Consider the following 57,671-nt stretch of genomic DNA (forward strand, 5'->3'; position numbering starts at 1 on the left):
TTATTAATCTATCTAGGTTATACAATAATATGAGATTTATATTAAATTACTTCAAGACAAAAGGAGTTGATATAAACTTACAAAGGTTTAATATAGAGAGCGGCAAAAGTTTATTAGATTTACCAACACCCTTAAAAACAGATAGAGCAAAAAAGTATTTTGCCAAAGCAGAAGAAATGGGGTATCTGGAGAAAACAAACACAGGTTATAAATCAAAATTTAGGACTAAAGTGTTATTAGCTTACTTTTTGGAATTAGTGTTTTGTCGTGACGACAACAACAAAAACAACTGTATGAGTTTCCCAGAAACAATGTTAAATGAGTTATTTCAAGAAAAGAGGTTAGGAAAGTACAGAGGACAAATATACAATAACGCTAACGGAAAGCCCAAAGGTTATGAGATAGTAGATAAGATATTTGATTAATAGAAAACAGTGTTTTAGTGTGCACCAAATAGGACACCTTAAAGCACTGTTTTTGTTTTCCCTTTGCCTATATCTTTGCACATAGAAAGCTGTTAGGAGTGCAAGACTAACAGACACGGCAAAGATGGGGCAGCCTTGCACCTGTACCCCAGAAGCCAGACTATAAAAATATAATAATATGGCAGAGGATTTAAAACAGGTTGCCGACATGGTAACAGCAAACACTATTTTTTGCACAAAAGAGGTATTAACAAGTGATGAGGCAGCAAAGTATATGGGTATATCTAAAAGCTACCTGTATAAACTTACTATGAAACAACAGATACCACATTTTAAGCCTATGGGTAAGATGTGTTATTTCAACCGTCTGGAGTTGGAACAATGGCTACAAAGCAACAGGGTAGCGACTGAAACGGAAATAAATCAGAAAGCCCAATCGTTTTGCATGAAAGGAGGTATGAAATGATAACTCCAAACATACGTTATTATGCAAAAATGGAATACGATACAAACAGTAAGAAAACTCCAAAGTATGTTATTAAAGCGGAAGCAGGTTTTTATGAACCTATGGAACACATAAAAGGGAGAAACGGATTTGTATCTATGTATCTGATGGAAAAGCTAAAAGATGGGGCAAATGTACCGTCTATGAGGCTGCAAGCTAAAGACAGTCTTAACTTTACAGGACTGAAAGATTATTTTATAGATGATAAATTAAGCGGTTTTGCATACGGCTACCCTTTGGCTGACAAGGTTTACAGTAGCAAGAAAATAGGAAACCCCTTTTATGAATATCGTAATGACGGTTTCCTGTTTATCATACACCAAGACCAGACAGCAGCCACTACCCCAGAACAAATAAGACCGACATCTATAGAACTGATAGTTTTAGATGGTGCAAAGGTATTGATACCGTCTTACTGCAAACAATTAACGATGGGGGGATTTGATGAAGCTATTAATCTATTAAGAAAACAGGCTAAAGTCTTATAATAATATGTAGTTTGTACCCAAATTTTGGTAACGATGTATGATAAGTTAAAACTATGGGCAGCCAGAACCAGAGACACACCAGACATTACAAAGTTTCTGGATAGAGCAAAAGAGCAGATAGACCACGACACAGGCGAGATAACAACTTTTGGCAGTCTGGATGGCTTAAAGGTTTCAATCTTTACAGGCGGTATTTCAATAATCGGCAGTTTGTCTAAATATCTATATCCAAACAATATTTATCCACTTGACAGGCACAGCACAGCGGAAGCGGTGGAAAAGTTATCTGATAACCTACATTTGAATATTTCTGATGCAAAGATAACAGGTCTGGAGTTTGGAACTCAATTTGTGATGAGGTACAAACCAGAGGACTATTTAAGAAAATTGGGAGATATGCCACGACTGCAAAGGTATCATTTTGAAGTTGGAACACTTTACTATAAACCCAAAGGGAAACAACAGCTTAAAGTGTTTGCGTTTTATGACAAGAAAGCGGATGCAGCAGTTAAGGGAATGACGCTACCAGACGGCTTTAGTGATGCAAACTTACTGAAATATGAAATGAGGTATAACCAGAGGTTACCCCAACAATTAGGAGTACCAGAAGTTACAGCCTCAACATTATCAGAAAAAGAGTTTTATCGGCAAATGGTGAAACGATACCAAGACTGTTATTTTTCAATATCCAAGCAGAACCAAGTAAAAACAAATGTTATGAATGAAATTAAGACTGTTTCAGACGCTTTTAATGTGTTGGTTGCACGATTAATCAACCAGAGCGACAAAACTCAAATAACGGAATTTCTGGAAGAACTGAAAGAAGCCAGAACCTTTGAGGACAGAAAATGTTATACCAGATTGAAAAAGAAAATCCAAGACATAGCGACTAAAGCGGATATATCGGTTACTGATGAACTTATTAAAGAACTTGACAACGAAGTTAAAAACGTGGGTGCATATATTTGAAAGTCTTATAATAAGATGTATTTGTACCCAAAATTTGGTAACAGATTAAAAAGTGATAAATGATATGAAAACGAGAACTGATGCAGTAGTATTCACTACCCTAAAGAACAAAGATATAATCACAACAGACAGTAACGGACATATAATGTTAGATGTAACAAAGCTGTTTGATACAGACGGAAGTGAGTTTCTTAAATGCAGAAATGTAGGTTACTATACTGTGGGCGAGATTGAGAAACTGAAACACAAACTTAAAATACTGATTTATGGCAAGACGGAATAATAACAACAGGGGCGGGGTATTTTTTTAAAAGGGGGTATAATCACAGAACCCACTGAAACCACCTTTCATACCCAGACTAAATTTTAAAGTCATGGGGTATTACAATAAAGCAGCCAGAACGGTTGCTTTTTTTATTTTATAGCACTGTTTAATTAGTTTGAATATATATAGTAGTGTTGTTTTTGGCTACCCTTTGGCTACCTATAAAAATAAAAAATCCTGTAAATCAACGACTTACAGGGTATTATTAGTACTCGAAGCGGGACTTGAACCCGCACAGCTGCAATAGCCAAGGGATTTTAAGTCCCTCGTGTCTACCGATTCCACCATTCGAGCATCCTTTCAAAGAGAGAGCGGAAAACGAGACTCGAACTCGCGACCCTAACCTTGGCAAGGTTATGCTCTACCAACTGAGCTATTTCCGCGTTAACGGGTGCAAATGTATGGAGTTTTTGTATAACTTCCAAACATTTCGCCCGTTTTTATTAAAAAAATATCCGTTTTAATATATTCAAAAGCCTTTTTGCATAGCTTCAGGGTATATTTGCAAAACATTTTAAAAGTCTTTGCAAAGCATTTGCAAGTTTCAATGTTATCTTCCAAGAAGGGCCTTTTCAGCATTTTCAACCACAGCAAAATCAAAACCTGACACAACTTTATCCATCAGTTCTGTGATGCGGTCGTTACACAGGTTACCGATACTTCCCTCATGAGTGTGATGAACCTGTTTATTATGTGTAAACTTTCCTGCTTCAATATCAAGTCCAACCTTCTTGTATGCATCGCGGAATGGCATTCCTTCTGTTGCAAGGCGATTCACTTCCTCAACACTGAAAATGTACAGATACTTGTCATCGTCAAGAATATGTTCGTTCACATAAATCTTGTCCATAATGTATGTAGCCATCTGCAGGCAGTCCTTGAGTTCGGAGAAAGCAGGCAGGAACACTTCCTTTATTATCTGCAAGTCGCGGAAATATCCCGAAGGCAGATTATTCATTATCATCATTATCTGCTGAGGGAGCGCCTGTATCTTATTACATTTTGCACGAGTAAGTTCGAACACATCAGGATTCTTCTTATGCGGCATAATACTTGAACCTGTGGTACATTCATCCGGAAGTTTCACGAAACCGAAATTCTGACTGCTGAACATACAAGCATCGAAAGCCATCTTAGATAATGTTCCGGCTATAGACGCAAGAGCAAAAGCTACGTTACGTTCCATTTTTCCACGTCCCATCTGTGCGTAAACAACGTTATAGTTCATTGAGTCAAATCCTAACAGACGTGTAGTCATCTCTCTGTTCAGAGGGAAAGAAGAGCCATAACCGGCAGCAGAGCCTAACGGATTGCGGTTACACATCTTGTATGCAGCCTGAAGAAACATCATGTCGTCAACAAGACTTTCGGCGTATGCTCCAAACCAAAGACCGAACGACGACGGCATGGCTATCTGCAAATGTGTATATCCGGGCATCAATACATCCTTATACTTATTACTTTGGGAAATAAGGACTTTGAACAAGTCTTCTACAGCCTCAGCAATATCTTTTATTTGTGCGCGTGTAAACAATTTCAAATCGACAAGCACCTGATCATTTCTTGAACGTCCGCTGTGAATTTTCTTACCGACATCTCCAAGTTTTCTTGTCAGCATAAGTTCTACCTGAGAATGTACATCTTCAATACCGTCTTCTATCACGAAATCACCTTTCTCAGCAGAAGCATATATGTTTTTAAGTTCTTCAAGCAACACTTTCAGTTCGTCAGACTTTAAAAGTCCGATACTCTCGAGCATAGTTATATGAGCCATTGAACCCAGTACATCATGCTTTGCAAGGTAGAGGTCCATCTCACGGTCTCGTCCCACAGTAAAACGGTCTATCTCCTCGTTTACCTGAACATTTTTTTCCCAAAGTTTCTGAGCCATTCCTGTATGATTTTTAGTTCTAAAATAAAAAGAGATTAATAAGGTATAGCCGAAAGCATGTCAGCCAGTTTCTCCACTCCTTCCTGAAGTGGTTTGGAAACCATAGCCTTCATAAACATGTTTACTTCGGCACGTATTGTAACCTTCATTTTCGACTGATTGTCAGACACCGGAAGCATCTGTATCCACAAGTTCATAGGTACAGGCGATTTGTCACCTTCAAACTTGATACACTTCATCGGTTCACGTTCGATTATTCTAAGTGTCAGACTTATACCCTGCACCTTCAGAGTGATTGAATCCTGATCGAACGTCATATCCTCCAACTTGCCCTCAAGTTTATCTTTTACTGCATCAAGGCGCTGGCGTACAGACTCAAGATTATTCAAATCCGACAGTTTGTTATATACTCGTTCCTGACTGTAAGGAACATATTTCACAGTACTTTCGTATTGTAATGTTGCCATATCCTTTAAAATATAAAAAACACGGATTTTACCGAATGACACGATTCGCTATCATGAACCGTGAGACCAGTAGAATCCGTGTCTTCAATTATAAATTAATATTCATTATTTTCCTGTCCAGTGTGCAGGATCTTCTCTCCATGCCTGAAGTACAGGAATATCTTCTTCGTCGATGTAGTTAGTCTTTAATGCAGCATCAAGCACAGCATTGTAGTTTGTCAAAGTAAAAAGTTCTACTTTTGCATTGAGGAATGCCTTTACAGACACATCGAAACCATAAGTGAATGAAGCTACCATACCGATAACCTCGCAACCGTCACGACGGATAGCCTCAACAGCTTTCAAGCTGCTACCGCCTGTAGAAATCAAGTCTTCTACAACTACTACTTTCATACCCGGACGCAATTCACCTTCGATAAGGTTTTCCAATCCATGGTCTTTTGGGCTTGAGCGAACATATACGAATGGCAAGTTGAGTTCTTCTGCAACCAATGCACCCTGAGCGATAGCTCCTGTAGCCACACCGGCAATAGCGTCAACCTGACCGAATTTTTCAAGAATAACACGACAAAGTTCCAACTTCACGAAGTTACGAAGTGCAGGGTAAGACAAAGTCTTACGGTTGTCGCAATAAATAGGAGATTTCCAACCTGAAGCCCAAGTGAAAGGGTTAGCCGGCTGAATTTTAATAGCTTTTACTTTCAGCAATTTCTCTGCGAATAATTTTTCCAAAGCTTTCATAATTTTACTAATATCTGATAAACATTTGTGCAAAAGTAGAGAAATACATCGGTATTTGAAAATTTATATGTATTAATTTTGCTAAAAACCGACATAAAGCATCATATATTATGATTTTGTCCACGCCAATGTTACAACACTGATTTTTACGAAATCTATCTTTTTCAGCGCATCAAGACAGGCAGAGATTGTAGCGCCTGTAGTAAGCACATCGTCTATCAGAAGTATATGCCTGCCACTTAATGAATAAGCCTTTTCGGTAACTTCAAACAATCCTTCGGCATTTCCCCACCTTTCAAAAGCTGATTTATGAGTTTGTGTGGCATTATTGTGGGTCCTTATCAAAGCATCCGTAACTACAGGAATCGAAGTTATATCAGAAATACCTCTTGCCAACAATTCCGACTGATTATAACCTCTGGTTCTCAGTCTGTTTTTATGCAACGGAACGGGTAAAATAAAATCTATCCCATCAAAAAATCCGGAATCCAGCAATTCAGTCCCCATAATACATCCCATCTGTCGGCATAATCTCTTCCTTCCATGATATTTCATTCCATGAAGTATATTTGCTACAATTCCTCCTTTTGCGTAATAATACAATGCTGTGGCACGTTCTACAGGAAATATTCCCCAGAAATATCGTTCCATCTCATTCCCTGGAGTATTCAGTAATCCGGTTTTTGGCAGTGATACCATACATGAAATACACAAGCTCTCTTCTTGTGATGAAAGAAGTTTTCCACAACATACACAGGTGCGTGGAAAAAAGAAATCACGTATGTCACCAAGAATGTTCATCAATCAAAATCGGCTTTAACAAATCTCATTATCTCCTGCATGGTAAATCCCCTGCCAGCAGCAAAACGGATAAGTTTGGCATTGCGCTCATAATCCGTCTCCGCCTTGATACCTTTAAGTTTCTGTTTCAAAAGACTTTGAAGAATGGAGTTATACTCATCTTCGTCTATATCTTCCATTCCAGCGTTTATCTCTTCCGATGTCAACCCCTTCATACGCAATGACTGGGCAATCTTTACCCTGCCCCACTGGTTGAAACGATATTTGTCGCGTACGTATGCACTGCAAAACCTTATTGTATCAAGATACTTTTCCTTGAACAGATGAGCCATAACCGCAGCAACTGTTTCCGGACTCGCTCCCCAGCCTTTAAGTTTTGCCTCAACATCCGACGGGCATCTCTCCACCGCCGAGCAATAAGCCTCAGCCTTGTTCAATATTTCTTTTTCCGTATATTCTTTCATGGTCTCAAAGCCTTAATCATCCTGTCATTACTAGACAAGTCTTTCCTCAATTCAATATTCTTATATCCCATTGAAGCCAGCATCCCTACTGTCTCACTACCGTATGCCCTGTTTATCTCAAAATATATCATGCCCCCGTCATTCAATATATCCAACCCTAACTCTGCTATACGTCTGTAGAAACGTAACGGGTCATTATCAGGTACAAACAGTGCCAGATCCGGTTCCCATTCCAGAACATTTCTCTCCATATCCTTCTTTTCACTTTCCGTAATATAAGGAGGATTGCTTACAAGAATGTCAACCTTTATATTGGGAATATCAGTTCCAAGCACATCTACACGACTGAAAGCCACATCCGCCTTATTAATACGTGCATTTTCAGACGCTACGGACAATGCCTCTTCCGAAATATCCCATGCCGACACTACAGGCGAATCCATCATCAAAGCCAACGAAACAGGGATACATCCGCTTCCGGTACCGACGTCAAGGACATGTGCACCTTCACGTTTGTTGTCCTTCACTATCCAGTCTATCAATTCCGCAGTCTCAGGTCGTGGAATAAGAACTGCAGGCGTCACCTTAAAGCGATAGCCGCAAAACCATGTTTCACCAATAATATATTGCAAGGGTTCGTACGACTTCAGGCGCGCCAGAATATCATTTACCTCCGAAAGTTTTTCTGACGAAAAATTCATATCTTTGCCTGCATATAAGTCAAGAGCCGACAGTTGGTATTTCTCTGTCAGTATATATTTTGCCATGGCAGTAGCCTCGGCATCCGGATAGAAGCCGGAAAGTTCTTGTCGTATATAAGTATATATTGGATGCATAATATGCAAAAGTAAGAAAAAAGCTCAATAATATGACTACAGATGAGAAATATATCCGCAGATGTATAGAACTTGCATCAAACGGACTGTGCAATGCAGCTCCCAACCCGATGGTAGGAGCAGTGATAGTACACAACGGAAAAATTATCGGCGAAGGCTATCATGCCAGATGCGGTGAAGGTCATGCCGAAGTCAATGCCATACGCTCCGTGAAAGATGAAGGCCTGCTCAAGGAATCCACCATATACGTAAGCCTTGAACCATGCTCGCACTATGGGAAGACACCTCCATGTGCCGACCTTATCATCAGCAAGGGTATTCCACGTGTTGTAGTTGGCTGTATCGACCCTTTCTCGCAAGTATCAGGCAGAGGAATACAAAAACTGCGCAATGCCGGTATTGACGTAACAGTAGGAGTATTGGAGGATGAATGCAAGAACCTCATCAGACGCTTCGTGACATTCAACACACAAAAACGTCCGTATATCACGCTGAAATGGGCAGAATCGGCAGACGGATTTATCGACATTAACCGTGAAAACGGCTCTCCTGTAGTATTGTCAACCCCAATCACATCAATGTACGTTCACAAGCAAAGGGCAGAACACAAGGCTATACTCGTAGGCAGAAGAACGGCTCTTCTTGACAATCCTTCGCTGACCACACGCAATTGGTACGGTGCCAATCCATTAAGATTAGTCTTAGACCGTACTCTCTCGCTGCCTTCCAATCTCAGACTGTTCGACCACACTACACCGACACTGGTATTCACCGAAAAGGAAAAAGCAGGAGAGGAAAATCTGGAATACATAACATTAGATTTCTCAAAGGACATATTACCACAGATGCTTACCGTCCTTTATGAAATGAAAATACAGTCTCTGCTTGTAGAGGGGGGCACTACCCTGCTCCAATCATTCATCGATTCAGGTCTGTGGGATGAGATGTTTGTTGAACACTCGGAAAAAGTATTGGGGGAAGGTGTGGAATCGCCTGTAATACCTAAAGGAATTAAAATGCAATCTGAATTAAGAGACAAAATTTGTGTCAGTCATTACATACATGATTAAAGACTTATGAAAACGGTTTCATCTTCCGACACGTGTCAGTAGCATTACAGACAGCTGTCAGCCGCATTACAGACACGTGTCGGAAACTATACTGACACGTGTCAGCAATACGGCTGACAAACTTATTTTAATTGAACATTTGCTACTTGTAGAACCTTAAAGTTCCAGATTCTACCAGCGAATTATGCTTCACTCTATATCCGCATGATGAATTTCCCATTTCGATACGTTTTATATACCCGTCGGTATTCTTTTCATCATCCACGACCTCTATTACAAGCTGTTTCTGTTTATAGAACTTTGGATTCAGAGTTATGGTTATCTTGTCGAAAGTAGGAGCAGTCAGAGTATATTCCGGCACTCCAGGACAATCAGGATAGAATCCCATCATACTGAATATCGCCCATGCCGACATTGTTCCTGCGTCATCATTTCCAGGAATACCGTCGGGAGTTGGTTTGAAATATTTTTCAAGCAACATTTTGACAGTCTTCTGCGTTCTCCATTCTTCACCTTTAAAGTAACTGAAAAGATAAGGATAGGCTATGTCCGGCTCGTTGGCAGGGTCGTAATACCCCTTGTCGAATATCATCTGTAGCTTATCTACAAACTTTTTCTTTCCTCCCATAAGTTTTGCCAGTCCTTTTACGTCGTGAGGCACATAGTATGTATAGTTCCATGCGTTTCCTTCGTGGAATCCAGGACTAGGCTCGAAGTTTTCGCCCTGTTTAGGATCGAAAGGGCTGTAGAACTCTCCGTTTGGCAAGATAGGACGTAAGGTGCCGAACTCCTTGCAGTAGTAATTCTTATATCCCATAGAACGCTTATAGAACATCTTTGCGTCATCATTCTTTCCCAGTTCTTTAGCAAGAGTTGACAAAGCATAATCAGCAATGTAATATTCCAGTGCATGAGACACGGAATTATCGAACTGTTCCATCAACGGAACATAACCTTTTGAGATATAATCGTCATTATCAGGACGCATCAGATTATCTTTTCCCGGCATGGTGGCTGACTTATACATTGCCTCGTATGCCAGATTGATGTCGAAATCTCTGAGTCCTTTCATCCATGTATCGACTATGACCGGCAAACTAGGGTCGCCCTCCATAGTGAGCGTTTCCCTTCCATAAAGTTCCCATTTTGGAAGCCAGCCATGTTCTCTGTACATATCCAACATAGTTTTCACCATCTCAATCTGACGTTCAGGATAAACGAGTGTCATCAGCTGATGTAGATTTCTGTATGTATCCCATAAAGAGAATACCGTATATCTGTCGCCCTTAGTAGAAAGTATCTCATCACCTTCCATCGAAGGATACTGTCCGTTTACGTCCTGCAGGATGTTCGGATGAATAAGTGTATGATAAAGGGCTGTATAGAACACTGTCTTCTGTTCTTTTGTTCCTCCTTCCACCATTATTCTGCCCAGGTCGTCATTCCACCTGTTTCTTGCTTCCTGATGTATTTCGGCAAAATGTCTTCCGGCTTGTTCCTTATCAAGATTTTCTCTGGCATTTGCAATACTTACAAACGATACGCCTATGGATACTTCTATTTCTTCACCTTCGGAGGTATTGAATGTGTACCACACTCCTATATCGTCGCCTGCAATGTCTTTTCCATATTTATCGTAAATCTTGTATTTCCCGTTGTCTTTGTCCCACTCTGCCTCAACGCCATACATTTTTCTCTGTTTTTTCCAATATCCGGACTCGGCAGGAGCCTTGCTGACTCTCATCACGAAATATATCGGAAAGACAGCCTGTGGATTATAGCAGAAAGTACCAAGAAGCTTCATTCCCTCAATCTCGGTTTCACTGACTTTTCTTACGAAAGCACCTGTCTCATTGGTCAGACCTTCGCCCAGATTAAGCAGTATATTGCTTTTTCCTTCAGGAAAAGTGAAACGTGTCAGTCCGCTTCTCATGGTAGCAGTCGCCTCTGCCAGTATATTGTACTTTTTCAGATAGATGCTGTAATATCCCGGATTGGCCGTTTCCTTTTCATATTTACTGCCGTAGTTCTTATAATCGACATCCAGTTCGCCGGTTGTAGGCATCAAAAGCAAAGATCCCAACTCCGGACATCCCACTCCACTGAGGTTTACATGAGAAAATCCGGTAAAGTAACTGTTCGTATAATCATACGGAGTTGACCACCAACGCGCATCCTTGTCATACACATTATCGGCGGAACCCATAACATTAAACGGAACTACGGACATCATCCCATTTGGACAAACGGCACCGGGATTACATGTTCCGAAATTGGTAGTACCTATAAACGGATCAACATAATCTGCCGGCTGCTGCGACATTGCAGTTCCGGCAGAGAAAAAGAATAAGGTGTATAATAGTAGTTTTTTCATAATTATATATAACTACTACAGTACAAGTCAGTATTTCCTTATACTATAGAATTGTTTTTTACAAAATCTATTATCTCTGAGATATACCCGAATGCCATACCTACCACTGTATCGGCAGCACCGTAATAAACGGCTACCCTTTCGCCATCCTGGAGTGCGGCACATGGGAACACTACGTTAGGCACATCTCCCTGGAGTTCATAAGGAGCGGCAGGAGCGAGCAGATAAGGGCGAGTACGATACAATACCTTTTCCGGATTATCCTTGTCGAGTATCACAGCCCCCATTGAATATCTGAAACCGTTGCACGTAGTAATAACTCCGTGATAGAACATAAGCCAGCCTTCATCTGTAAGGAACGGAACAGAACCTGCACCTATCTTTGTGCACTGCCATGCACTTTCAGGGAAAGGAGTCACTTTCATCACACATCTGTGTTCTCCCCAGTATTTCATATCAGGACTGTAGCTGATATATATATCACCAAATGGAGTATGTCCATTATCACTAGGACGACTCAGCATGGCATACTTGCCGTTAATCTTCTGTGGGAACAGCACACCGTTTCTGTTGAACGGAAGGAAAGCATTCTCACACTGGAAGAATTCCTTGAAATCGAAAGTATAGGCTATGCCGATAGTTGGTCCGTGATAACCGTTACACCATGTAATCCAGTAGCGGTCTTCAATCCAAGTGACACGAGGGTCGTACTTGTATTCCGACTCTATCATATCAGTATTTCCCGCCTTGAACTTAATAGGCTCATGATTAATCTCCCAGTTTATACCATCCTTACTGAAACCTGCAAAAATATTCATCTGGACAGCTTTGTTATCACAACGGAAAACTCCGGCAAACCCATCTCCAAAAGGAACAACAGCACTATTGAATATACTATTAGAAGTCGGAATATGATATCTTCCGATAACAGGATTCTTTGAATATCTCCACATTACATCGTTGCAACCTGCCGGGCGTTCTTCCCAAGGCATAATAAATTTTTCTGTCATAATTATTAGATTTAAATGTTATATAATAAGTTTACTCTCTCCTTCAATAAGTGTACCATCCTGATTATATTTGAACGGTATAAAGTAAGTTATCAAAAATGCCGGTATAGTGGCAATCAGAACGAATATGAAGAATGGTTCGTAACCTCCAGGTCTGTTGAACCATTCACCCAATGTCTCACAAACCCATCCGCTCATCATTCCCGGTATCATCACTCCAAGATTCATTATTCCTGAGGCAAAGGCATAATGCGCCATCTGGTGTTTGCCCGGAGCAACTTGCTGCATCATAAACAATGTCAGGCCTACGAAACCGAAGCCATATCCGAAATACTCGAATACTATTCCACTGCATATTATCAAACCGCTTTCCGGCTGGAAGAAAGCCAGAAAGGCATATACCACAAACGGTAAGTTAAATATACAGCATAAAGTGAATAAAGTATTTTTCAACCCTTTTGCAGAAATGTAATATCCGGCAAGCAATGACCCTAATACAAAGGCTGCAGCACCATATGTACCATAATAAAGGCCTATCTCTTTTTCAGACAGTCCTAATCCTCCGGCTTCTCTGGCAGCTTTCAGGAACAATGGTACAATCTTCATCACAAAGCCTTCCGCAAATCGGTATAGAATAATGAAACAAATATAATATATTATATGAGTCTTACGGAAAAAATCCGACAATACATTATACAACTCTGATAAGATTTCTTTTCCGCTTCTCTTACCTTCATTCTTTACCACCTTTGTCGATGGCAATGCAAATATATGATACAAGGCCAGCAATATCATAACGGCAGACAGTATAAGCATGATTGTCATCCATGATTTCTTGTTTGCCTCAAGCACCGAACCTGCTTCCGAATAACTCTCTATAAAATATCCGGCAAGATAGACCAGTCCTCCTGTAGCCACAATCTTAGCGATATTATAGAACGCGCCCTGCCATCCTATATATTTAGCCTGTTCTGAGTTGGATAGTTCGCTCATATAAACGCCATCGCACGCAATATCATGTGTAGCCCCACTGAAAGCTATCACAGCAAGCAATGCTATGGATATAGCAAAGAAGCTGCTCAAATTCAGCGACAAGGCTACAAGACCGAATGCGATACCCGTTGTCAGCTGGGTTGCCACTACAAAAAACTTCTTGGTCTTGAAAAGTTCCAGGAAAGGACTCCACAAAGGTTTCAATGTCCACGGGAGAAGTATCAATGATGTCCAGAATGTTATAAGCTTATCATCTACTTCCAATCCCTTGAACATGAGTACCGTCACCATATTCAGGACTACAAAAGGCAGTCCCATAGCAAAATACGCCGACGGAACCCACGTTATAGGACTTCTACGTTTAGTGTTACTATTATCCATAACAATCATTTCTTTTCGTTTGAGAATGAATATGGAGCATCTGTCAATTCTATACCACGTTTCAGATTAGGCTTACTATCCATCTGAATATCAATGGTACAGCCCTTCATAAGTTCCGAATGATTAATATAGTTCTTCGAATAATCAGTGCCGTTCCACTTCATATTCCGGATATACTTATTATCATCGTTATTTCCGTTCGCATTGATAACAACTTCATTGCCGTTTTCAAGATGCAGCACTGCTTTCTTAAACAATGGAGCTCCCAATACGTACTCATCTGTTCCAGGGCATACAGGATAGAATCCAAGTGCAGTAAACACATACCATGCAGAGGTCTGTCCGTTGTCTTCATCCCCACAATAGCCGTCAGGAGTGGCAGAATACATTCTGTTCATCACTTCCCTCAACCAGTATTGTGCCTTCCATGGCTGACCTGCATAGTTATACAGGTATATCATGTGTTGTATCGGCTGGTTTCCATGTGCATAGTTACCCATATTCATTACAGTCATCTCACGAATTTCGTGTATCACCTGACCGTAATAGCTTTCGTCAAACAATGGCGGTACAGAGAAGACAGAGTCAAGCATAACGACAAACTGTTCCTTGCCTCCCATCAGATCAATCAATCCTTGAGGATCGTGGAATACCGACCATGAATAGTGCCAGCTGTTACCTTCAGTGAAGGCATCACCCCATTTCAGCGGAGAGAAAGGTTTCATGAATTCTCCATTCTCATTACGTCCTCTCATCAGGCAAGACTCCTTATCAAAAAGGTTTTTGTAATTCATTGCACGTTTGGCATAAAGATTTACCTCTTTCTTAGGACGTTTCAATTCTTTTGCCAGTTTATAGATACACCAGTCATTATAAGCATATTCCAAAGTACGTGCAGCGTTCTCATTTATTTTTACATCGTAAGGTACATATCCCAGTTTGTTGTAATATTCATATCCCAGACGTCCTGTAGAAGAGATTTCAGGATGTACATTATTTGTACCATGAATCAATCCTTTATAGAGTGTTTCCAGATCTTCCACTTTCACACCTTTCATATATGCATCTACCAATACAGAAGCCGAATTGTTTCCTATCATACATCCTCTATGTCCCGGGCTTGCCCATTCAGGGAAGAATCCACTTTCCTTATAAGTATTGATCAATCCTTCCTGAATTTCTTTGTTGACAGACGGATACATCATGTTAAGCAAAGGGAACAGACATCTGAATGTATCCCAAAAGCCTGTATCTGTGTACATATATCCTGCAAGAACCTTACCGTTATAAGGACTATAATGAACCACCTGTCCGTCTTTATCTATCTCATAGAACTTTCTAGGGAAAAGCAATGATCTGTAAAGGCATGAATAGAAAGTCCTGTACTGGTCAAGGTTTCCACCTTCTACCTCTATCCTTCCAAGGACATCATTCCATGCGTCTTTTCCCTTGGCAACGATAGTATCGAAACTGTCATTACCCAATTCCTTCAGATTTATTTCTGCCTGTTCGTGGCTTATAAACGATGAAGCCACACGGGCATGAACCTTCTCTCCTTTTTTAGTACTGAATCCAATAACGGCATACACATGGTCAGCATGTTGTTCTTTAGCCTTTTCGTCCAGCTTTCCATCTGCCACTGTAGCAGTATAGGTAAAAGGTTTGTCGAACTCTATAACAAAATAGTTCTTGAAATTATCAGGCACTCCACCGCTGTTTCTTGTAGTGTATCCTATAATCCTGTTCTTATCGGCATCAACTTTTATATATGGGCATTCCTTAAATTCGCCTTTATGGAATGCATCAACCACGATGTATGATTTTTCATTCTCTGGGTATGTAAATCTGAACATTGCAGCTCTCTCAGTAGGAGTCAACTCCGTCACTACATCATGTTCCGCCAAATACACTTTATAATAATAAGCTTTAGCCACTTCACCCTTATGAGAGAACCAGCTGGAACGTTTTTCCTCATCAAACTCAGGTTTGCCTACAACCGGCATTATAGAGAATTGTCCATAGTCATTTATCCAAGGACTTGGCTGATGTGTCTGTTTAAAGCCCTTGATTTTATACGCATTATAGGTATATTGCCATCCGTCACCCATTTTTCCTGTCTGAGGTGTCCAGAAATTCATACCCCAAGGTCTGGCTATAGCCGGATAAGTATTACCTGTTGACAATTCGAAAGACGACTGGGTTCCTACCAATGGATTTACATAGTCCGCATAATTACTTGCATATGCTGCAAATGCTATGCATAATAGAAATATAGGCAGCAAAAGTTTTTTCATGGTTATTGATATATTAAGTTTATAATTATTTTTCTGCAATCACGCCCCATTTTGTAGGTTTGTCGGTCATAGTAAACTCTATGACACCACCTTTCATAATATCTTTATGGTTGATGAACGGTTTCTCTAAAGCGACACCATTCAATTTTACAGATTTCACATAGCAGTTTTCACGACTTACATTCTTTGCTAATATCTTAAAAACCTTATTTTCAGCAAACCTTATTTTCATTTCCGAGAACATAGGAGTACCTATCTGATATTCCCCAGATACTGGATTGACAGGATAAATTCCCATTGCACTCATTACATACCAAGCCGACATCTGTCCGCAGTCCTCATTTCCACATAATCCGTCAGGCGAATTCTTATATAATTCATGCATTATTTCAGAAACATATTTCTGCGTTTTCCACGGGCTGTCAGTATAATTATATAGATAAGCCACATGATGACTAGGCTCATTTCCGTGAACATACTGACCTATCATACCTGTACTGAATATAGGAAGCTGTTCATTTTCTTTAGGAGTAAGTGTAAACATACTGTCCAATTTCTCTTCAAAACGTTTTTTACCACCTATCAACTCTATCAGTCCATCTACATCATGCTGCACTGACCACAAATACTGCCATCCGTTGCTTTCCGTAATGTGCGGTGTATATTCCTCTGGTTTGAACCCTGATATAAAATTACCCTTACTGTCCTTTGGTTGCATGAACGAAGAATTTTCATTGAATACATTTCTATAGTTCGAGGCTCTTTTATAGAAATTATCTGCAAGATCTTCCTTGCCCATCTTTTCTGCCATTATGGCTATACAATAATCATCGAATGCATACTCTAAAGTCTTTGACAACGACCAATTTTCGCTATTGTATTTATCTACAACATCATAAGGTATATACCCCATATTTTTATAAAGCCCTATCTGTCTGTAATCATCAAGATTTGCAGTTTTCACACACTCTTTCAATGCCGATTCTGCATCAAAATCACCTATACCTTTAAGGTATGCATCAACTATTACCGGAACAGAATGGTAACCTATCATCATATCAGTCTCACTTCCAAACATGTTCCACACCGGCAACCTTCCATTCTGCTCAGAAAATGCAATAAGGGATTTTACCATATCATTTACCCTTTTTGGCTGTATGATAGTAAATAACGGATGTGCCGCTCTATAAGTGTCCCAAAGAGAGAATGTGCTATAATTGGTCCATCCATCAGCCTTATGTATCTTTTTATCAGGTCCGTAATAGCTACCATCCACATCCCCATAAATTGTAGGTGCCAGCATGCTATGATAAAGAGCTGTATAGAATGTTACAGTTTCATCCATATCGCTGTTTTCAACTTCTATTTTACCCAAAGCATCATTCCACAGCTTTTTGGCTTTATACAAATATGAGTCAAAATCACTTTCCTGTGCTTCGGCCATAAAGTTTCTTTCAGCACCTTCCATACTTACACCGGAAATAGCTGTTCTTATCACAATCTGCTCATTTTCGGAAGTATTATAATTTATTCTGGCAACATATCCATGACCGTTCTCCTTGCCATCTTTAATTATCGGAGACTTATCGAGTTGCAAACTGTCAAACGGTCTTGAGAACTTGGTATAGAAATATATTTTCTGGTTTCTTGCCCAACCATTGGAATATCTGTAACCTTTAAGTGTTACCGAATCGACCTGTTCTATATATGAATCCTGTGTTTCATCCCAATTCATAGCTTTTTTCAGGTTAAGGAATATAGCAGATTCTGCCTTAGGAAATGTATATCTCTGTATGCCACACCTCTCTGTTGCAGTCAATTCCACATTAATTTTGTAATCTTGTAAGAACACTTGATAATATCCTGCATATGCACTTTCTTTTTCATGTGAGAATTTGGAATGAATTCCTAAAGGCTGTTCGGCTTCATTGTATGGCAGAGTTACAGGCATAAACGATATATCATAAAGATCTCCGGCTCCCGTGCCAGAAAGATGCGTATGACTGAAACCTGCAATAGTACTGTCCGGATAGAAATATCCGGCTATTCTGTCCCATCCAGGTAAACCGTTATCGGGACTAAGCTGTACCATTCCGAAGGGTACCTGTGCCCCCGGATAAGTATTACCTGTAAAATCCGTCCCTATAAAAGGATTCACAAACTGAGTATAATCTAAAATCTGATTACTCTCTTTTTCATTACATGACGAAACTGTTACAGCCGTCAAAGCCAGACCCACACATATAATAGTCAAATATTTCATATAAATAAAGTTACAGTTATCACATTAATAACAATTACATATAATTACGTTTTAAACGGTCATTGAAAAGAAGTCAAATGCCATTATAAAACATAATCTAGTCTAGCAATTTAAAATAAACAGCCTGTCCACCTCCACGCGCCATCTTTATATGCAAGGAGTCTTTATTACTCACTTTACAATGAGTTATTTTGTAGGAAGACGGATTTGTTTCCCAATCGGCATCATCGCCGTCTGCATATATCACAGCATCATAATAATATCCATCTTCCAGAAAGTCTAGTTTTATATCTATATCACGTGCCTGTTCATTTGTGGAAGCACCAAGGAAAAACTTATCCTTAGCTTTCCTCACTATTACTACATATTCGCCAGGCTCACCGTCTAAAGCCTTAGACCATTCACAGTCCGGGTCAAAATCACGGAAAAACTGGAATGCTGGATGACCTTCATAATTCTCTATCATATCCGAAGCCATCTGAAGTGGCGAATACAATATAACCCAATTGGCTATCTGTTTTGCCAATGTAGTATTTACACGACAGTCTTTACTGTCTTTCATATTCCACTTTTTCCTGTCAGGAGAGTTTTTTATACGCTCATAAGTAATATCAAATATTCCCGGAGTATAGTCCATAGGCCCTGCAAGCAATCTGGTAAATGGCAATATAACATGATGTGAAGGAGGATTGCCATCACTCCATGCATTCCATTCCATACCTCTGGCACCTTCACGAGTCATCATATTAGGATATGTCCTGCGAATACCGGTATCTTTTATCGGTTCATGCACGTCAAGTGTGGTATGATACTTGGCTGCTGTTTCCACAACTTTACGGTAATGACGTACATTAAACTGTCCATGATGATTATGACCATTAGGAAGTCCGCCGGCATAGCCTGTCTTTACAGCGTTTATACCCATGTCAGAATACCATTTATAGGCATTGTCAAGCTGGCGCTCATAATTCAATATGTTTCCACCTGTTTCATGATGTCCTATTATCCTAACTCCTTTTTTATTAGCATAATCCACAAGTTCTTCTATATTGAAATCATCATATGGAGCTGTATAATCAAAATGTTGTGTACCTCCCCAGTTTTCCCAACCTTTGTTCCACCCCTCATACATAACAGCATCAATGTTATTCTCAGCTGCAAAATCTATATAACGTTTTGCGTTGGCAGTTGTTGCACCATGTCTTTTACCTTCATACCACGTTTCCACCCCTAAATGCATACCCCACCAGATACCGATATATTTCATTGGCCGAATCCAATCCGTGCTTTCCAATTTACAAGGCTCGTTAAGATTCAAAATCAATGAAGAGTTTATCAAATCCACGGCTTTCGAACCAATCTGAACAGTCCTCCACGGAGTTACAAATTTTCCTCCTGCAATCTTAACCTTTATCCCATCAGGCCATGGTGCAAGTTCCGATTTGAAAGTTGTACCTTCAATACGTTTCAATGTCATCTCAGGAAAATCCGTAAGAGCTGCTTCATGAATACTTGTATAAACACTTCCGGACTTAAAGGTAATCGGAGTATTGGCGTTCTCTATCTCGCTTAACGATTTGTTTCTATATAATAATTCATAAGTTTCAAAATTGGCAGGTATTGACCAGGATTTGCCATCTTTTGCAATATTGAATTCTGTAAGTTCATCAATAATAAACAGGCTGTCAACATCACGGACATCGTATTCGTATCTGAAGCCAACACCATCATCAAAAGCCCTGAAACGTATGGTCAGATCTACTTGTTTACAATCTGAAAGTCTGACTGCCATCTCATTATATTTATTCCGTATGGTTTTATTTTCTCCCCACGGTTGCGTCCATGTTTCATCAGCAGAAGTATGTTCTACACCGTTTATCTTAAGATGAGATGATAAAGAAGCACCATACAAGTCCCTAAACCCCATTACTGAAGGAAGAATCAGAACACTGTCTTTCACTTTTATCTGATATGTAGGCTTATTTTCATTATTTACAGTAAAAATCACATTAATTGTTTTATCCGGTGAAGACACTTCTGTTTTTCCTCCGGAACAAGCATAAATAAAAAAAGACAAAACGGCAAGTAATGTTATTTTATTCATAATATAAAGATTTTGATTTATAAAGGGTTAACTAATCAAATGGTTTTAAGATATTATTGTTCTTGTTATTTTTACATTAAAAATAATAGCAAAAAACCATTGTACATAAAAAAGACAAAATAATAAGTATTTCAGTGACTATTATTTTCAGGGCTCTGTGCTTTTCAATTCATTTCCAATATCAGCAACGTTTTAAAAAAACTCATATATGCAAATATACTATTTTAATTTATTATTTACAATAATAATCCTAGAGAACTATTAAAAACAAAGACAGCATAATAAAAGCATATATTCTCCGAAATGTTCATATACAGATTTAAAAACCTATTAAACAGCGTTTAAATACATTTTAAAATACTATACATTCCACTGTTGGGCGATAAAAACGGAGAGTTTATCCATAATTTTATATAAAACTGACGGAAATGTTCTGTTTAGACAAAAAAACTTTCTACTTTTGCAACTTGTAACATAGAAATCATTTGCAAATGAAAATAAGAATATTACCATCTTTAGTTGCCGGCATAATGACGGCTACATTTTTTTTATCTTCGTGTCTGGGAAATGATTACGAAGAAATAGAGTATCCTTCTACATCTAGTATCACATCATTTTCTATCGGTACACTACACCAGACATTCTATGTGAAAAGTTCGAAAGGGGAAGACAGTGTATATACAGATACAGTGAGCTATGCTGATGTCCCTTTTACCATAGACCAAATCAACAGAAAAATATATAATAAGGACTCTTTGCCTAAAGATGTTGACATAACGAGAGTTGTGGCAAGTATTTCTGCAGATTATGCGGCTGTATATTACGTAAAGAATGATAAAGACACAATATGGACAACCGCCGACTCACTGGATTTCAGCAAACCGGTGACATTCAAGGTAATGACTTTCAATCCTACACTTAACCAGTTTGATTTTGGAGCTCCATACGTAGTAAGCGTTAATGTACATAAACTGAATCCGGATTCTCTGGTTTGGAAACATTTCGAAAACAATAAATTTGCAAACGGTACTACTTATGCCAGACAAAAGGCCGTTTACACTAACGAAACTTTATATGTATTCGGTGAAACTGCAGATGGAAACGTACTGGCAAATAAGGCATCAGTAGAAAGAGGTAATATATCCAGCTGGGCAGAAATTACACTTCCTGCCGGTACAAACATTTATTCAGCTACAGCTTTCAACAATAATATTTATTTCGTAGCAAACAGAGAATTATACTTTCTGGAAAATCAATTCACTAAAATCGGCAATTCTACCGGATTGACTAATCTGATTTCTGTCAGCAACGGTAAGCTTTTGGCATACAAAGGTAATGAGAATAAAGTAGTTACTATCGATTCTGAAGGAAATGAACTGACAGAAAGTAATTTTGTGAACGGGAATAACCTGAACGGACGTATGTCTGCCATATCAATGCCTTCATCTCACAATAAGGATTTATGGAGAACCATCGTAATGACAAACAATATCGGGACATCCGAAGCAGATTCTACTGCTACAGTATTCAGCTACATTTCAAATGACACAGAATGGGTGAAATATCAGCCAAACAACCCTACTACATGCCCTAATCAGGGAAATATCTCTATGATTACTTACGACGGCAAAATATATGCATTCGGTGAAGATTTCGATTATTTCTATACTTCAAACGATAACGGACTGAATTGGAATCAGGAAACCGGATACATGGTGTTCCCATCTGAAAACAAAAACGGAATAGACAAGCTTACAACTTACCGCGGAAACGGAAGCTACTCTGCTGTAGTAGAGGAAAATGGTAACAAAGGCTCGTTTATCTGGTTCATATGGGAGGACGGAAGTGCTACCAGAGCACTCCTGAACAGACTTACGCCTAAGGAATGATTATTAAAACAAAGAACAAGATGCTATATAGAGAAAAAATAGATAAAACCAGAATACCCGCACACATAGCAATAATAATGGACGGTAACGGCAGATGGGCTAAGGAAAGAGGTCATGCCCGTACGTTCGGTCATCAGGCTGGTGCGGAGACTGTACATATAATAGCAGAAGAATCAGCCAGACTTGGTGTGAAATTTCTTACCCTATACACTTTCTCGACAGAGAACTGGAACAGACCTGTTGACGAAGTGGCCTCCCTTATGAGTCTGCTCATGGATTCGATAGAGGAAGAGACTTTCATGAAGAACAATATTAGCTTCAGAATTATAGGTGATACATCAAGACTTCCGAAAGATGTACTCGACCGTCTGAAAAAATGTATTGAAAATACATCACGCAATACCGGCATGTGTCTGACTCTGGCTTTAAGCTATTCTTCAAAATGGGAAATAACAGATGCAATGAAACAGATTGCAGGAAAGGTAAAACGAGGAGAATTGTCTGTAGATGAAATAACAGACAAGACCATCGACAGCCATCTGGCAACTAATTATATGCCTGACCCTGAACTACTGATCAGAACAGGAGGAGAAATAAGACTGAGCAACTACCTTTTGTGGCAATGTGCCTACTCTGAGCTTTATTTCTGTAACACCTACTGGCCGGATTTCAAGGAAGAAGAGTTATGTAAAGCCATCTGCGATTATCAAAGCAGAGAACGCCGATTTGGAAAAACTAGTGAACAATTATAATATTAAGCAATGAGATACCGTCTTTTACTCATATCTATGATGACCATGGGCTTGTCTTTCGTATATGACAAAGGATATGCCCAGGATAATACTACCGAAAACGATAAACCTGTAATTCTATACAACGGTTCGCCAAAGAAATACGAGATTGCGGATATAAAGGTTACAGGCGTGAAAAACTATGAAGATTATGTACTTGTAGGAATTTCAGGTCTTGCTGTTGGACAGACCATCACTGTGCCTGGCGACGACATTACTGGAGCCGTAAAGAAATACTGGAGGCACGGATTGTTTTCGGACGTAAAAATCTCGGCAGACAAGATTGAAGACAACAAAATATATCTGCATATCGAGCTGAAACAACGCCCGCGTATAACTGACATACGTTTCTATGGGGTAAAGAAGAGCGAGCGTGAAGATTTGCAGGCAAAACTTGGATTGGTAAAAGGTAGTCAGATTACACCAAACCTGATAGACCGTGCAAAAATCCTAATCAAGAAGCACTTTGACGAAAAAGGTTTCAAAAATGCTGAGGTAAACATCATAGAAAGAGAAGATACAGCCAACGTAGAACAGGTATATGTAGATGTGAACATTGACAAGAAGGAAAAAATCAAAGTTCACCAGATTACAATAGACGGTAACACTGTCCTGACAGACAAGAAGCTTAAAAGGGTAATGAAGAAGACAAACGAAAAAGGCAAACTAGTAAACCTTTTCCGTACAAAGAAATTCATCGAAAGCAACTTCGAGGCTGACAAGCAGCTCATCATAGACAAATATAACGAACTTGGTTACCGCGACGCTCTTATCGAAATGGACAGCGTCAGCCAATATGACGACAAAACTGTAAACATCTACATGAAGATATACGAAGGTGATAAATATTACCTGAGAGACATTACATGGGTGGGTAATACAGTTTATCCTTCGGACTTGCTGAGCGAACAGCTTAGAATGAAGAAAGGTGACGTTTATAACCAGAAACTGCTTAACGAACGTATCAGTGGAGACGAAGACGCCATCGGTAACAACTACTATAACAGAGGATATGTGTTCTATAACCTCGATCCTGTGGAAGTAAATATAGACGGTGACTCTATCGACCTGGAAATGCGTATCACAGAAGGTCCGCAGGCTACTATCAGCCACGTACGTATAAACGGCAACGACCGTCTGTATGAAAACATTGTTCGTCGTGAGTTGAGAACCCGTCCGGGTGACCTCTTCAGTAAAGAAGCTCTGGAACGTTCATATCGTGAAATTGCACAGATGGGACACTTCAACCCAGAAAACATTCAGCCAGACGTACAGCCTAATCCACAGGACGGTACGGTTGATATCAACTGGGGACTGGAATCAAAGGCCAACGACCAGGTGGAATTCTCTGCAGGTTGGGGACAGACAGGGGTTATCGGTAAACTGAGTTTGAAGTTCACCAACTTCTCATTTGCCAACCTGTTCAGAAAGAATGACAATTACCGCGGTATCCTTCCTCAAGGAGACGGTCAGACACTTACAATCAGTGGTCAGACAAACGGTAGATATTATCAGTCGTACAGCGTTTCGTTCTTCGACCCATGGTTCGGAGGAAAACGTCCTACATCTTTCTCTGTATCGGCATTCTACTCTGTTCAGACTGACGTCAGCAGTAACTACTATAACTCGGCATATATGAACAACTACTATAACATGCTTTACGGTTACGGTAGCTATTACAACAACTATTACGGCAACTACTATAATAACTACGAATCTTACTACGACCCTGACAAATCTATCAAGATGTTCGGTGCGTCAATCGGTTGGGGTAAGCGTCTGAGATGGCCTGACGACTATTTCACTATCTCGGCTGAGTTGTCTTACCAGAGATTCATGTTGAAAGACTGGAGCTACCTGTACATCAAGCTGAACAACGGACAGTATATGAACACAGGTAACTGTAACAACATCAACCTGAACCTGACACTTGCCAGAAACTCTACAGACAACCCTATCTTCCCAAGATACGGTTCTGAATTCTCGGCATCGGTATCGTTCACTCCGCCATACTCACTGTTCAGTAAAAAGGATTATTCTACTTACGGAAAAGATAACTACGAAGAAGCTGCAAGCATGTACAAGTGGATTGAATACCACAAATGGAAATTCAAAGCAAAAACTTATACAGCATTGCTGCCTATACAGAAATGTCCTGTATTGATGACACGTACTGAGTTCGGTATCTTAGGTCATTACAACAAATACAAACGTTCTCCGTTCGAAACATTCTATGTGGGTGGTGACGGTATGACAGGATATAGCTACAACTACGCATCAGAAACTATCGCACTCCGTGGTTATGAAAACGGTTCATTAACTCCATACGGTAGCGAAGGTTATGCATACATCAGACTTGGTGCTGAGTTGAGATACCCGCTTATGCTTGAAAATTCAACAAGTATCTATGCTTTAGGATTTGTGGAAGCAGGTAACGCCTGGACAGATGTGGCTGACTTCAACCCATTCCAGTTGAAGCGTTCAGCCGGTGTCGGTGTTCGTATCTTCCTTCCAATGATCGGTATGATGGGTATTGACTGGGCATATGGTTTCGACAAGATAAACGGCTCAATGCAGTATAGCGGCAGCCAGTTCCATTTTATAATCGGACAGGAGTTCTAATATTAAGAGAACAAGGTCTCAGTTACAAGTTGATAGAAAGGTTCTCCATCCGGATGGCAACCTTGTCAACTTGTCAACTAACTTAAGAACTAACAAACTCAAAAACTCAAATATTATGAAGAAATTGTTTCTATCACTGCTGATAATTATGTCAGGCATAGTAGCAGCACATGCACAGAAATTTGCACTCATAGACATGGAATTCATTCTGAAGCAAATCCCTTCATACGAACAGGCCAACAAGCAAATGGAAACCCTGTCAAAACAATGGCAAGCAGAAGTTGAAGCCAAGTCAAAAGAAGCAAAGGCACTGTACGAAGCATATCAGAAATCAGCATCAGGCTTGAGCACTGAACAAAGGACAGCCAAAGAAGAAGAAATAATTGCCAAGGAAAAGGAAGCTGCTGAATTGAGACAGACATACTTCGGTCCTCAAGGCGAAGCAATGAAGAAAAGACAGGAGCTAATTTCTCCAATACAGGATGCAATCTACAATGCTGTAAAAGAAATAGCTACACAGAAAGGATATGATGCCGTAATCGACAGGGCTTCGGCACAAAGTATGATTTTTGCATCTCCGCGCATTGATATTAGTAATGAAGTTCTTTTGAAATTAGGATATTCAAAATAATTTTATACATTTGCAACCGAAAGAAAAACACACGTAATAAACTAAGAATATAACAATAAAATAGAAAACAAAGATTATGTTGAAAAAATTAGCATTATTGCTTATGCTCGTTGCACCAATGAGCATATTTGCACAGAAGTTCGGATACTTCAAATCAGAATCAATTATCTTGGTAATGCCTGAATACGCAAAAGCTCAGACTGATATCCAGGCTTTGCAGAAACAATACGAAGATGAAATCAAGCGCGCTTCTGACGAGTTCAACAAGAAATTCGCAGAATTCCAGCAGGAACAGAAGAACCTTCCTCAGAACATCCTTGAACGCCGTCAGAAAGAGCTTCAGGAACTTTCTGAAAAAGGAATGCAGTTCCAGCAGGATGCTCAGCAGCAGCTGCAGAAAGCTTACGCTGACATGATGAACCCTATCTACGAAAAGATGGAAAAAGCTGTTCAGGCTGTAGGTAAGGCAGGTGGTTATGTATTCGTATTCGACTTGAACCGTACTGATATTCCTTACGTTGACGAAACTCAGGCTAAGGATATCACAAACGATATCAAGACTAACCTTGGAATAAGCTTGACAGCTACTCCATACGTGCCACAGGCTCCTGCTACACTTCCAGCAGCTCCCAATACAAACAAATAATTAAAGAATTTATAAATTAAACATACCGGTGAGGAACCTGTTCACACAAATGCCGTGTTTACAGGTTCTTCACCTTTTAATTTTATTTGCATGCCATATTTAATTAATCAGATAAAAGGACCAATAGGAGTTTTTGATTCCGGATACGGCGGACTAACCATACTGAAAGAAATAAGAAAGCTGTTGCCCGAATATGACTTTATGTACTTGGGTGACAATGCACGCACTCCTTATGGAACACGTTCGTTCGAAGTCGTGTATGAGTTTACTCTACAAGCTGTCATAAGACTTTTTGAACTAGGGTGTCCGTTAGTTATTCTGGCATGTAACACAGCATCAGCAAAAGCTCTTAGAAGCATACAGCAAAACGACCTACCTTATCTTGATAATTCCAGAAGAGTGCTTGGAGTAATACGACCTACAGCCGAAAGTATCGGTAAAGCAACCGTAAGCAGACATGTAGGTATATTGGCTACATCAGGGACAATAAAATCTGAATCTTATCCGATGGAAATAAAGAAACTGTATCCTGATATAAAGGTTACTGGTGTAGCATGCCCTATGTGGGTACCACTGGTAGAGAACAACGAATTCGACTCGGATGGAGCTGACTTTTTCGTAAAGAAGTACATAAACGAACTTTTGGAAAAAGACAATCAAATAGATACAATAGTACTGGGATGTACCCACTATCCGTTGCTTATAGACAAAATAAGGGAATTTACTCCTGACGGAATAAGAATAATTACTCAAGGAGAATACGTGGCAGACAGTTTAAAAGACTACCTGAAAAGACATAAGGAAATAAACTCCAGATGCACAAAAGGAGGAAATTGTCAGTTTCTCACTACAGAATCTGTAGAAAAATTCAAAGAATCAGCATCAATCTTCCTACATGAGGATGTTTCAGTGAAGAGTATTACACTGGGGTAAACAGATTGGTTTTACAGTAACCTCTTGCTAAGATATCTTACCGGATACCACACTGAGATAAAGCCAATCACAAGTACCGTAATAAATATAAGTACTACATCCCAAGCATGAACACTTACAGGATAAGAATCGACAACAAAACTGCCGGAATTTCCCAATGATATTATTCCATATTCCTGCTGCACAAGACAGAGAATCAATCCCAAGATTACTCCTGCAACAGCACCAATAAATGATATCATCCTTCCTTCAAATAGAAATATCCTTACTATCTGATTGTCGGAAGCTCCAAGGTTTCTGAGTGTCTGAACATCGTTTTTCTTGTCAATTATAAGCATGGACAATGAACCTATAACATTGAAACATGCTATCATGAGTATAAAGGTCAGGAATATATACGAAATAAGCTTTTCTATCTCCATTATTCTGAATGTATCAGCCTGCTGCTCGTATCTGTCCTGCACATAGAAGTCTTCGCCCAGAATTCTTTTTATCTTTGAGATTACATCCTTCTCGTTAGCTGTTGGATGAAGACGTAAGTTGACAGCCGAAACCTCTTTATCATACTGAAACAAATTGCGTGCAAAGTCAATTGATGTCAGAATATATGAGCCATCATATTTCTCCTGATTTACAGTAAAAGTCAGTCCTGAAGAGAAAAGGTCATCACTTACAAAACTGCTCATTGGATTAGCCATGTTTATTTTTGCTCCACGCTTTGGAGCATAAACTTCAAGAGGATCAAGGAAACGGATACCCGTACCTAATGTGGAAAGCAACTGCAAGCCAGGAATAGCATAATCCGCAACTTCGTCGTGAAGAATAAGTTCGCCACGGCCAAACAATATACTGTCTATTGGAGTAAGCTTATCAAAGTTATCCTCTACTCCTTTTATAACTGCCATTACCTGTCTCCCTTTATATTGCACCATTGCATTATCTTCAACAGACTCTGAATAGACGGCTACCTCAGGCATATTTTTAATCTGCGACAGAACAGGCAGACTACCGTCAAACACTTTTCCTTTGACTGAAGTTATCTTCACCTGAGGATCAAATGCAGTGAAGAATGTTGCCACCATATCCTGGAAGCCATTAAAAACAGAAAGTGTGCAGACCATTGCTAATGTAGCCAAAGCAACTCCGCACACAGAAATACCTGAAATTACATTTATTGCATTATGCGATTTCTTCGAAAACAAATACCTTTTAGCGATGTAAAAAGGGAAATTCACGGCAATTAAATTTTATCAGTAATACGACAAGCCTCTATTATTTAAGAAGCTGATCTATCTTTTCAGCATAATCCAAAGAATCGTCGATAAAGAACTTCAGCTCCGGAATTATACGCAGCTGATGACGCACGCGTCCTCCGAGTTCAAATCGTATTGCTTTGGCATTTGCATTAATATTCTTTACTATCTCTTCTGCCCTTTCCGACGGGAAAATACTTAGATAAGCACGAGCATAACTCATATCTGGACTGATTCTCACTACGCTGACAGATACCAATACGCCAGGCATTGATTTTGTCTGTGCCAAAAATATTTCGCTCAATTCTTTCTGAATCAGTCTGGCAATTTTATTTTGTCTGGTTGTTTCCATAAAATTATTTCTATTTTTTTCTTATTATTGTAAGACCGTCACGCATTGGCAATATCACCTTTTCCACCCTGTCGTCTGCCGCTACCAAGTCATTAAATTTCTTAATTCCTATAGTCTGCAAATCGGTGTGATGCGGATTTTCCTCAAGAACATGACCATCCCATAAAGTATTATCTGCCAGAATATACCCACCACTTCGAAGCTGTTTCAATATCATTTCGTAGTATTCCACATAGAAACGTTTGTTACCATCCATAAATGCCAGATCGAATGTTATATCCAGTGTAGGTACTATCTGCATTGCATCACCTATGTAGAACTTTATCTTGTCGGAATATGGCGAATTTTCCAACCATGGACGTGTAAAGTCCTCTTGTTCATCATTAATCTCGAAAGTGTGAAGCATAGCTCCATCCTCTAGTCCTTCAGCCAGACAAAGGGCGGAATATCCACTGTATGTTCCTATCTCAAGAACCTGTCTTGGGCGAATCATTTGGACAAACATCTTCAACATTCTACCCTGAAGATGTCCTGAAGCCATACGGGGACGCAGTAGTTTTACATGCGTCGCCCGATATAATGCTTTCAGATAATCTCCTTCTTCATCAATATGCTGAAGTATATAATCGTCCAGAGCGTCCGTTTCTTTCATTATATTGATTATAAATAACGGTTCTTGTTAGGAAGAACATAATCTTCTGCATGTTCAAGAACATCGTTCACCTGATTGATTTCAAGGAATGAAGTCTTTGTACCTGCCTTACCACTACTCAAATATGCCACCATATCATTGCCGGACAATACTCCATCGTTTATCAGCTTACGAAGAGCAGTAAAATAATATTCCTGTCCGTTTGCCTTCTCTGGCATATAGATAGCTTCTACACCATACGAGAGAGCAAGATGACGCATTGTCTTTTCCTTATAACAGATAGCCAATACAGGATGCTTTCCACGATATGCAGCAAGGCTGCGAGCTGTCAAACCGCTGAAACTGTCTGTAATGATAGCGTGTATAGGCATTAGGTTAGTAGCACGTACTGCCGATTTTGCAAGGAATCCTGTTACATCTGCATTTTCAGGAGTAAGACGAATCTGAATATCGTTTTCTTCCATTTTATCCTTTTCTGCCTGAGCAGCAATCTTAGCCATAGTCTTAACTGCTTCAACAGGATACTTACCATATGCAGTTTCACCACTTAACATCAAAGCATCTGTACGATAATAAATGGCATTTGCAATATCGGTAACTTCAGCACGTGTAGGACGTGGATTATTAATCATAGTATGAAGCATCTGAGTTGCAACGATTACCGGTTTACGTGCAAGAATACACTTCTTGATCAACTGACGCTGAATACCAGGAATGCGTTCCTGTGCCACTTCAATACCAAGGTCACCACGGGCAACCATCACACCGTCTGCCACTTCAAGGATTTCATCAATATTGTCAACACCTTCCTGATTTTCGATTTTTGCAATAATCTTTATATCACTGTTGTGAGCATCAAGAATTTCACGAATATCAAGTACATCCTGACGATTACGTACAAATGAATGTGCAATAAAGTCAATATCTTTTTCTATAGCATAAAGAATATTGTTACGGTCTTTTTCAGTCAATGAAGGAAGGTTGATACGAACTCCAGGTACGTTCACACTCTTACGGCTTCCCAAAGTAGCATCGTTCTGTACTTCGCAGAACAGAGTTGTCTCATTCTTATCGACAACTGTCAATGCCAAATCACCATCATCAATAAGAACAGAAGCGCCCACTGACAAATCGTGAACAAAATTCTTATATGTAACAGAAATACATTCTCTTGTAGTTTCCTGATCCGGATTTCCTACGATCTGTACTTTATCACCTATTTTAAAATCGATAGGACCTTCTGCGCTTGCAGTTGTACGCACTTCAGGACCTTTTGTATCCATCAGAATAGCTATACGGTTAGAAACTTGGCGCACATTGGATATCAATTTTTCGAAACCTTCACGGCTGGCATGCGCTGTGTTCATACGAACAACATTCATACCCGCATTAAAAAGATCTCTGATAAAATCCACTTCACAGCGCAAATCTGAAATGGAAGCAACGATTTTTGTTTGTTTAAGCATCATAATAAAAAAACTATTATACCTGTTTTACATTATTTCGAATTTAAAAAAGCTTCGACAGCCAACCTGTATGAGTCAAGCCCGAAACCACATATTACTCCACGGCAAGCACATGATATCATAGACTTATGTCTGAATTCTTCCCTGGTATGGACATTGGAAATATGTACCTCAATGGCAGGAGTAGTGACAGCCCGCAAAGCATCCTGAAGCGCTATTGATGTGTGCGTATAAGCTCCGGCATTCAAGATTATGCCATCATAAGAAAATCCCACTTCATGGATTTTATTGATCATTTCACCTTCCACATTCGACTGGAAATAGTCAAATTCTACATTCGGATACAGCTGAGACAGTTTCTTATAGTACTCTTCAAAAGAAACAGCCCCATAAATGGAAGGCTCACGTTTTCCCAATAAATTTATATTCGGGCCATTGATAATTTGTATTCGCATCGTTTATTTGATATAAACTTTTTGTACCTTTGTAATAATATGGTGCAAAGATAATAAAAAAGAATGAATAAACAGGAAGTTAACGGACAAATTATAATAAAGTATAGACAATATCTAAGACTGGAAAAGTCACTGTCAGACAATACGGTCATGGCCTACACCAACGACCTGGACAAACTTTTATATTATCTTGAAGAAGAAAAAATAAACATCCTTGACGTTTCTCTTGAAGACCTAGAACACTTCAGCGCCGGTCTGAGAGACATAGGCATCAGTCCGCGTTCACAAGCAAGAATACTGTCAGGCATTCGTACATTCTTTCATTTCCTACTGATTGAAGACTATATCCGTCAAGATCCGTCGGAGCTGTTAGAATCACCTCAAATCGGGAAACATCTGCCCGACATTCTGAGTGTAGAAGAAATCGACAACCTTATAAGTGCCATCGACAGAAGTACAAGAGAAGGACAGAGGAACTGTGCAATACTTGAAACACTGTACAGTTGCGGACTTCGTGTTTCAGAATTATGCAACCTGAAGATTTCCGATTTGTATCTTAACGACGGATTTATAAGAGTAGAAGGAAAAGGAAGTAAGCAAAGACTTGTTCCAATATCCCCAAGAGCCATCGAAGAAATAAAGAATTATTTTATCACGAGAAACGAGGGACTGATAAAACCGGGATATGAGGATTTTTTGTTTATCAGCAAATTCGGCAAAAACATTTCAAGAATAATGGTGTTTCATATAATAAAAGAACTGGCTGATAAAATCGGATTAAAGAAAAGCATAAGTCCGCATACTTTCAGACATTCATTCGCCACACACCTGCTGGAAGGTGGGGCAAATTTAAGAGCTATTCAGAGTATGTTAGGACATGAAAGTATTGGCACAACCGAAATTTACACCCACATTGACAGACGAAAACTTAGGGATGAAATAATAAATCATCATCCCAGAAATAACAAAAAATTACTATAAACGGGGTAGAAACTATCATTTTTAAGCATTTTTCAGTCATGATAGAGTAAAAAAAAGGACAAATATGGACGACACTATATCTTTTTTCGTATCTTTGTGGCGACTGAACATATTAAAAAGACAAATTTATATAATTATACAAACCTAATTTTTAAAGATCATGATTAAGAAGTTGTATTTGCCTATCGTGGCATTATTAGTTCTTGCTTTCTCTTCATGTAGCAAGATGGGAGAATTGTCTTCTGACTACTTCACTACAAATCCTGAAGTTTTGGAAGCTGTTGGAGGTAAAGTTCCTGTAACTATCACAGGTAAGTTCCCTGAAAAGTATTTCAAGAAAAGTGCAACTGTTGAAGTTACTCCAGTTTTAAGATGGGAAGGTGGCGAGGCTAAAGGTCAGCCAGCTATGTTCCAGGGAGAAAAAGTACAAGGCAACAACCAGACTATTTCTTACAAGGCTGGTGGTACTTACACTATGAAAGCTTCTTTCGACTATGTTCCAGAAATGGCTAAATCTGAACTTTATCTTGATTTCAAGATTAAGAAAGGAAGCAAAGAATACACAATCCCTTCAGTTAAAATTGCTGATGGTGTAATCGCTACCTCAGAACTTCCTACAGTAGCTTCTGCTAACGCTGCTAACGCTGCTGATGCATTCCAGCGTATCATCAAAGAAGCTAAAGAAGCTCAGATTATGTTCTTGATCCAGCAGGCTAACCTTCGTTCTAGCGAATTGAAAACAGAAGGTATCAAAGATTTCCACAAACAGGTTGCAATCGTTGCTGGCGACACTAAGAACTATAAACTTAACAACATCGAAATTTCTGCTTACGCTTCACCTGATGGTGGTGTTAAACTGAACACAGGATTGGCTGAAAACCGTCAGAATAACACTGAAAAATACATGAAACAGCAGTTGAAGAAAGGTAAGATTGAAACTACAGTTGACACTGAATACACAGCTCAGGACTGGGAAGGTTTCCAGGAATTGGTTTCTAAATCAGACATCCAGGACAAAGATCTTATCTTGCGTGTTCTTTCAATGTATCAGGATCCAGAACAGCGTGAAACTGAAATCAAGAACATCTCTTCAGTTTACAAGACATTGGCTGACGAAATCCTTCCTCAGTTACGTCGTGCTCGCTTGACTGCTAACTATGATGTTATCGGCCGTAGCGACGAAGAAATCAATGCTGCATTCGATTCAGATGCATCAGTATTGAGCGTAGAAGAACTTTTGTATGCTGCTACTTTGACTAACGACAACGCTCGCAAAGAAGCTATCTACAAGAAGACTATCGAAATGTATCCTAACGACTATCGTGCATACAACAACCTTGGTGAAATGGCATACGTATCAGACAAAGCTACTGCTGAAAAATACTTCAAACAGGCTGCTAGCAAAAACGCTAACGCTCCTGAAGTTAACACTAACCTTGGTTTGATCGAATTGTCTAAGGGTAATGTTGCTAACGCTGAAACTTATCTTGCTAAGGCTACAGGTGCTAACACAGCTAACGAAGCTCTTGGTAACTTGTATATCAAACAGGGTCAGTATGACAAGGCTGTAGCTGCATTCGGTGATACTAAGACTAACTCAGCTGCTTTGGCTCAGATCTTGGCTAAAGACTACAACAAAGCTAAGAATACTTTGACTGCAGTTAAGAATCCAGATGCTTACACTGACTATTTGATGGCTATCGTTGGTGCTAGAACTAACAATGCTGACTTGGTTAAGACTAGCATGGCTAAGGTTGCTCAGAAAGACGCTGCTCTTGCTGCTAAAGCTGCAAACGACCGTGAATTTGCTAAATATGCAAACGAAATCAAATAATTAGATAATTATTAAATCTATATTATTAAGGCTGGGACCAATTGTTCCAGCCTTTTTTTTTGTAAATAAAATACTGTATAATTCCGACTTTACATCATTTTTATGTATTTTCGCAGAAAACAAACTATAATTTTATGAAAATACTCTACAAAGCTATATTACTATGCACTCCTATCGTATTAACATCATGCGGTGGTGGCGACATGTTTACATTAAATATTGAATTAAATAATAAAGAAGAAAAAAACATATACGCCATATATGATGATCCTATAGCTAAAATAGATACCATAAAATTAAATGAAGGAAAATTCGAATATACATTCTTACCAGATACGATAACATTAATGAGACTTGTAAATGACTCAGGTCTCTATGTTCCTGTTTTTGCCGATAAAGGATGGAAAGTAAACTTTAAAGGTAGCTTCTCAAAGCCTCAGATTACTGGTAACGGTCCGAACGACGAGCTTCAGAATTTCAGAAATCTTATCAATAAAGACACAACAGACATAAGCTCCAAAGCTCAAGATTTCATTCTATCAAACAGAGAATCATATGCATCAGCATATATATTCAACCAATATTTCATACAAAGTCCTAATCCTGACCTGCAAAAGCTTAACGAAATCATAACGCAGATGGATGGACATATAAAAGACTGCAGAATTGTAGATATAACACAAAAGATATTATCCGATAATAAGGAAGAGAAATCAGAATATCTGAATTACTTTTCCTGCAAAGACAGGAGCGGCAAATATGTATCATGGAGCAGCAAAGAAGAGCTTTACACACTAGTAAATGTATGGGCTTCATGGGACGAACAAAGCAAATCTATAAGAGATTCACTATACATAAAAATAAAATCACTGCCTAAAGAAGAATTCAGAGTATTGAATATATCAATCGACTTTGATAAATCAGAATGGGAAAAACATTGTAAGAAGGAAAATGAACAATGGATTGAAACATGCGACTTTGAAGGATGGCAAAATGTTATAGTGAAACAAATGAACATATCCAAACTGCCATACAATATACTGGTTACAAAGAACAGAAAGATCATCACTTCATGCATATATGGTGATGAACTTGTTCAAAAAGTTAAGGATCTGATACAGGAAAACAAGAAAAAGAAATAATCAATTATGCTTGTAAAGCTATACGGAGCCGCAGTTCAAGGCATTGACGCAACTATAGTAACAATAGAGGTCAACAGTTCAAGGGGAATAAAATTCTTTCTTGTAGGACTTCCTGACTCTGCCGTAAAAGAGAGTCACGAAAGAATCATGTCGGCATTGAATGTAAACGGATATAAGATTCCCGGATGCCAGATAGTTGTCAATATGGCACCGGCAGACATCCGAAAAGAAGGTTCATCATACGACCTTCCATTGGCCATTGGAATAATGGCTGCAACAGGTATCGTATCGTCTGAAAAGCTTGGACAGTATCTAATTATAGGAGAACTCAGTCTGGACGGAAGCCTTCAACCTATAAAAGGAGCCTTGCCTGTAGCTATAGCGGCAAGAGCTCAAGGATTCAAAGGCTTTATACTACCAAAACAGAATGCACGCGAAGCCGCCGTAGTGAACAATCTGGATGTTTACGGCGTAGATAATATAAAAGAAGTAGTTGACTTTTTCAACGGTACACATAATTTAGAACCAACAATAGTACATACGAGAGAAGAATTTTACCAAAACCAAAGTGATTTTCCATTCGATTTTGCTGATGTCAAAGGACAGGAAAACGTAAAACGTGCTCTGGAAGTAGCAGCCGCTGGAGGACACAACATCATAATGATAGGTGCTCCAGGTAGCGGAAAGTCAATGATGGCAAAAAGGTTGCCAAGCATATTACCGCCACTTACTTTATCAGAAAGTCTTGAAACCACTAAAATACATTCCGTTGCAGGTAAATTAGGCAAAGACATATCACTGATAGCAACAAGGCCTTTCAGAAGTCCTCATCACACCATATCACAGGTGGCAATGGTAGGTGGGGGTACTAACCCTCATCCGGGAGAAATCAGCCTTGCACACAACGGAGTTCTTTTCTTAGACGAACTCCCTGAATTCAACAGAAGCGTATTGGAGGTTCTAAGACAACCGTTGGAAGACAGACATATCACAATATCAAGAGCCAAATATGTATTGGACTATCCTGCCAGTTTTATGCTTGTTGCCTCAATGAATCCATGCCCGTGCGGCTACTATAATCATCCTACGCGCAACTGTGTATGTTCACCAGGGCAGGTACAGAGATATCTTAACAAAATATCCGGTCCTCTTCTTGACAGAATAGACATACAGGTAGAAATAGTTCCTGTCCCATTCGAAAAGATTTCCGAACGTGAAAAAGGTGAAAGTAGTGCAGCTATAAGGGAAAGAGTAATTAAGGCGCGTAAAATCCAGGAAAAAAGGTTTGAAAAGGAAAAGGGCATACACTGTAATGCGCAGATGACCTCATCACTCCTGCATATACATGCACAACCCGATGCCCAAGGTCTTAACCTGCTGAAAAATGCAATGACAAGATTGAATTTGTCAGCACGTGCCTACGACCGTATTCTTAAGGTATCAAGAACAATTGCAGACCTTGAAGGCAGTCAGGAAATACTGTCATCACATATAGCAGAAGCTATAAGCTACAGAAATCTTGACAGAGAAAACTGGGCCGGATAAGACCTAATCCGGAGCTTTTATTAGGCTTTCATCTCATCTTCATTGAGAATAAAACTAGACAATGTTATTTTCTCCGGCTTAACCATAGGAGCTTTTCTGTATTTACATGATTCAAATATACATGTACTGCATTTAGGCTTCTCAAAAATATCACACGGATCAAGATGTAATGTCAGCTGTACCTTCTCATTATATCTGTCCGTCAGTACACTCTTTAGTTTCTCACCAGACTTGTGTCCCTCCGATACAGTATAATACCATGGAACAGTAAGGTCACAATCTATATATATACAGTTTCCGGATTTTATAACCTTGGTATTATGTATATCTACCCACTCGGGTTGCCTGTTGTCATTAAGCAGTTCTGCCAACTCTTCCAACAGTTTGTCATCTGCAGTATCAAGCAATCCTGCAATAGTATTTTTCAATATAGAAACTCCGGTTATTATAATAATCGATCCGAAGATAAGAGCCAACACACTATCTATCCATGCAAGACCTGTAAAATACAATACTAACAGTCCGGCTACAAGTCCGATAGTAGAATAAGTATCCGACTGCAAATGCTTTCCTCCAGCCACCAGTGCCATAGAACCGTATTTTTTACCAGTCTTGATACTATAATATCCCATAAGATAATTCAATACACCAGACACTGCAACAATTACTATACCTATGTCCAGTTTCTCTACTTCTGCAGGAACAACAAGTCTCTTAATAGCCTCGTATATAATCATGGCTCCAGCCACACTAATCAGGATTCCTTCTACCGATGCTGATATAAGCTCTATTTTTCCGTGTCCGAAAGGATGTTCCTTATCACCCGGCTTGGCTCCCCATCTGAGACAATACAGACTTATAAGCCCAGCCACGACATTTACTATACTCTCCATGGCATCAGTCAATACTCCCACAGAGTTAGTAACAAAATAAGCAATGAATTTACCTATAAGTATAAGTCCAGAAATAAGGACTATACGTTTCTGGACCTTGAGTTTTATCTGTTCTTCATTCATATATCAAATGTATTAATTGGTCCGCAAAGTTATAAATATTAGATATAATTAGAATAATAAATCCATCAGCTTTTTCATATAGTGTTTTAATGATTTAAAAACCATACTAAAAACTCTATTTATACTACAAAATAAAACGTACTGTCATACCAAACAGAATGCTATGTCATTCGAAAGCGAACGTCTTTTCTTTTTTTCAAAACGTATAAAACCATCTTTAAGCTATTCAATTGCACAGCTGATAAATAATGTATATCTTTGCACTCATCTTAAACCAGTTACAACAAAATATAACTATATAGCAAATGGAAAAGAAATTCAAAAGAACAACCGTAACATCGGCACTTCCATACGCCAACGGTCCTGTACACATAGGACACCTGGCCGGAGTTTATGTTCCTGCCGATATTTACGTCCGCTATCTTCGCCTCAAGAAAGAAGATGTAATCTTCATCGGAGGATCAGACGAACATGGTGTGCCTATCACTATCCGCGCAAAGAAAGAAGGCGTTACTCCACAAGATGTAGTAGATCGTTATCATACACTTATACGCGACTCATTCAAGGAATTCGGTATTTCATTTGATGTTTACGGACGTACTTCATCAGAAATACATCATCAGACAGCTTCAGATTTCTTCCGCAAGCTTTACGATAAAGGCGAGTTCATAGAAAAGACTTCTGAACAGTACTACGACGAGGAGGCAAAAACATTCCTTGCCGACAGATATATCACCGGCGAATGTCCTCGCTGTCATGCAGAAGGTGCATACGGCGACCAGTGTGAAAAGTGTGGTAGTACACTCTCTCCTACTGAGCTTATCAATCCTAAGAGTGCCATCAGCGGTAGCCAGCCTGTAATGAAGGAAACAAAACACTGGTATCTGCCACTCGACAAACACGAAGGATGGTTGCGCAAATGGATTCTTGAAGACCATAAGGAATGGCGTCCTAACGTATATGGTCAGTGCAAGAGCTGGCTTGATATGGGACTTCAGCCACGCGCCGTAAGCCGTGACCTTGACTGGGGTATTCCTGTTCCTGTAGAAGGAGCAGAAGGAAAAGTGCTTTACGTATGGTTCGACGCTCCTATCGGATATATCTCAAACACTAAGGAACTGCTTCCTGATTCATGGGAAAAATGGTGGAAAGATCCGGAAACACGTCTTGTACACTTCATCGGTAAGGACAACATCGTGTTCCACTGTATCGTTTTCCCTGCCATGCTGAAGGCTGAAGGCAGTTATATCCTGCCGGACAATGTTCCTTCAAACGAGTTCCTGAACCTTGAAGGCGACAAGATTTCAACTTCACGCAACTGGGCTGTATGGTTGCACGAATACTTGAAAGACTTCCCTGGCAAGCAGGACGTTCTGCGTTATGTCCTCACAGCTAACGCTCCTGAGACTAAGGATAATGACTTCACCTGGAAAGATTTCCAGGCACGCAATAACAACGAACTTGTTGCCGTGTATGGTAACTTCGTAAACCGCGCACTCGTTCTTACAGGCAAATATTTCGACGGTAAAGTTCCTGCTGCAGGCGAACTGACAGACTACGACCGTGAAACTCTGAAAGAATTTGCAGACGTTAAGGCTGAAGTGGAAAAACTTCTTGACGTGTTCAAGTTCCGCGATGCACAGAAGGAAGCAATGAACCTGGCACGTATCGGTAACAAGTATCTTGCAGATACAGAACCTTGGAAACTTGCCAAGACAGATATGGACCGTGTGGCTACTATCCTGAACATAGCTCTTCAGCTTGTTGCCAACCTTGCAATAGCATTCGAACCGTTCCTGCCATTCAGCTCTGCAAAACTACGCACAATGCTTAATATGGATTCATTCGAATGGGATAACCTGGGACGTACAGACCTTCTTGCTACAGGTCACCAGCTTGGTAAAGCAGAACTTCTGTTCGAAAAGATTGAGGACAGCGCCATCGAAGCACAGGTACAGAAACTTCTTGACACAAAGAAAGCCAACGAAGCTGCAGCTTACAAGGCTACCCCTATCAAGCCGACAATAGCATTCGAAGATTTCGAAAAGCTTGATATCCGTGTGGGTACAGTTCTGGAATGCGAAGTAGTGCCTAAGATGAAGAAACTGCTGAAATTCAAGATTGCCGACGGACTTGAAAACCGTACTATCGTAAGCGGTATAGCACAGCACTACAAACCGGAAGATCTGGTAGGAAAACAGGTATTGTTCATAGCCAACCTTGCTCCACGTCAGTTCAAGAACGGTCTGGTGAGCGAAGGTATGATTCTGAGTGCAGAAAACTTCGACGGCTCTTTGGCTGTTACTTCACTGCTTAAAGAAGTAAAACCGGGAAGCCAAGTTTGCTAACAGATTAATCAACACAAATCAACAATAAAAGGGCGGGATATGGATGTCCCGCCTTTTTCATAAAAGACAGAAACGTGTCAAACAATTCTCTAAAGGAAAAAACAGCGAAAGGACTTCTATGGGGTGGGCTCAGCAACAGTATGCAACAACTGCTCAACCTCTTTTTCGGGATATTCTTATCACGAATACTGTCTCGTACAGATTATGGAATGATTGGGATGTTAAGCATTTTCTCACTCATTGCATCATCCATACAAGAGAGCGGATTTACTGCAGCACTGACAAACAAAAAAGATATACAGCATAAAGATTATAATGCCGTATTTTGGTTCAGTTCTTTAATGGGACTGTTCCTTTATCTTGTACTGTCAATGTGCGCCCCACTTATTTCGCGTTTTTACGATACGCCCGAACTGGAATCATTGTCAAGATATTCATTCCTCTGTATATTCATATCCAGTCTTGGCACGGCACAAAGCGCATACATGTATCGTAATCTGATGATCAGACAACGCACCATAGCATTGAACATAAGTCTGGCAATATCAGGCATTACCGGTGTGATAATGGCACTTAACGGATATGCATATTGGGGTATAGCCACACAGAATTTGGTTTACGTGTCATCTGTAACATGTTTCTACTGGTATTTTTCTCCATGGCGCCCAAGCCTTAAGATAGATTTCAGTCCGTTGAAAAATATGATTTCATTCAGCGGACGTCTGCTTCTTACAAATATATTTGGTCATATAAACTATAATATACTGTCTGTTATTCTTGGTAAATTCTATTCTGGTCAGGAAGTCGGCGATTTCAACCAGGCTAACAAATGGAACTATATGGGCTACTCTGTAATTACAGGAACTATATATGGTGTAGCGCAGCCGGTACTATCAAGGGTTGACGACGAGAAGGAAAGACAAAAAAGGATTTTCAGGAAAATGCTGCGTTTCACATCTCTCGTCACATTTCCTGTCATGTTCGGACTGTCCATCACAGCAAATGAGCTTATAACAATAGCCATCACTTCCAAATGGTCAGAAAGTGCATATATCCTACATATATTATGTATAGGTAGCGCATTCACAAGCATATCCTATCTTTACTCCAATCTGATAATCAGTAAAGGCAAATCAAGGATTTTCATGTGGAATACCATATTCCAGGGAATTACACAGACCATAATAATGGTAATCAGCCATCCATACGGAATACCTGTAATGATAAAACTTTATGTCTGCATAAACATTGCATGGCTTGCCGTATGGCAGTATTTCGTATGGAAAGAAATCAGACTGAGCATTATGGAAGCATTGCGCGATATTATGCCATACCTGTCAATAGCGGCAATAACAATGTTTGTTACTACATATATAGTTGAAAACAGTATCTCAAACATTTATCTGGCATTAATATCAAAAATCATCATAGCGTGTATATTATACCTATCGTCGGTATGGTTATGCGGCTCTGTCACTCTGAAAGAAAGTTTTGAATATCTAATAAAAAAGAAAAGATGAAAACTGTTTCTGTAGTAATGTGTACATATAATGGAGAGAAATACCTGCGCGAGCAGCTTGATTCTCTTGCCGGACAGACATATCCTATAATGGAACTGATTATCCAGGATGACGGTTCGGATGATGAAACAATAGAAATCATAAACGGATATAAAGAACGTCATCCGGAGTTGAATATCAGGTTATACAGGAATTCCATAAATCTGGGGTTTAACAGAAACTTTTTCAGCGCAATACTGAAAGCAAAAGGAGACTACATAGCATGTTGCGACCAGGACGACATATGGGAAGTCTGCAAGCTGGAAATGATGATAAAGAATATAGGAGACGCATCACTTATATTCCACAACTCCGTTCTTTTCAATTCTAACTCAGTTATAGGAAAACTTCACAACAGACCGTTGTGCGAATTTCCATCAAGCATAAACGCCCTGATGATTCCCCGTAGTTACGGACACCAGATTATGTTCAGAAAAGATATACAGGAATTACTCATACCGTTCGCAACACTAAACCTTTCGTATGACTATTTCATATACAGTCTGAGCGGGGTTACTGGAAAAATCAGATACATTGATACACCGCTCGTCAGGTGGAGAAGACACGAGAGTGCATCAACATATTCAGAAAAGAAAGGCGAAGGAAAAATCCATGGATACATAAATGCTGCAAAAGCATTATTCAGAACGTCGAACATGAATACTACGCGAAGCTACTTCAAGTTATACAGTTCAATTCCTGTGGCAGACAAAACAGCAAGAAAATTGGCTGATAAAATGAGCAGAATAAACATTGTAAATTTTATCGGTATATGCTACCTTTGCTATAAACATAGATACGAACTCATAACAGAGTGTAGCGGAATAAAACAAAGTTTAAGGGCTTTCTTTGTTCCATTGTTTTTTGTACGGGATTACGGACAATATATTTTAAGGAAATAGGAAATGAAAACAATACCGGTATTTTTCACTTTCGACAAGAACTATGTTCTGGCAGCAAAAGTGGCTATCCACTCCATGCTGGTTCATGCATCAAAAGATTATAAGTATGAATTATATATTCTGCATACTTCTCTTGATGACAACGACTATAGAAACATCCGATCCGTAACAGAAGATTTCAACGCCGGAATTCATTTCATCAATGTTTCTGAATACGAAAAGAAGATAGAAGGACTGCATGGCAAGGCACACTATTCAAAAGAAATATTCTACAAACTGATTGCCGCCGACATTTTTCCGGAATATGACAGAATTTTATGTACTGATGTAGATGTTATATTCACAGGAGACATATCAGAAGCCTTTTTCATGTTCCCCAATGAAGATTTCATCTATGCAGGAGTTGGGCCTACAAACAATTCGGGACGTATGCCTAAATATATGGATAAATTTTCAAAAGACGAACTGGCAATATTGGAACATGAGATTGGAGCAGGTTTTCTTCTGCTAAATCTAGAGGCGATACGTCGCCATGACAAGCAGAAAGAGATGACAGACTTCTACATCAACAACTACGAAAGACTTTTACTGCCCGAACAGGATTGTATGATCCTTACATGCTGGCCTTTAGTGAGATACATACCAACCAAGTTTGTTGTTATAAACTCATTTTATAAAATAGACATAGACAAATTTCATTTCTATGAAGGGACTCCGGATTTCGACTGCCCGCACAGAGAAGCTGCCGAACATTTCAAATCAGCATTGGACAACCCAGTACAAATACATTACGCCGGCCCCGACAAACCATGGAACAGTATAATGGTGACAAAACAAATGGAATGGTTAAAAGCAATGATCAAGGCCGGATGTTTATGGGAATATATCTATAGCCAGCCTAAATTCTTTGCGCAAAAAATAAAAAAATACAGTTTAAGAAGATTTATCCGTAAACACTTCAATATTTAACAAGCGGAACATGAGCAACAGACAAAATAAAGTACGAGTTATAGCATTTTATCTTCCACAGTTTCATCCTACACCGGAAAACGACAAATGGTGGGGTAAAGGTTTTACAGAATGGACAAATGTAGGCAAAGCCAAACCTTTGTTCAAGGGACACTATCAGCCTAAAGTTCCGGCGGACCTAGGATATTATGACCTTAGAGTACCGGAGACAAGAAAAGCTCAGGCTGATATGGCCAAGGAATATGGTATAGAAGGTTTCTGCTATTGGCATTATTGGTTCGGCAACGGAAGACGTCTTCTTGAAAGGCCTTTCAACGAAGTATTGAACAGTGGTGAGCCGGATTTCCCTTTCTGTCTGGCATGGGCAAATCACAGTTGGGAAGACAAGCAGTTCAGTAAGGACGGAGGCCATAAGATGCTCATGGAACAGCTTTATCCTGGAGACGAAGACTATATAGCACACTTCAATGCTGTTCTTCCTGCATTTAAGGATCATAGATACATCCGTGTGAACGGTAATCCTGTTTTCGTAATATATTCACCTATGAATGTACCTGATGCGGCTCATTTCATCAGTTTATGGCAGGAATTGGCAAAACCACATGGTTTTCAGATACATTTTGTGGCACATACCTCAAAACCCGAAGAAATGGAACAGTATAAGAAATGGGGATTTAAAGCTACAATAATGGTCAGACTGTTCGATGTTTTCAAGCACGACTTTTCCCTATTGGAACGCATAAACGCCAAATTCCAGCGTATTGCTTTCAAACAGGGACGAAGAATAGACTATTCAAAAGCCGCAAAATATTTCTGCGGACCTGAAGACAAGAATACAGACTGTTATCCTACTCTAATACCAAACTGGGATCACTCGCCCCGTTCGGGAAGAGCAGGACACATACTGATAAACTCAACTCCGGATAAATTTGAGAAGCATGCGGAGCAGACGTTTAATAATGTGAAGGACAAGCCTGAAGAAGAAAGAATCGTTTTCCTGAAATCATGGAACGAATGGGCTGAAGGTAATTATATGGAACCCGATTTAAAATTCGGAAGAGGATACCTTGAGGCTCTGAAAAAAGCAATGAACAAAGTCTTTGGAGAATAAACATTCAATTATGAAAATAGCATTAGTCAAACAAGAAGTATATCAGGATCTTTACGTTTGCCCGGTAACAGAGAAAAACGCGGCAAACATTCTCTTCTCGTCAATGGGAAGAGTGGGCCCTATCGGCCTTATGGCAGAACTTGGTGCCGACTTCTATATAGTGAAGGAAGAACCGGAGTACGAAACACAGATTTACCGCAAAGTGATACCACATATCTCCAAACATCTTTATCTGCTCAAGACTGAGACACTCGACAAGATTCCGGGACAGGAATTCAAACAGCCGGGGAGTCCGTTTCCGAACGGTAAATTCGCAATTGACAGCCACGATATAGACTGGGGAAAATACGATGTTGTGATTTCCATTAACGTCAGCCTTCCTACGTCTGTCGTAAGAAGCTACCCGCAGACACTCTTCGCATATATGATAGGCGAAGCCAACATGGCTACGGGAAGCGTACACTTCGGATACGATGTCACCATGAACCAGATGGCAAGAGGAATAGTTTCCAAGAAATGCGGCATTATGGATTTCCCATATACTTTCCTCAGCTCGGACACTCTGCAGAAAATCATGCGAAATCACCTTGGCAGAGAATCGGAAAACAAGGGTGTTTTCATGGAAATAAATTCCACTACAGAACGTCCCGTAACAAAGGCACCCGCACATTTCCAGCCTCTCATAGATGCCGGATACGAAATAATTCTCCACAAGCAGCGTATATTCGACAATCTGAAAAGCATATACGACGCGAAGTATTTCGTAAAGATGGGTGGACGACATATACGCGGAAACTCTGTGGCAGAAGCTGTTTCTTTAGGGACACTGGCTATAATGGACAAGAACGAAGTGACACACCATGAACTGATAATTGACGAATGTGACGTGAAAACTATGGATCAAATGGTTAGCCTGATAAACAAGTTGGAAAACAATCCGGATTTGTATCAGGAACTATTGGCCAAACAGCGTAAAGTGTTGAAAGAATTATTCTTCGATGCACCGGTACAATCACTCGCCAACTGTCTTGAAGAAAAAAGAAAAGCCGGGAAGGCAAAACCTTATAAATGGTATAACAAAATAGCAGACAGACTCTGTTTCATTAAATAAAAGACAAAACTAACATGAATGCCCCTATACTCCTCTTCGTATTCAACCGTCCGGATCATGTACGACGGACTGTAGAAGCTCTGCAACGCAACACTCTTGCGACTGAAAGCATATTATACATATATTCCGATGCGGCACGCACTCCAGAACAGAACGAAACAGTAAGCGAAGTAAGAAAATACATACACACCATAAACGGATTCAAGAAAATAAACATCATTGAAAGAGAAGAGAATTGGGGACTTGCCAGAAGCATAATAGATGGTGTAACCACACGCGTAAAAGAATACGGAAGGGTAATCGTGCTGGAAGATGACCTTATCACCGCACCGTACTTTCTTCAGTTCATGAATGATGCGCTGGAGACTTACAAAGACGAAGAAAAAGTGGGCCACATACAGGGATGCGACTTCACACAAGATCCTTCCCTGCCCGATACTTTCCTCATAAAATGGACTGGAAGCTGGGGATGGGCTACATGGGAACGGGCATGGAAGTATTTCAATCCCGACGGAAAGGCCCTTCTTAAAGAACTTGAAGACAGAAAGCTGACATATACCTTCGACTTCGACGGTAAATACGGTTACACACGTATGCTCCGCCGTCAGATTGAAGGGAAAAACAATTCCTGGGCTATACGATGGAATGCCTCTCTATTCCTCAATGACATTCTATCGCTCAATGTAGGAAAATCACTTGTACAAAACGAAGGTTTCGACGGTAGCGGCACAAACTGTGGAGGTGGCGGACTATATTCCTCAAACCTGTTCATGGACAGGATTGCGGTGAAAAGAATTACTCCTGCAGTGGAAAACAAAGAAGCAAGACAGGCATACGTGAGATACTATGCACGCACCAATTCATTCATGGCTAAAGCCATCAGAAGGATAAAACGCACGCTAAAAGGTGATTTTGGCAGATAAAATGGCCTCAGACGTCGTTTTTAACTATATTATCATTAATTATTCATGCATCAATTGGGATAAAAAAGGTCAGTAAGCATTATCTTTGCAAAAAAAATTCCCGACCATGAGAATACTTATCATAAACACGGCAGAACGTATAGGAGGTGCAGCCATAGCAGCCAGCCGACTGATGGACGCACTAAAGAACAATGGTATAAAAACAAAAATGCTCGTCCGTAACAAACAGACAGAGCAGTTAACCGTTATTCCTCTGAAAAACTCATGGAGGAGAATATGGCAGTTCGCCTGGGAACGTATCGTAATATGGATAGCCAACGGATTTACACGCCGTAATCTCTTTGCTGTAGATATAGCAAATACAGGAACAGACATCACAAAACTGCATGAATTCGTACAGGCAGACGTAATACACCTGCACTGGATTAACCAGGGAATGCTTTCGCTTAACGACATCGACAAAATCCTGAAATCCGGAAAACCTGTGGTATGGACCATGCACGACATGTGGCCATTCACCGGAATATGTCATTATGCAGGCTCATGTAAGAAATATGAAGAGCATTGTCACAACTGTGAGCTTCTTCTAAAGCCTCACAAGAAAGATCTTTCATATAAAACATTCAAAAAGAAACAAAGGATTTTCTCAAACTCGAAAATAACCTTCGTAGCATGCAGTCACTGGCTGGAGGAAATGGCAAAGAGCAGTGCACTTATAGGAAGACAGAACATCACAAGCATTCCTAATGCCATTAACACCAACCTGTTCATGCCACGCAACAAACGTCAGTCAAGAGAGAAACTTAACTTACCTCAGGACAAAAAACTTCTGCTTTTCGGATCGGTCAAGATTACTGACAAGCGCAAAGGTATAGACTATCTGATAGAGGCATGCAAGATACTGACACAAAGCAATCCGGAACTAAGCAAAGAACTCGGAGTTGTGATATTGGGCTCGCATCCGGAACAACATTCTTCACTGTTTCCGTTCCCTATATATACGATGAACTATGTAAAGAGTGAAAAAGATCTGGTAGATATATACAATGCAGTTGATATATACGTTACGCCGTCACTGCAGGACAATTTGCCCAATACTATAGTGGAAGCCATGTCGTGCGGTATCCCTTGCGTAGGATTCGAAACAGGAGGTATCCCGCAGATGATAGACCATCTGCACAACGGATATGTAGCAGAATATAAGTCGGCATCCGACCTCGCCAACGGCATAAAATGGGTGCTTACCGACGGTAACTATCAGACCCTAAGCGAGGAAGCCCACCGTAAGGCAGTAAACACTTATTCCGAATCTGTTGTCGCACACCAGTATCTGCAAATCTATAACAAGCTGACAGGCAAAAATGCATAACACCGCTCCAAATTACCACATACAGCACCAGCATCCTAAGTTCAGCATTATCACAGTGACGTATAATGCCGAAAAGGTATTGGAGGACACTATACAGAGTGTCATCACACAGTCGTACAAGAATGTGGAGTACATCATTGTTGACGGCGGTTCGAAAGACGGAACACTAGGTATAATAGAAAAATACAGACAGCACATAGCACACCTGGTAAGCGAACCTGACAAAGGACTGTATGACGCGATGAACAAGGGAATCAGACTTGCTACCGGCGACTATCTGTGTTTCCTCAATGCCGGTGACGAATTGCATGAGGATGATACTTTGTTCTATATGGTACACAGCATAAAAGGCAATACCCTGCCCGACGTGATTTATGGCGAGACACAGATAGTTGACGAAAACGGACATTTCATCAGGATGCGGCGTCTCTCGGCTCCGGAAGTACTCACGTGGAAAAGTTTCAAGAAAGGTATGCTTGTATGCCATCAGGCTTTCTTCGCACGCCGCGAACTGGCTGTAAACGAACCATACAATCTGAAATACCGTTTCTCTGCCGATTTTGACTGGTGCATACGCATAATGAAGAAAAGCAAGAGCATACATAATTCAGGACTTACAGTTATAGACTATCTAAGCGAAGGTATGACCACACGAAACCATAAGGCTTCACTCATGGAGCGTTTCCATATTATGTGTCATCATTACGGATATATATCTACCATTGCTCATCATATGTGGTTTGTAATCAGAGCAGTCTTGAAAAAATAAACAGACATTTCAACCGAAAGTTGAAAATACATCTTAATAAATCCGAAAAACAAATAAGATCAAGTCTATAAATTTGTAATGATTACAATTTTATATATTTTTGTCTCATATGCTATTCATTAACCATTTAAAACCAAAAACTTATGAGAAAGATCTTAACACTATTCACACTGTTCGCATTATTATCAACCATACATGTATTCTCGCAATAGAAACAATATCAGTTGTCAAGCCATATCCTCGATATCAATACAGGCTACCCTGCAAAGGATGTAAAGATAAGTCTATCAAAAATGAACAATGCCAGCCAATGGACTGTAATAGACGAGAAAGTTACTGATACTAACGGCAGGGTGAAAGACTTCCTTCCACAGAATGATAAATCGGATAATAAAGGTATATATAAGCTGACATTCCACACCGAACCTTACTTCAAATCGCAGGACAAAAGCTCATTCTATCCTTTTATCGAGGTAGTGTTCGAGATAAAGGACGACAGCCACTACCACGTACCTATAACCCTCTCACCTTACGGATACTCCACTTATAGAGGAAACTGACAAATAAAAATCACACACATAAATGAAAGAAGGCGTTTCATGGACTATCACTTCAGATAATCCGTGAAACGCCTGTATTTTTACCGTTACACGTTCGTGTCACACTCGTCACACGTACGTGTCACATGCGTCACTCCTTCGTGTCACGGTAGTCACACGTACGTGTGACGCAAAATACGATTATACTTTACGCTTTTTATATTCTGAAATCATCACCGCTATTACCCCAAGGGCAAGTAAAGTCAATGCTATATAAGCAATGGTTTCAGTAGTATGAAGCGATTTTGGATCGAACTTGAACTCTATCACATGTTTTCCTGCAGGAACATTCATCGCACGGAGGATATAGTCGGCACGTCCGTGTTCCACCTCCTCGCCATCTATAGTTGAAATCCAACCCGGATAATATATTTCCGAGAATACCACTACCCCACCGTTCTTGGAATCAACCTCATATTTCAATGCGTTAGGCTGATACTCTTTCAGAACAATTGAGCTGAGTGAGTCTGGAGCGGCAGTCATCTTAACCTGTTCAGCAAATTTCTTATCAACCACGGCTGTGTGAAGCGGATTAATATCATGCAATGCATCTATCTCCTCATTTGCATTGTCAACATATTTCACATCGCCTACAAACCAAGCGTTTCCGCAAGCATAAGGATTAAACACCGGAGCAGTTTTTCCGTCCTGAAGCGGAAGGATGAAATATCTTGTGTTAAGCATGTTCAGAACTGGGAAAGCATTCCTGTCAACTTTAGCCATATCACCACCTGCCTCTGATAATTTAGAGAATATACCATTCATTTCACCATGGATATGTTCCTCAATTATCTCCTGATAACGGCGAAGTTTAGCTGCGTGATATCCTCCGATACTCTTATGCCAGTAAGCTGTATTGTTCTCATTGAATGTATTCACAGCCAGGTTCAATACTCTGTAATCCAAAGATTTGTCCTTCAGAATTTCCTTATCCGTTTCCGAAGGTTCCAGATATGGTTTCATCTCAGTTCCTTTTGCCACGAACTGTTCGTCGTACAGATAGCGTTTGTTCACATTCCACATATCCACAAGACACAACAGAGCTATAAGAGCTACCGTAACCTTCGGTTTCAGTTTTCCAATCGAATAAGCATATATCAAAGCTACACCTATCAGAATAATTACAAGGCTGCGCCATGCATCGGAAGTAAATATTGAAACACGAACCTCTTCAAGATTTGTCAATATAGGAACAAGCTGATCCTGAGGAATAGCATTCTGAAGAGCTGACATCTCCATTGTGGAAATATACGAAGGGAAGAACACCTGAGGAGCCAAAGCAAACAGAAGCGACAAACCTCCTGTCAGTGCCAGACTGGTATAAAATCCTTTCGCATTCTCCTTTATTACGGAAGGACGTTCCATTATCTCTTTCAATGCCATGATGGCAAGCAGAGGAATAGTAAATTCCGCTATAACCAGAATAGACGAAACGGCACGGAACTTATTGTACATAGGAACGTAATCGATAAAGAAGTCTGTCACTCCCATGAAATTCTTTCCCCACGACAGCACAATAGAGAAGACTGTACCCACTACAAGAGCCCATTTCATAGGCCCTTTCACAATGAAACATCCCAAGATGAAAAGGAACATCACAAACGCACCGACATAAACCGGACCTGAAGTGCCCGGCTGTTCGCCCCAGTACTGTCCCAACTGCGAGTACAGCCCACGATACATCGGATTAGCCTTCTTCATCGCATCCTCATTTGCAGCCAAAGGTACAGACGCTCCACCCTTCACATTAGGAACAAGCAGCGAGAATGTTTCTCCTATACCATAGCTCCATTGTGTGATATAATCGCGTTCAAGTCCGCTTCCTGTCTGATTGGCAGAGTTCTTCTTCACAAGTTCACTCTTGCCTCGCATACTCTCCTTGCTGTACTGATATGTGTGATAAAGATTGGAAAGATTAATACAGACACCTATCACACCTGCAACGACAAGCACTCCGGTTGCCTTGAAGAAATCTTTCAGCTTATTTTCCTTATAAGCCATCACACCGTAGGCTACAGCCATAAACAGCATAACGAACAGGAAGTAATAACTCATCTGCGGATGATTTGCAACTATCTGCAGTGCGACAAACAATGCCGTGAGCAATCCTCCGGCAAGATATTTTCCACGATAAACCAACACCATACCGGCTATTGTAGGCGGGATGTAAGCCAGAGTAACAAATTTCCATATATGTCCAGCCGCAATGATAATAAAGAAATAGGATGAGAAAGCCCATATTATTGCGCCAAGAGCAGAAAGCCATACTTTGAAGTTGAATGCACGAAGCAGGATATAAAAACCTAGGAGCATCACAAACACATACCACACGTATGTAGGCAGGAACAGATGATAAACCTTCTGGATGAATCCCAAAGCTTCGGTAGAATCATAACTTGGAGACATCTGATAGGTAGGCATACCTCCGAAAATAGAGTTTGTCCAACGGGTACGCTCACCTGTTTTTTCCAGATACTCCTTTTGTTCCTGACCAGAGCCGATACCCGCTACGGCATCATGCTGGGCCAATATTCGTCCTTCAGTGACTGCCGGAAAGAAGTATGCGAACGATATTACCGCAAACAATACCACAGCCACAATGTCCGGAATAAGTTTCTTGAATAAATTCATACTATATCAAAGAATTGAAAAATTAAATAAACTATTAGTATTCAGTCGGCAAAGATAACATAATACTGCTTGAAATGTTGTAAATTTGCCGGCGAAAATCAAAATTAGAACAAATTTACCGAATGAAAATAGGAATTATCACAGCCATGTCTTCCGAACAGAAGCAACTGGCAAACCAACTCACAGAGATAAAAGAATCAAGTAAAGGTCCTTTCAGCTACATAGAAGGAAAAATCAACAGCAACGAAATAGTACTGATGCAGTGCGGTATAGGAAAAGTAAATGCAGCTGCCGGAACAGTGGAAATGATAAACAACTTCCAGCCTGACTGTATCATCAGTACCGGTGTGGCAGGAGGTATAGACACTTGTCTGAAGATAATGGACGTAGTTGTAAGCCGCAATATTGTATATCACGATGTATGGTGCGGCGAAGGTAATGCCTACGGACAGATTCAGGGACTGCCTACTTTCTTCGAAGGTAACGAAACCCTCTACAATACAGCAATGTCTCTTGATACTGAAACAGCTATCCACGGAGGCCTCATCTGTACCGGCGACAAATTCATCACCGACCGCAAGGAACTGGACGAAATAAAATCAAACTTCCACGAAGGTCTGGCTGTAGATATGGAATCTGCTTCAATAGCTCAGATTTGCTATCTGTATAAAGTTCCGTTCATCAGCTTCAGAATAATAAGCGATACTCCGGGAGCAGAAAACCACTTCGACCAGTATCTGAACTTCTGGGGAGAAATGGCTAACCGTTCGTTCAAGGTGACAGAGACATTCCTTAAGGCATTGCCTAACAAAATTGGATAATTTTTAATTATTAATTTTTTAATTCTTCACTCATGGAAAAGATACCAAGCTTTACAATAGACCATATCCGTCTGCTACGCGGAATATATGTATCAAGAAAAGACCAGGTAGGAACAGAAACTGTAACTACATTCGATGTACGCATGAAAGAGCCTAACCGTGAGCCTGCATTAAGTCCTTCGGCTATCCACACAATTGAGCATCTGGCTGCAACATTCCTTCGCAACCATCCTGTATGGGCAGACAAGATTATATACTGGGGACCTATGGGCTGCCTCACAGGTAACTATCTTGTAGTAAAAGGTGACTTGAAATCGGCAGATATACTTCCGCTGATGATAGAAACTTTCCGTTTCATTGCCGATTATGAGGGTGATGTTCCGGGAGCTACAGCCAAAGACTGCGGTAACTATCTGATGATGAATCTTCCTATGGCAAAATGGGAATCAAAGAAATATCTGGAAGAGGTACTGGAAAAGGCAACTGAGGAGAATCTGAATTATCCTGCATAATGAGAAAAAGCCGTTCAGCGAACATTCACTAAACGTTCACTGAACGGCTTTAATTTAAAATACCGCTACAGATTTTCGTATATTATCCAAAATGGCAGACAACTTGCTATCATGTCTGGCCATCTGCATATTATATGCAGACTGCATATTAATCCAAATGTAAGCAGGAATATCTGTTGCTGCTTCTATCTTAAGAGCCGTATCAGTCGTTATAGGTCTTTTGCAATTTATAATCTCATTAAATGCAGTATATGCCATACCTATAATAGCAGCGAATTTACGCTGCGAAATGCCACGTGCCTCAAGTTCATCTTTAAGCATCTCTCCGGGATGTACTGGCATAGATGGAACCAATTCGTATGGGGCATAGATTTTCTTTGATGTATCCATATTTACTTATTTATAATGGTTACTTATTTCCAATAATCGACATACAGTTATTATCTGCTCGCCCATTTCTTCTCTAACAGTAAACTCAAGACGATACTTACGGTTTACTCTAACTGACGAAATACCTTCCTTATCTCCATGCAATGCTTCATAATTTAAAGCATTGAAACGGAATAAATCGGTTATGGTATTAGCTGAAATAATAGTAAACACAGCTTTCTGGTATCCTCTTATGACCTCTGGCTGATAGCGATGTTTTCTATCATTCGTATGACCATTTTCAAATAATTCACGCAGATATTCCTTGTCAAACTCAATATACATTAATCTTTATATTATTGTCTGACACAAAGATAGTTGTTTTATTTATATTCACCAAATAAGTGAACATATAATCGTGACAATTATTTTTTATAACCATTTTACAAATTTTCTTATATACCAATTCTTTATCATCTGTGTGAGAACACAGTAGGACAACAATATTCCAAAGAGCCATGGGAAATAACTCAAAGGCAGCGGCTGTAATCCTATGGCACTTCCGAAACTGCTGAAAGGTATGAACAGACCGATGGCAACAATTATCACTGTAAGGCATCCGACCTGCCATGATGAACGGCTCTGTATGAAAGGTATCTTGCGGGTTCTTATCATGTGTACAATAAGAGTCTGCGACAACAGTCCTTCCACAAACCAGCCTGACTGGAACAATGCCTGATGTTCCACAGAGTTACATCCGAAAACATACCACATCACTACATATGTCAGTATATCGAATATGGAGCTTATAGGCCCTATGTACATCATGAAACGACTCAAATCAGAAGCATCCCAACGACGAGGTTTCTTTAGATATTCCGCATCCATCTTATCGAAAGGTATTGTGGTCTGCGACACGTCATACAGCAAATTCTGTATCAGCAGATGAATAGGCATCATAGGCAGGAAAGGCAGAAACGCACTGGCAACCATCACACTGAACATATTACCGAAGTTGGAACTTGCAGTCATCTTTATATACTTTGTAATATTACCGAAAGTCTTTCTGCCTTCAAGCACTCCGTCTTCAAGTACCATAAGATCTTTTTCCAACAGAATGATATCCGCACTCTCCTTGGCAATATCAACAGCGGAATCAACAGATATACCTATATCCGACTGGCGCAATGCTGCCGCATCATTTATTCCGTCTCCAAGGAAACCTACCGTATTATCCTGCTCCTGAAGAAGAGTTATAATACGTGTCTTCTGCATCGGTGTAAGTTTTGAGAATACTGTAGCTTTGGCTACGGCAGTTCTCTGCTCTTCATCTGACATTGAATCGAATTCCGGTCCGGTAACAGAGTTTGCAGTATCAATACCTACCTGACGGGCGATGGTACGCACAACGGCATCATTATCTCCGGAAAGGACTTTCACCTCCACACCATGCTCATGCAACTGACGGATAGCATTAGCAGCCGATGGTTTCGGTGGGTCAAGGAAAGCCAGATATCCTATCAGAACCATATCGTTTTCATCGTCAATACAGAAATCAGATTCTTTATCGAGAAAACTCTTCTGAGCCACAGCAATAACCCTCATTCCCTGACGGTTCATTCTCTCACTTATCTCGCGTGCCTTATCCTTCAATTCTACAGTCAGCGGATGTACGTCACCGGCAAATTCTGCATGCGAGCATATTTCAAGCATTTCTTCCACGGCTCCCTTGGTTATAATCTGACGTTTTCCCTGAGTATCCTCCACCACTACCGACATGCGGCGACGTGTAAAATCGAAAGGTATTTCATCTACTTTACGGTAATTATCTTTCAGATATTCAAGCGAAAGGTCTTTCACGTGCGAAAGAATAGCCTTGTCCATAAGGTTTTTCAGTCCGGTCTGGAAGAAACTGTTGAAATAGGCATGACGCAGGATACGCTTGTTCTCGTCGTTGCTGCCATCGGCATTGATATATTTTTCAAGGACTATCTGGTCGCAAGTCAATGTACCTGTCTTGTCCGTACACAGAATGTTCATTGCTCCGAAATTCTGAATGGCATTAAGGTCTTTCACGATGGTTTTCTTTTTCGACATAGCAACGGCTCCTTTAGACAAGTTGGCAGTAACAATCATAGGAAGCATCTCAGGAGTAAGGCCTACAGCCACAGATACTGCAAATATGAAAGCCTCAAGCCAATCGCCTTTGGTAATACCGTTAACAAGAAAAACAAAAGGAATCATCACAAGCATAAAGCGTATGAGCAGGAAGCTGACCTTACTGATCCCCTTGTCGAAGGCTGTAGCGGCACGATGTCCTGCTATACTGCGCGCAATAGTGCCAAGATATGTATTATTTCCTGTAGCAATGACTATACCTACACCGGAACCGCTCACCACATTAGAGCCCATGAAACAGATATTACCCAGTTCCACCACACTGCCACTTTTTGCGCCCTTACAGTCCGGTGTTTTTTCTATAGGATCCGATTCTCCAGTCAGCGATGCCTGACTTACGAACAGGTCTTTAGCCTCAACAATTCGCACATCGGCTGGAATCATATCTCCGGCAGCTATTCTCACTACATCACCAGGAACCAGTTCAGTAATGCTTATCTCACATGTATCATCATCGTCCTGCCTTATTACACTGCAAGTATTGGTTACCATCTTCAGTAAGGCTTCACTCGAGACATTTGCTTTCCACTCCTGCCAGAAACGAAGTATCGAACTTGATACAACCATTACAGATATGATTATTATGGCAGTCCAGTCCTGCTCACCCGGAGCAGCAAGAGCTACATCAAGAATAAACGAAACAATGACCAATATGGTAAGAACACCTATAAATGGATTTATGAACGCCTTGACAAAAACTGATATAGGATTTTTCTTTTTCTCATGTTCCACCTCGTTCGCTCCATACTCGAAACGGCGGATTTCCACTTCTTCAGCAGAGAGCCCTCGCGGGTTGGTCTGAAAATAGTTGAATACTGAGCCTACAGGCTGTGAAGCAGCAAGAAATACTTTCTCTGCATTAAAAGCTGAATTTGGTCCGAATTTTTTCTT

General features: G+C 40.1%; 49 protein-coding genes, 2 tRNA genes and 1 pseudogene (1 of these 52 running past the window's edge). 28 read left to right on the forward strand and 24 right to left on the reverse strand.

Annotated features, from left to right (window positions below; all coding sequences use genetic code 11):
• The 5 genes and pseudogenes from H6A61_RS05385 to H6A61_RS05405 all read left to right on the forward strand — a co-directional run.
• A pseudogene (locus tag H6A61_RS05385) lies at positions 1–425 on the forward strand (hypothetical protein); the annotation flags it as partial.
• Positions 426–603: 178 nt separating this feature from the next.
• Positions 604–891, forward strand: coding sequence for a helix-turn-helix domain-containing protein (locus tag H6A61_RS05390; RefSeq protein WP_204391768.1), 288 nt, complete (start codon positions 604–606; stop codon positions 889–891).
• Positions 888–1,418 carry a hypothetical protein gene (locus H6A61_RS05395; RefSeq protein WP_204391770.1) on the forward strand — a complete coding sequence of 177 codons (531 nt, stop codon included), beginning with the start codon at positions 888–890 and terminating at the stop codon, positions 1,416–1,418. The genes H6A61_RS05390 and H6A61_RS05395 overlap by 4 nt, the downstream gene beginning before the upstream one ends.
• A 33-nt stretch (positions 1,419–1,451) precedes the next feature.
• Complete coding sequence (locus H6A61_RS05400) at positions 1,452–2,387, forward strand: phage/plasmid replication protein (RefSeq protein WP_204391772.1); 936 nt, start codon at positions 1,452–1,454, stop codon at positions 2,385–2,387.
• 64 nt (positions 2,388–2,451) lie between these two features.
• Positions 2,452–2,670 carry a hypothetical protein gene (locus H6A61_RS05405; RefSeq protein WP_204391775.1) on the forward strand — a complete coding sequence of 73 codons (219 nt, stop codon included), beginning with the start codon at positions 2,452–2,454 and terminating at the stop codon, positions 2,668–2,670.
• Between the two features lie 251 nt (positions 2,671–2,921).
• On the opposite strand, the gene H6A61_RS05410 is transcribed toward H6A61_RS05405, so the two are convergent.
• From H6A61_RS05410 to prmC, 8 genes are all read right to left on the reverse strand, one after another.
• Positions 2,922–3,006: transfer RNA gene (locus tag H6A61_RS05410), tRNA-Leu, on the reverse strand.
• A gap of 16 nt (positions 3,007–3,022) precedes the next feature.
• Positions 3,023–3,095: transfer RNA gene (locus tag H6A61_RS05415), tRNA-Gly, on the reverse strand.
• 167 nt (positions 3,096–3,262) lie between these two features.
• On the reverse strand, positions 3,263–4,603 hold the full coding sequence (gene argH, locus H6A61_RS05420) for an argininosuccinate lyase (RefSeq protein ID WP_204391783.1): 1,341 nt from the start codon (positions 4,601–4,603) through the stop codon (positions 3,263–3,265).
• A gap of 35 nt (positions 4,604–4,638) precedes the next feature.
• Positions 4,639–5,070 (reverse strand): SRPBCC family protein, encoded by a 432-nt coding sequence (locus tag H6A61_RS05425; RefSeq protein WP_204391785.1) that lies wholly within the window; start codon positions 5,068–5,070, stop codon positions 4,639–4,641.
• 105 nt (positions 5,071–5,175) lie between these two features.
• Complete coding sequence (gene pyrE, locus H6A61_RS05430) at positions 5,176–5,811, reverse strand: orotate phosphoribosyltransferase (protein ID WP_154043818.1); 636 nt, start codon at positions 5,809–5,811, stop codon at positions 5,176–5,178.
• Positions 5,812–5,919: 108 nt separating this feature from the next.
• Positions 5,920–6,612 carry a ComF family protein gene (locus H6A61_RS05435; RefSeq protein ID WP_204391921.1) on the reverse strand — a complete coding sequence of 231 codons (693 nt, stop codon included), beginning with the start codon at positions 6,610–6,612 and terminating at the stop codon, positions 5,920–5,922.
• Positions 6,612–7,076: a regulatory protein RecX gene (locus tag H6A61_RS05440; RefSeq protein ID WP_204391788.1), complete on the reverse strand. Its 465-nt coding sequence runs from the start codon at positions 7,074–7,076 to the stop codon at positions 6,612–6,614. Before H6A61_RS05440 ends, H6A61_RS05435 begins: the two co-directional genes overlap by 1 nt.
• A complete protein-coding gene (gene prmC, locus H6A61_RS05445; RefSeq protein WP_204391790.1) occupies positions 7,073–7,912 on the reverse strand; it encodes a peptide chain release factor N(5)-glutamine methyltransferase in 840 nt (279 codons plus the stop codon). The genes H6A61_RS05440 and prmC overlap by 4 nt, the downstream gene beginning before the upstream one ends.
• A gap of 32 nt (positions 7,913–7,944) precedes the next feature.
• Here prmC and ribD point away from each other — a divergent pair, with 32 nt between their 5' ends.
• Complete coding sequence (ribD, locus tag H6A61_RS05450) at positions 7,945–8,982, forward strand: bifunctional diaminohydroxyphosphoribosylaminopyrimidine deaminase/5-amino-6-(5-phosphoribosylamino)uracil reductase RibD (RefSeq protein WP_204391792.1); 1,038 nt, start codon at positions 7,945–7,947, stop codon at positions 8,980–8,982.
• 142 nt (positions 8,983–9,124) lie between these two features.
• Here ribD and H6A61_RS05455 read toward each other — a convergent pair whose 3' ends face one another.
• From H6A61_RS05455 to H6A61_RS05480, 6 genes are all read right to left on the reverse strand, one after another.
• Entirely contained in the window at positions 9,125–11,356 is a 2,232-nt protein-coding gene (locus H6A61_RS05455; RefSeq protein WP_204391794.1) for a GH92 family glycosyl hydrolase, read from the reverse strand.
• 38 nt (positions 11,357–11,394) lie between these two features.
• Positions 11,395–12,366, reverse strand: coding sequence for a glycoside hydrolase family 130 protein (locus tag H6A61_RS05460; RefSeq protein ID WP_154043806.1), 972 nt, complete (start codon positions 12,364–12,366; stop codon positions 11,395–11,397).
• 18 nt (positions 12,367–12,384) lie between these two features.
• A complete protein-coding gene (locus H6A61_RS05465; RefSeq protein ID WP_204391796.1) occupies positions 12,385–13,740 on the reverse strand; it encodes an MFS transporter in 1,356 nt (451 codons plus the stop codon).
• A gap of 5 nt (positions 13,741–13,745) precedes the next feature.
• Entirely contained in the window at positions 13,746–16,034 is a 2,289-nt protein-coding gene (locus H6A61_RS05470; protein WP_154043804.1) for a GH92 family glycosyl hydrolase, read from the reverse strand.
• 25 nt (positions 16,035–16,059) lie between these two features.
• Positions 16,060–18,297: a GH92 family glycosyl hydrolase gene (locus tag H6A61_RS05475; RefSeq protein WP_204391798.1), complete on the reverse strand. Its 2,238-nt coding sequence runs from the start codon at positions 18,295–18,297 to the stop codon at positions 16,060–16,062.
• 97 nt (positions 18,298–18,394) lie between these two features.
• Positions 18,395–20,401, reverse strand: coding sequence for a glycoside hydrolase family 97 protein (locus H6A61_RS05480; protein ID WP_204391800.1), 2,007 nt, complete (start codon positions 20,399–20,401; stop codon positions 18,395–18,397).
• Positions 20,402–20,892: 491 nt separating this feature from the next.
• Between H6A61_RS05480 and H6A61_RS05485 the strand changes: the two genes are divergently transcribed.
• From H6A61_RS05485 to murI, 6 genes are all read left to right on the forward strand, one after another.
• Positions 20,893–22,290: a DUF6242 domain-containing protein gene (locus tag H6A61_RS05485; RefSeq protein WP_204391802.1), complete on the forward strand. Its 1,398-nt coding sequence runs from the start codon at positions 20,893–20,895 to the stop codon at positions 22,288–22,290.
• Positions 22,287–23,042, forward strand: coding sequence for an isoprenyl transferase (locus tag H6A61_RS05490; RefSeq protein ID WP_262897243.1), 756 nt, complete (start codon positions 22,287–22,289; stop codon positions 23,040–23,042). Before H6A61_RS05485 ends, H6A61_RS05490 begins: the two co-directional genes overlap by 4 nt.
• Before the next feature lie 45 nt (positions 23,043–23,087).
• Complete coding sequence (gene bamA, locus H6A61_RS05495) at positions 23,088–25,703, forward strand: outer membrane protein assembly factor BamA (protein WP_410549061.1); 2,616 nt, start codon at positions 23,088–23,090, stop codon at positions 25,701–25,703.
• Between the two features lie 115 nt (positions 25,704–25,818).
• Positions 25,819–26,334 carry an OmpH family outer membrane protein gene (locus H6A61_RS05500; RefSeq protein ID WP_204391806.1) on the forward strand — a complete coding sequence of 172 codons (516 nt, stop codon included), beginning with the start codon at positions 25,819–25,821 and terminating at the stop codon, positions 26,332–26,334.
• A 76-nt stretch (positions 26,335–26,410) separates the two neighbouring features.
• Positions 26,411–26,980, forward strand: a complete 570-nt coding sequence (locus tag H6A61_RS05505; RefSeq protein ID WP_154043797.1) for an OmpH family outer membrane protein — start codon at positions 26,411–26,413, stop codon at positions 26,978–26,980.
• A 90-nt stretch (positions 26,981–27,070) separates the two neighbouring features.
• Entirely contained in the window at positions 27,071–27,913 is an 843-nt protein-coding gene (gene murI, locus H6A61_RS05510; protein WP_204391808.1) for a glutamate racemase, read from the forward strand.
• A gap of 11 nt (positions 27,914–27,924) precedes the next feature.
• On the opposite strand, the gene H6A61_RS05515 is transcribed toward murI, so the two are convergent.
• Genes H6A61_RS05515 through aroQ form a run of 5 tightly spaced genes read right to left on the reverse strand, consistent with a single transcriptional unit; the run spans position 27,925 to position 32,091 of the window.
• The gene (locus H6A61_RS05515) at positions 27,925–29,148 is read right to left on the reverse strand and encodes an FtsX-like permease family protein (RefSeq protein ID WP_204391810.1); all 1,224 of its coding nucleotides are present in this window, start codon (positions 29,146–29,148) and stop codon (positions 27,925–27,927) included.
• Positions 29,149–29,185: 37 nt separating this feature from the next.
• Positions 29,186–29,518, reverse strand: coding sequence for a 30S ribosome-binding factor RbfA (gene rbfA, locus H6A61_RS05520; RefSeq protein WP_154043794.1), 333 nt, complete (start codon positions 29,516–29,518; stop codon positions 29,186–29,188).
• 10 nt (positions 29,519–29,528) lie between these two features.
• Positions 29,529–30,170 (reverse strand): O-methyltransferase, encoded by a 642-nt coding sequence (locus H6A61_RS05525; protein ID WP_154043793.1) that lies wholly within the window; start codon positions 30,168–30,170, stop codon positions 29,529–29,531.
• 8 nt (positions 30,171–30,178) lie between these two features.
• The gene (pyk, locus tag H6A61_RS05530) at positions 30,179–31,639 is read right to left on the reverse strand and encodes a pyruvate kinase (protein WP_154043792.1); all 1,461 of its coding nucleotides are present in this window, start codon (positions 31,637–31,639) and stop codon (positions 30,179–30,181) included.
• Positions 31,640–31,668: 29 nt separating this feature from the next.
• The gene (aroQ, locus tag H6A61_RS05535; RefSeq protein WP_154043791.1) at positions 31,669–32,091 is read right to left on the reverse strand and encodes a type II 3-dehydroquinate dehydratase; all 423 of its coding nucleotides are present in this window, start codon (positions 32,089–32,091) and stop codon (positions 31,669–31,671) included.
• 63 nt (positions 32,092–32,154) lie between these two features.
• On the opposite strand from aroQ, the gene xerD reads away from it, so the two are divergent.
• From xerD to H6A61_RS05555, 4 genes are all read left to right on the forward strand, one after another.
• On the forward strand, positions 32,155–33,072 hold the full coding sequence (xerD, locus tag H6A61_RS05540; RefSeq protein WP_204391813.1) for a site-specific tyrosine recombinase XerD: 918 nt from the start codon (positions 32,155–32,157) through the stop codon (positions 33,070–33,072).
• A gap of 160 nt (positions 33,073–33,232) precedes the next feature.
• Positions 33,233–34,906, forward strand: a complete 1,674-nt coding sequence (locus tag H6A61_RS05545; RefSeq protein WP_204391815.1) for a hypothetical protein — start codon at positions 33,233–33,235, stop codon at positions 34,904–34,906.
• 134 nt (positions 34,907–35,040) lie between these two features.
• Positions 35,041–36,048, forward strand: a complete 1,008-nt coding sequence (locus tag H6A61_RS05550) for a thioredoxin-like domain-containing protein (protein ID WP_204391817.1) — start codon at positions 35,041–35,043, stop codon at positions 36,046–36,048.
• Positions 36,049–36,054: 6 nt separating this feature from the next.
• Entirely contained in the window at positions 36,055–37,593 is a 1,539-nt protein-coding gene (locus tag H6A61_RS05555) for a YifB family Mg chelatase-like AAA ATPase (protein ID WP_204391819.1), read from the forward strand.
• Between the two features lie 20 nt (positions 37,594–37,613).
• On the opposite strand, the gene H6A61_RS05560 is transcribed toward H6A61_RS05555, so the two are convergent.
• Complete coding sequence (locus H6A61_RS05560; RefSeq protein ID WP_204391821.1) at positions 37,614–38,609, reverse strand: cation diffusion facilitator family transporter; 996 nt, start codon at positions 38,607–38,609, stop codon at positions 37,614–37,616.
• A 305-nt stretch (positions 38,610–38,914) separates the two neighbouring features.
• Here H6A61_RS05560 and metG point away from each other — a divergent pair, with 305 nt between their 5' ends.
• The 10 genes from metG to uraH all read left to right on the forward strand — a co-directional run bounded on the left by metG (position 38,915) and on the right by uraH (position 50,230).
• Positions 38,915–40,957 carry a methionine--tRNA ligase gene (gene metG, locus H6A61_RS05565; RefSeq protein WP_154043785.1) on the forward strand — a complete coding sequence of 681 codons (2,043 nt, stop codon included), beginning with the start codon at positions 38,915–38,917 and terminating at the stop codon, positions 40,955–40,957.
• 74 nt (positions 40,958–41,031) lie between these two features.
• Positions 41,032–42,477, forward strand: coding sequence for an oligosaccharide flippase family protein (locus H6A61_RS05570; RefSeq protein WP_204391830.1), 1,446 nt, complete (start codon positions 41,032–41,034; stop codon positions 42,475–42,477).
• Positions 42,474–43,418 (forward strand): glycosyltransferase, encoded by a 945-nt coding sequence (locus tag H6A61_RS05575; protein ID WP_204391832.1) that lies wholly within the window; start codon positions 42,474–42,476, stop codon positions 43,416–43,418. The genes H6A61_RS05570 and H6A61_RS05575 overlap by 4 nt, the downstream gene beginning before the upstream one ends.
• Before the next feature lie 3 nt (positions 43,419–43,421).
• On the forward strand, positions 43,422–44,387 hold the full coding sequence (locus H6A61_RS05580) for a glycosyltransferase family 8 protein (protein WP_204391834.1): 966 nt from the start codon (positions 43,422–43,424) through the stop codon (positions 44,385–44,387).
• A 10-nt stretch (positions 44,388–44,397) separates the two neighbouring features.
• The gene (locus H6A61_RS05585; RefSeq protein ID WP_204391836.1) at positions 44,398–45,498 is read left to right on the forward strand and encodes a glycosyltransferase WbsX family protein; all 1,101 of its coding nucleotides are present in this window, start codon (positions 44,398–44,400) and stop codon (positions 45,496–45,498) included.
• A gap of 10 nt (positions 45,499–45,508) precedes the next feature.
• Complete coding sequence (locus tag H6A61_RS05590; protein ID WP_204391838.1) at positions 45,509–46,609, forward strand: hypothetical protein; 1,101 nt, start codon at positions 45,509–45,511, stop codon at positions 46,607–46,609.
• A gap of 14 nt (positions 46,610–46,623) precedes the next feature.
• Positions 46,624–47,532: a glycosyltransferase gene (locus H6A61_RS05595; protein WP_204391840.1), complete on the forward strand. Its 909-nt coding sequence runs from the start codon at positions 46,624–46,626 to the stop codon at positions 47,530–47,532.
• A 106-nt stretch (positions 47,533–47,638) separates the two neighbouring features.
• Complete coding sequence (locus H6A61_RS05600) at positions 47,639–48,901, forward strand: glycosyltransferase family 4 protein (RefSeq protein WP_204391842.1); 1,263 nt, start codon at positions 47,639–47,641, stop codon at positions 48,899–48,901.
• Positions 48,894–49,670, forward strand: coding sequence for a glycosyltransferase family 2 protein (locus tag H6A61_RS05605; RefSeq protein ID WP_204391845.1), 777 nt, complete (start codon positions 48,894–48,896; stop codon positions 49,668–49,670). The genes H6A61_RS05600 and H6A61_RS05605 overlap by 8 nt, the downstream gene beginning before the upstream one ends.
• A gap of 224 nt (positions 49,671–49,894) precedes the next feature.
• Positions 49,895–50,230: a hydroxyisourate hydrolase gene (gene uraH / locus H6A61_RS05610; protein ID WP_239469120.1), complete on the forward strand. Its 336-nt coding sequence runs from the start codon at positions 49,895–49,897 to the stop codon at positions 50,228–50,230.
• Between the two features lie 180 nt (positions 50,231–50,410).
• On the opposite strand, the gene H6A61_RS05615 is transcribed toward uraH, so the two are convergent.
• Positions 50,411–52,900 (reverse strand): hypothetical protein, encoded by a 2,490-nt coding sequence (locus H6A61_RS05615; RefSeq protein WP_204391847.1) that lies wholly within the window; start codon positions 52,898–52,900, stop codon positions 50,411–50,413.
• A gap of 122 nt (positions 52,901–53,022) precedes the next feature.
• Here H6A61_RS05615 and H6A61_RS05620 point away from each other — a divergent pair, with 122 nt between their 5' ends.
• Together H6A61_RS05620 and H6A61_RS05625 are read left to right on the forward strand one after the other, a co-directional pair.
• On the forward strand, positions 53,023–53,721 hold the full coding sequence (locus H6A61_RS05620; protein WP_204391849.1) for a 5'-methylthioadenosine/adenosylhomocysteine nucleosidase: 699 nt from the start codon (positions 53,023–53,025) through the stop codon (positions 53,719–53,721).
• Between the two features lie 32 nt (positions 53,722–53,753).
• Positions 53,754–54,233, forward strand: a complete 480-nt coding sequence (locus tag H6A61_RS05625; RefSeq protein WP_204391851.1) for an S-ribosylhomocysteine lyase — start codon at positions 53,754–53,756, stop codon at positions 54,231–54,233.
• Between the two features lie 54 nt (positions 54,234–54,287).
• Here the strand turns inward: H6A61_RS05625 and H6A61_RS05630 are convergent, their stop codons facing one another.
• The 3 genes from H6A61_RS05630 to mgtA form a co-directional block, all read right to left on the reverse strand.
• The gene (locus tag H6A61_RS05630) at positions 54,288–54,623 is read right to left on the reverse strand and encodes a HigA family addiction module antitoxin (protein ID WP_204391858.1); all 336 of its coding nucleotides are present in this window, start codon (positions 54,621–54,623) and stop codon (positions 54,288–54,290) included.
• Between the two features lie 6 nt (positions 54,624–54,629).
• Complete coding sequence (locus H6A61_RS05635) at positions 54,630–54,947, reverse strand: type II toxin-antitoxin system RelE/ParE family toxin (RefSeq protein ID WP_204391867.1); 318 nt, start codon at positions 54,945–54,947, stop codon at positions 54,630–54,632.
• Between the two features lie 87 nt (positions 54,948–55,034).
• Positions 55,035–57,671 carry the 3' portion of a magnesium-translocating P-type ATPase gene (gene mgtA, locus H6A61_RS05640; RefSeq protein WP_204391876.1) on the reverse strand. Its footprint extends 9 nt past the window's final position, so the window shows 2,637 of its 2,646 coding nt (coding positions 10–2,646); the start codon falls outside the window, past its right edge — the gene reads right to left on this strand; the stop codon is at positions 55,035–55,037.

The sequence above is a fragment of the Bacteroides caecigallinarum genome, assembly GCF_016901995.1.
In the GTDB taxonomy this organism is placed as follows: Bacteria; Bacteroidota; Bacteroidia; order Bacteroidales; family Bacteroidaceae; genus Phocaeicola; species Phocaeicola cellulolyticus.

What these genes read in the sequence shown, in the direction of transcription:
- H6A61_RS05390 (WP_204391768.1), top strand. Translation starts at nt 604, where the DNA reads ATGGCAGAGGATTTAAAACAGGTTGCCGACATGGTAACAGCAAACACT.
- H6A61_RS05395 (WP_204391770.1), top strand. Translation starts at nt 888, where the DNA reads ATGATAACTCCAAACATACGTTATTATGCAAAAATGGAATACGATACA.
- H6A61_RS05400 (WP_204391772.1), top strand. Translation starts at nt 1,452, where the DNA reads ATGTATGATAAGTTAAAACTATGGGCAGCCAGAACCAGAGACACACCA.
- H6A61_RS05405 (WP_204391775.1), top strand. Translation starts at nt 2,452, where the DNA reads ATGAAAACGAGAACTGATGCAGTAGTATTCACTACCCTAAAGAACAAA.
- argH (WP_204391783.1), bottom strand. Translation starts at nt 4,603, where the DNA reads ATGGCTCAGAAACTTTGGGAAAAAAATGTTCAGGTAAACGAGGAGATA.
- H6A61_RS05425 (WP_204391785.1), bottom strand. Translation starts at nt 5,070, where the DNA reads ATGGCAACATTACAATACGAAAGTACTGTGAAATATGTTCCTTACAGT.
- pyrE (WP_154043818.1), bottom strand. Translation starts at nt 5,811, where the DNA reads ATGAAAGCTTTGGAAAAATTATTCGCAGAGAAATTGCTGAAAGTAAAA.
- H6A61_RS05435 (WP_204391921.1), bottom strand. Translation starts at nt 6,612, where the DNA reads ATGAACATTCTTGGTGACATACGTGATTTCTTTTTTCCACGCACCTGT.
- H6A61_RS05440 (WP_204391788.1), bottom strand. Translation starts at nt 7,076, where the DNA reads ATGAAAGAATATACGGAAAAAGAAATATTGAACAAGGCTGAGGCTTAT.
- prmC (WP_204391790.1), bottom strand. Translation starts at nt 7,912, where the DNA reads ATGCATCCAATATATACTTATATACGACAAGAACTTTCCGGCTTCTAT.
- ribD (WP_204391792.1), top strand. Translation starts at nt 7,945, where the DNA reads ATGACTACAGATGAGAAATATATCCGCAGATGTATAGAACTTGCATCA.
- H6A61_RS05455 (WP_204391794.1), bottom strand. Translation starts at nt 11,356, where the DNA reads ATGAAAAAACTACTATTATACACCTTATTCTTTTTCTCTGCCGGAACT.
- H6A61_RS05460 (WP_154043806.1), bottom strand. Translation starts at nt 12,366, where the DNA reads ATGACAGAAAAATTTATTATGCCTTGGGAAGAACGCCCGGCAGGTTGC.
- H6A61_RS05465 (WP_204391796.1), bottom strand. Translation starts at nt 13,740, where the DNA reads ATGGATAATAGTAACACTAAACGTAGAAGTCCTATAACGTGGGTTCCG.
- H6A61_RS05470 (WP_154043804.1), bottom strand. Translation starts at nt 16,034, where the DNA reads ATGAAAAAACTTTTGCTGCCTATATTTCTATTATGCATAGCATTTGCA.
- H6A61_RS05475 (WP_204391798.1), bottom strand. Translation starts at nt 18,297, where the DNA reads ATGAAATATTTGACTATTATATGTGTGGGTCTGGCTTTGACGGCTGTA.
- H6A61_RS05480 (WP_204391800.1), bottom strand. Translation starts at nt 20,401, where the DNA reads ATGAATAAAATAACATTACTTGCCGTTTTGTCTTTTTTTATTTATGCT.
- H6A61_RS05485 (WP_204391802.1), top strand. Translation starts at nt 20,893, where the DNA reads ATGAAAATAAGAATATTACCATCTTTAGTTGCCGGCATAATGACGGCT.
- H6A61_RS05490 (WP_262897243.1), top strand. Translation starts at nt 22,287, where the DNA reads ATGATTATTAAAACAAAGAACAAGATGCTATATAGAGAAAAAATAGAT.
- bamA (WP_410549061.1), top strand. Translation starts at nt 23,088, where the DNA reads ATGGGCTTGTCTTTCGTATATGACAAAGGATATGCCCAGGATAATACT.
- H6A61_RS05500 (WP_204391806.1), top strand. Translation starts at nt 25,819, where the DNA reads ATGAAGAAATTGTTTCTATCACTGCTGATAATTATGTCAGGCATAGTA.
- H6A61_RS05505 (WP_154043797.1), top strand. Translation starts at nt 26,411, where the DNA reads ATGTTGAAAAAATTAGCATTATTGCTTATGCTCGTTGCACCAATGAGC.
- murI (WP_204391808.1), top strand. Translation starts at nt 27,071, where the DNA reads ATGCCATATTTAATTAATCAGATAAAAGGACCAATAGGAGTTTTTGAT.
- rbfA (WP_154043794.1), bottom strand. Translation starts at nt 29,518, where the DNA reads ATGGAAACAACCAGACAAAATAAAATTGCCAGACTGATTCAGAAAGAA.
- H6A61_RS05525 (WP_154043793.1), bottom strand. Translation starts at nt 30,170, where the DNA reads ATGAAAGAAACGGACGCTCTGGACGATTATATACTTCAGCATATTGAT.
- pyk (WP_154043792.1), bottom strand. Translation starts at nt 31,639, where the DNA reads ATGATGCTTAAACAAACAAAAATCGTTGCTTCCATTTCAGATTTGCGC.
- aroQ (WP_154043791.1), bottom strand. Translation starts at nt 32,091, where the DNA reads ATGCGAATACAAATTATCAATGGCCCGAATATAAATTTATTGGGAAAA.
- xerD (WP_204391813.1), top strand. Translation starts at nt 32,155, where the DNA reads ATGAATAAACAGGAAGTTAACGGACAAATTATAATAAAGTATAGACAA.
- H6A61_RS05545 (WP_204391815.1), top strand. Translation starts at nt 33,233, where the DNA reads ATGATTAAGAAGTTGTATTTGCCTATCGTGGCATTATTAGTTCTTGCT.
- H6A61_RS05550 (WP_204391817.1), top strand. Translation starts at nt 35,041, where the DNA reads ATGAAAATACTCTACAAAGCTATATTACTATGCACTCCTATCGTATTA.
- H6A61_RS05555 (WP_204391819.1), top strand. Translation starts at nt 36,055, where the DNA reads ATGCTTGTAAAGCTATACGGAGCCGCAGTTCAAGGCATTGACGCAACT.
- H6A61_RS05560 (WP_204391821.1), bottom strand. Translation starts at nt 38,609, where the DNA reads ATGAATGAAGAACAGATAAAACTCAAGGTCCAGAAACGTATAGTCCTT.
- metG (WP_154043785.1), top strand. Translation starts at nt 38,915, where the DNA reads ATGGAAAAGAAATTCAAAAGAACAACCGTAACATCGGCACTTCCATAC.
- H6A61_RS05575 (WP_204391832.1), top strand. Translation starts at nt 42,474, where the DNA reads ATGAAAACTGTTTCTGTAGTAATGTGTACATATAATGGAGAGAAATAC.
- H6A61_RS05580 (WP_204391834.1), top strand. Translation starts at nt 43,422, where the DNA reads ATGAAAACAATACCGGTATTTTTCACTTTCGACAAGAACTATGTTCTG.
- H6A61_RS05585 (WP_204391836.1), top strand. Translation starts at nt 44,398, where the DNA reads ATGAGCAACAGACAAAATAAAGTACGAGTTATAGCATTTTATCTTCCA.
- H6A61_RS05590 (WP_204391838.1), top strand. Translation starts at nt 45,509, where the DNA reads ATGAAAATAGCATTAGTCAAACAAGAAGTATATCAGGATCTTTACGTT.
- H6A61_RS05595 (WP_204391840.1), top strand. Translation starts at nt 46,624, where the DNA reads ATGAATGCCCCTATACTCCTCTTCGTATTCAACCGTCCGGATCATGTA.
- H6A61_RS05600 (WP_204391842.1), top strand. Translation starts at nt 47,639, where the DNA reads ATGAGAATACTTATCATAAACACGGCAGAACGTATAGGAGGTGCAGCC.
- H6A61_RS05605 (WP_204391845.1), top strand. Translation starts at nt 48,894, where the DNA reads ATGCATAACACCGCTCCAAATTACCACATACAGCACCAGCATCCTAAG.
- H6A61_RS05615 (WP_204391847.1), bottom strand. Translation starts at nt 52,900, where the DNA reads ATGAATTTATTCAAGAAACTTATTCCGGACATTGTGGCTGTGGTATTG.
- H6A61_RS05620 (WP_204391849.1), top strand. Translation starts at nt 53,023, where the DNA reads ATGAAAATAGGAATTATCACAGCCATGTCTTCCGAACAGAAGCAACTG.
- H6A61_RS05625 (WP_204391851.1), top strand. Translation starts at nt 53,754, where the DNA reads ATGGAAAAGATACCAAGCTTTACAATAGACCATATCCGTCTGCTACGC.
- H6A61_RS05630 (WP_204391858.1), bottom strand. Translation starts at nt 54,623, where the DNA reads ATGGATACATCAAAGAAAATCTATGCCCCATACGAATTGGTTCCATCT.
- H6A61_RS05635 (WP_204391867.1), bottom strand. Translation starts at nt 54,947, where the DNA reads ATGTATATTGAGTTTGACAAGGAATATCTGCGTGAATTATTTGAAAAT.